Below are 48,535 nucleotides of genomic sequence, written 5' to 3'. Positions count from 1 at the left end.
GTGAGGATCAGGGAATCGCCGTCGAGGCGAACCTGAATCGGCAGATTGCGGAACTTGGAACCAAGGTCGTCGGCGGTCTTGTAGAGGCCATTGACAGCAACGAGTTCCGCCTCGAATTTGCGGCAGAAGATTCGAGCGGTCGCATTCCCCGTGCAACCGGCGACGGCCCGTCCACGGAGTGAGCCGTAGATATGAATAGAACCTCCCGCCACGATCTCCGCGCCGGAAGCGACCGAGCCTAGAATAGTCACGTCGCCATTGGGGTGCAGGACTGACCGCCCGGAGCGGATGGAATCCTCAATCATCAGCGTCGGGTCTGCCGTCTCGCGGGTCAGCGGCGCCTTATCGAGATCGGCACGGTCGATGCCACTGGAAAGCTCTCCGCCGGTTAGGGCCTGTGGCATGTCCGCATCCATGACCGCGGGCGCTGCGCCTTCCAGACCGGCAATGCGGATGTCTCGCATTCGCATCGCGGCAAGAAGAAACTTGAGCTCCGACTTCGACGGCTTGAGCGTAGACACGTCGAGAACAACAGGCCGGCCGGAGAAGAACCCGGGCGAGTTCTGCGTCAGCGCGTCCAGGTCTTCCAGCCAGTCGCGCATCGGTACGACGGGTGCGAGAACCAGCGCCAAGAACGACTTGCCGCGGAAGCGAAGCGAGGGGCGGGGGTGGACGGCGATGGTCACGGCTGATGAAAATCCTGCAATGCCTCGATCTCGCCGCTTTAGGGTTAACGGCCAGTAAATTTTCACTCTCACGTTAACGATTCCGGCCGCTGTCCGAGCCAGTAGCGCAGGCGCCCGAAAGTCTCAGGCCTCGGCAAAGTCCCTGACAGGAAGCCCCAAACATGGGTTCTGGGCTTCGGGAAGCGAGAGGACGACGTGGCATCGACCCTGGCGACGCGCGGGATGGTTGCGCTTCGGCGTGACCGCACAATCCCACGCTCTTGCCTGGCGTGAGGACCGATCTACCCTGTGCCGGGTTAATGCGTAGGCTCTCTCACAATAGGAAAACCCGACGAGGCCGAACGTGACACAAGGATATCCCGACACACTGGACGTCCGGGTCATGAAGCGCCAAGACCTGGACCTCGCGATCGACTGGGCTGCCGCCGAGGGATGGAATCCGGGTCTCAACGATGCAGATTGCTTTGCAGCCGTTGATCCGAGCGGTTTCCTGATCGGGTGCCTCGGCGAGGAGCCGATCGCCTCCATCTCGGTCGTTCGGTACTCCCGCGCGTTCGGTTTTCTCGGCTTCTACATCGTCCGGCCGGATCAACGCGGACGAGGCTTCGGATATCACCTCTGGCAGGCCGGCATGGACTACCTCGGGGATCGCACGGTGGGTCTGGATGGTGTTGTGGCCCAGCAGGAGAAATATGCGCGATCCGGGTTCGTACTGGCGCACCGCAATGTCCGCTATGGCGGAACCCCTCAGACCGAGCCCCCTCGGGACGACCGTCTGCGGCAAGTGAGTCCGGAGATCATGGACGCCATTCTGGACTATGACCGGCCGTTCTTTGCCGCGCCGCGCGAGGCCTTTCTGCGCTGCTGGCTCAAACCCGATATGCGCAGCGCCATTGCCTTCATCGAAGACGGGACCGTCAAGGGTTATGGCGTCATCCGAGCCTGCCGACACGGCCACAAGATCGGGCCGCTCTTCGCCGACAGCGAACGCGAGGCTGATTTGTTGTTTCAGGCGCTTGCATCGCGGGCAAAAGCAGATTCGGTCTTCCTGGATTTGCCCGAGCCAAACCAAGCTGCCGTTCAGCTCGCCGCGCATTACAGCCTGTCACCGGTGTTTGAGACAGCCCGGATGTACCGCGGTGAGAGACCAGACTTGCCGCTTTCCCGAACGTACGGGATTTCGACCTTCGAGCTGGGGTAATCTCCGCATTTCAGCGTTTGTCATGGCAAGTGAGATCCCGCTGTAGTCTCCGCCAAGTGGAGGTGGCGGTTACCGGTTTTTTTCCGACAACGGAGGCCATCGCCTCTTGCGGCCACCATCGTATCCAGAGAATCAGAGCTGGGCGGGCCATCAGCGTTTACCGCATTCCATCGGCCTGCAGGTCCGGCGCCAATCACGGCTGCACAGCCCAGTCGGAAAGCTGGGCAATCACTTTGCCAATCACGGCCTGGTTCAAAGTGAGTAGCATGTTGCGACCATCACATTGATGAGCGAGGCGGGCGGCAACTGTCGGGCCCGCGCTCCGCTGGCCCCGTTGCCGACCCGCCCCGCTGATGCCGCGAATTATTGCGGGATGCGCTTGTCGTATTCCGCTTTCAGCGCTGCCCAGTTCCGCCAGAAGAACGGCAGCTCCTCGCCGCGTAGGCGTGCCTCGAAGACGTCCATATGGGCGTGCCAGCCGGCGGAGACACCGAGCATCTGGCTGCGGTTCGGCAGCTTGCTGTGAGTGATCGTGAGCAGGATCTCACTGCCCTTGGGCTCGAGTTCGAAGGTTACCTCGCTGCCGCCGTCCCAGCCGAAAGCGAGCAGGCGGGGCGGATCGAGCCGGGTGATCAGGCTCTCCTGCCGGTGCTCCTCGCTAAACCCGGGCGGACGCTCCTCGCGGTGATCTGTCAGGTCGTCGTTGCGCCAGACGAGGTCGACCTTGCCGCCGACCCGCAGATCCATGTGGCCGGTCGCCAGCCATTTTCCGCGAAGCTCGCTCTCGGTGATGTAAGACCAGACCTTTTCGATGGGGCCGGGTAGCAGGCGTTGCAGTCGCACTGTCGCGGGCTCCGTCACGACGCCATAGGCGCTGGGGGTCATAGTGTCAGTCATTGTCGTCTCCTTGGTCGTTTCCTTGGGGGGCAGGGGTTTCGTCCCGGCGCAGCAGGCCCTCGAGAATGTCGAGGCGGCCGGTCCAGAAGCGTTCGTAGAAGCCAATCCACTCGTGCGCGTCCTCAAGCGGGCGCGGCTCCAGCCGGCAGAAGTGGGTCCGGCCCTTCACCGTCCGGCTGACAAGGCCGGCACGCTCCAGCGCCTTGATGTGCTTGGAGGCGGCGGCCAGCGAGATGTCGAAGGGGGCGGCGAGTTCCCCGACCGTCCGCTGCCCATTAGAAAGGTCGCGCAACATCCGGCGGCGCGTGGCATCGCCGAGGGCGTGAAACACGGCGTCGAGCCGGGATGTCTGTAATTCAACCATGTGGTTGAGAATGAGGCCGGGCCGAGGGATTGTCAACTCATTGGTTGAATGTTTTTGCCGGCGGCCGGACACCAGGTTCGCCCGCTCCTGATTTTCCCGCTTGTAACCGCCACCAAGGTAATTTAGTTGCATCGTCTTCTCGAAATCTTCTCCCAGGTTGCATCTCATGTTTGCGCGCGCCGCCGCCGTCGTTCTGCTGGCTTTCGCCTTGTCCGGCTGCATTACTGCGGCCAACACCCTGTCGCCCGACCAGATCTCGTCCTTGCGGCTTCAGTCGGTCGAGGTGAAGATCGCGCCGAACGCCCGCATTTCATGGGGCGACGGCGAAATCGCCTATGCCAAGACCAAGGGGGCGGCCGCCCAGAGCGCCGAATTCTCTGCCGATACGGATGAAGGCCGGGCATTCGTGCGGAACGTGATCTCCGATCGGCTGCGCAGCGCCATGCTGGCGGCGATTGGCCCGGAACTGGCCGGCGCTCGGCCGGTGAAACTTGCGGTGCGGGTTCACGAGGTCAGGATATCGTCCGCGATCCAACGGGTGATTCTGGGCGGCGACCACACGATTCAGGCCGATGTCGAACTCCTTGACGCCAAGACCGCCACGCCGCTTCTCTCGCTTCCTTCCCACCACGTGCTGGTCAAGGGCGGGGGAGGGCCGCTTGGCGTCGTGCTCGACAATCTCGTCCGGGACGAGCCGATCGACCTCGTGACCAAGGACTATGCGCGGCAATATCGAAATTGGCTCTTGCGGAAATAGTCCAATCGCAATATCGGACGCCACAGCTTTCATCACATCCCAGCTCGGTAAGGTACAGAACGATGGGCAAGGAAAAGTTTCAGCGGAACAAGCCGCACTGCAATATCGGGACGATTGGCCACGTTGACCATGGCAAGACGTCTTTGACGGCAGCGATCACGAAGGTTCTGGCGGAGTCGGGCGGGGCGACGTTTACGGCGTACGACCAGATCGACAAGGCGCCGGAAGAGAAGGCACGCGGGATCACGATCTCGACGGCGCACGTGGAATACGAGACGGCGAACCGTCACTATGCGCACGTGGATTGCCCTGGCCACGCCGACTACGTGAAGAACATGATCACGGGTGCAGCGCAGATGGACGGCGCGATCCTGGTGGTGTCGTCGGCTGACGGCCCGATGCCGCAGACGCGCGAGCACATCCTTCTGGCGCGCCAGGTCGGCGTTCCGGCTCTGGTGGTGTTCATGAACAAGGTCGACATGGTCGACGACGCGGAGCTTCTGGAGCTGGTCGAGCTCGAGGTGCGCGAGCTGTTGTCGAAATACGATTTCCCCGGCGACGACATCCCGATCGTCAAGGGTTCGGCGTTGTGCGCGCTGGAAGACCGGTCGCCGGAGATCGGCCGCGAGGCGGTGTTGAAGCTGATGGAAGCGGTCGATGCCTATATCCCGCAGCCGGAGCGTCCGATCGACCTGCCGTTCCTGATGCCGATCGAGGACGTGTTCTCGATCTCGGGCCGCGGCACGGTGGTGACGGGTCGCGTCGAGCGCGGCATCGTCAAGGTCGGCGAGGAAGTCGAGATCGTCGGCCTGAAGGACACGGTCAAGACGACGGTGACGGGCGTCGAGATGTTCCGCAAGCTGCTCGATCAGGGCCAGGCCGGCGACAACGTGGGCGTTCTGCTGCGCGGCACCAAGCGCGAGGACGTGGAGCGCGGTCAGGTTCTGTGCAAGCCCGGTTCGATCAAGCCGCACACCAAGTTCAAGGCCGAGGCCTACATCCTGACCAAGGAGGAGGGTGGCCGTCATACGCCGTTCTTCACCAACTATCGTCCGCAATTCTACTTCCGGACGACGGACGTGACGGGTGTGGTGACGCTGCCTGAAGGCACCGAGATGGTGATGCCGGGCGACAACATCTCGATGGACGTTCAGCTGATCGTCCCGATCGCCATGGAAGAGAAGCTGCGCTTCGCCATCCGCGAAGGCGGCCGCACCGTCGGTGCCGGCGTCGTCGCGCAGGTCATGGACTAATTCAGAGGATCAAAGAAGGTGACCGGCGAACGGTCGGTCTCCTTCTTTTGGAACAGGTCAAGCCATGAACCAGAATATTCGCATTCGCCTTAAGGCGTTCGACCACCGGATCCTCGACGCATCGACACGCGAAATCGTGTCGACTGCGAAGCGGACCGGCGCCCAGGTACGCGGGCCCATCCCGCTGCCGACGCGCATCGAGCGCTTTACGGTTCTTCGCTCGCCTCACATCGACAAGAAGTCGCGTGAGCAATTCGAGATGCGCACTCACAAGCGTGTTCTCGATATCGTGGACCCCACACCCCAGACGGTGGACGCGCTGATGAAGCTCGACCTCGCCGCGGGCGTGGACGTGGAGATCAAGCTCTAAGCCTTTGGCTTGGAGCTTTCGGTAGGACACGCCGAGAGGATACGCACATGCGCTCAGGCGTCATTGCACAGAAGTTGGGGATGACACGCATCTTTACGGATGCGGGTGAACACGTCCCGGTAACAGTCTTGAAGGTCGATCACTGTCAGGTGGTTGCCCATCGGACGATGGACAAGAATGGCTATACGGCGCTGCAGGTCGGCGTCGGCACGGCCAAGGTCAAGAACGTTTCGAAGGCCGAGCGTGGACGGTTCGCCGTCGCCAACGTCGAGCCGAAGCGCAAGATCGCGGAATTCCGCGTCTCCGAGGATGCAGTCATCCCCGTCGGCGCCGAAATCACCGCCGATCACTTCATCGCGGGGCAGTTCGTGGACGTCACGGGCACCACGATGGGTAAGGGCTTCGCCGGCGGTATGAAGCGCTGGAACTTCGGCGGTCTGCGCGCCACTCACGGTGTTTCCGTGTCGCACCGCTCGATCGGTTCGACCGGTGGCCGTCAGGACCCGGGCAAGACCTTCAAGAACAAGAAGATGCCCGGTCACCTCGGCGCCGAGCGCGTCACGACGCAGAATCTGCGCGTGGTGTCGACCGATGTCGAGCGCGGTCTGATCCTGGTCGAGGGTGCCGTTCCCGGCGTCGCCGGCGGATGGATCTACATCCGTGACGCGGTGAAGCGGAAGCTGCCGACCGACGTGCCGATGCCCGGCAAGTTCCGGACTGGCGCGAACGGTTCTGCGGCCGTCGAGACGGCTCCGCAGGCTCAAGAGGAGAACGCGTGATGAAGCTTGATATCACCACGCTCGAAGGCAAGAGCGCCGGTTCGGTGGATCTGAACGAGACGATTTTCGGTCTCGATCCCCGCGCCGACCTGCTTGCCCGTTGCGTCCGCTGGCAGCTCGCAAAGCGCCAGGCCGGCACGCACGCCACGAAGGGCCGTTCGGACATCAACCGCACGACCAAGAAGCTGTACAAGCAAAAGGGCACCGGTAACGCCCGCCACGGCGCCGCAAGCGCTCCCCAGTTCCGGGGTGGTGGTCGTGCCTTCGGTCCGGTCGTTCGCTCTCATGCGCATGACCTGCCGAAGAAGGTCCGCGCGCTTGCTCTGCGGCACGCTTTGTCGTCGAAGGTCAAGGATGCGTCGCTCATCATCATCGATGACGTGAAGCTCTCGGATCCGAAGACGAAGGGTCTCATCGAACGCTTCGGCAAGATGGGCCTTGGCAGCGCATTGATCATCGGCGGTGTCGAGATCGAGGCGAACTTCCAGCGGGCTGCTCGCAACATCCCGAACATCGACGTCCTGCCGGTGCAGGGCATCAACGTCTATGACATCCTTCGCCGCGAGAAGCTCGTTCTCACGAAGGCGGCTGTCGATGCGCTGGAGGCGCGCTTCAAATGAGCCTGGACCCGCGCCACTACGATGTGATCGTGAGCCCGGTCATCACCGAGAAGGCCACGACCCTGTCCGATCAGAACAAGGTCGTCTTCAAGGTGAGCCCGACGGCCACGAAGCCGCAGATCAAAGAAGCGGTCGAGAAGTTGTTCGACGTCAAGGTGAAGAGCGTGAACACGCTCGTCACCAAAGGCAAAGTGAAGATTTTCCGCGGTATGCGCGGTCAGCGGTCGGATGTGAAGAAGGCGGTTGTGACCCTCGAAGAGGGCCAAACCATCGACGTCACGACGGGCCTCTGAGCGGTTGAGGAAGTGATCTCATGGCTTTGAAGACTTTCAAACCAATCACCCCCGGCCTGCGGCAGTTGGTGATCGTCGACCGCAGCGAGCTCTACAAGGGCAAGCCGGTCAAGTCGCTGACGGAGGGCAAGAGCTCCTCCGGCGGCCGTAACAATATGGGTCGTGTCACCGTCCGCTTTCGCGGCGGCGGTCACAAGCGGACCCTGCGCAATGTCGACTTCAAGCGTCGTGGACGCATGGGCGATGTGGCTGTCGTGGACCGGATCGAGTATGATCCGAACCGCACCGCCTTCATCGCGCTGATCCGCTACGCCGATGGCGAGCTGTCCTACATCCTGGCCCCGCAGCGTCTTGCTGTCGGCGATCCGGTGTCGGCTGGCGAGCAGGTCGACATCAAGCCGGGCAACGCGATGCCGATCGGCAACATGCCGGTGGGAACGATCATCCACAACGTCGAGCTGAAGATCGGCCGTGGCGGCGCTATCGCCCGCTCTGCCGGCACCTACGCTCAGATCGTTGGTCGTGACCAGGGCTACGTCACGGTTCGCCTGAATTCCGGCGAGCAGCGTCTGGTCCATGGCAATTGCTTCGCCACCGTCGGCGCCGTGTCCAACCCCGACCACATGAATACGTCGTTGGGCAAGGCAGGTCGCACGCGCTGGCTCGGCAGGCGTCCGCATAACCGCGGCGTGACCATGAACCCGATCGATCACCCGCACGGTGGTGGTGAGGGTCGCACCTCGGGCGGTCGCCATCCGGTGACGCCGTGGGGCATTCCGACCAAGGGCAAGAAAACCCGTTCGAACAAGCGGACCGACAAGTTCATCGTGTCGAGCCGCCACGCGCGGAAGAAATAAGGACAGAGGCACGTCATGGCACGTTCGCTTTGGAAGGGCCCGTTTGTTGACGGCTACCTCCTCAAGAAGGCCGAGGCTGCCCGTGGTGCGGGCCGCAGCGAGGTCATCAAGATCTGGAGCCGTCGCTCCACGATCCTGCCGCAGTTCGTCGGCCTCACTTTCGGGGTCTACAACGGTCAGAAGCATATTCCCGTCTACGTGAGCGAGGAAATGGTCGGTCACAAGTTCGGCGAGTTCTCGCCGACCCGGACCTTCCACGGTCACGCAGCGGACAAGAAGGCGAGGAGGAAGTAATGGGTAAGACCGCTACTCCCCGCGCGCTCAGCGACTCGGAGGCGAAAGCCGTCGCTCGCATGCTGCGCGTCAGCCCGCAGAAGCTCAACCTTGTTGCCCAGCTCATTCGCGGCAAGAAGGTCGGCACCGCTCTCGCGGATCTCGAGTTCTCGCGCAAGCGGATCGCTCGTGACGTGAAGAAGTGCCTCGAGAGCGCCATCGCCAATGCCGAGAACAACCACAACCTCGATGTGGACGATCTCGTCGTCAGCCAGGCCTTCGTCGGCAAGGCGCTCGTGATGAAGCGCTTCCATGCCCGCGCTCGCGGCCGGGGCGCTCGTATCTTGAAGCCCTTCTCGAACCTGACGATCGTGGTTCGTGAAGTCGCCGAACAACAGCAGGCTTAAGGAGCACCAGATGGGTCAGAAAGTTAACCCGATCGGTCTTCGGCTCGGCATCAACCGGACCTGGGACAGCCGCTGGTTCGCCGGCAAGGGCGAATACGCCAAGCTGATGCACGAGGATATGGCGATCCGCGAAGCGCTCATGAAGCAGCTCAAGCAGGCCGCCGTTTCGAAGATCGTGATCGAGCGTCCGCACCGGAAGTGCCGGGTCACCATTCACTCGGGTCGTCCGGGCGTGGTCATCGGCAAGAAGGGCGCGGATATCGAGAAGCTGCGCAAGCTCGTCAACAAGATGACGAATGCCGATGTGGCCATCAACATCGTCGAAGTCCGCAAGCCGGAAGTCGACGCGACGCTGGTGGCGGATTCGATCGCTCAGCAGCTCGAGCGCCGCGTTGCTTTCCGCCGCGCCATGAAGCGCGCCGTTCAGTCGGCGATGCGTCTTGGAGCAGAGGGCATCCGGATCAACTGCGCGGGTCGTCTCGGTGGTGCCGAGATCGCCCGTCAGGAATGGTATCGCGAAGGCCGCGTTCCGCTGCACACGCTGCGGGCGGATGTCGATTACGGCACGGCAACGGCTTTCACGACCTATGGCACCTGCGGCATCAAGGTCTGGATCTTCAAGGGCGAAATCCTTGAGCACGACCCGATGGCGCAGGACAAGCGGATGAACGAAGAGGGAGGCCGCTCGGGTGGCCGCCGCGAGCACGCGGCGTAAGCCCTTAGAGGGGTCAGGAGAGGTTTGCCATGCTGCAACCGAAGAAAACCAAATTCCGTAAGCAGTTCAAGGGCCGGATTTCCGGTACCGCGAAAGGTGGTACGGACCTCAATTTCGGCCAGTTCGGGCTGAAGGCGATGGAACCCGAGCGTGTCAACGCTCGTCAGATCGAAGCGGCTCGCCGTGCGATCACGCGCGCCATGAAGCGTGCGGGTCGTGTGTGGATCCGTATTTTCCCGGACGTGCCGGTTTCGTCGAAGCCGACGGAAGTCCGCATGGGTAAAGGCAAGGGCGCTCCCGAATTCTGGGCCGCCCGCGTCAAGCCGGGTCGCATCATGTTCGAGATCGACGGCGTGTCGGAGGATGTCGCCCGCGAGGCACTTCGTCTCGGTGCCGCCAAGCTCCCGATCAAGGTGCGTTTCATCCAACGTATCGCCGAGTAAGGAGGGCATCATGAAGTCGAAACAGAGATCCTCCGACATCAAGGCGATGTCGACGGACCAATTGTCGGATGAATTGCTGAACCTGAAGAAGGAGCAGTTCAACCTCCGCTTCCAGCGCGCCACCGGCCAGCTCGAAAACACAGGACGCGTCACCGAGGTCCGCAGGGACATCGCACGCGTCAAGACGCAGCAGCGCCAAAAAACCGCTGCGGCGAAGGCTTAAAGGGGAACAAGATGCCGAAGCGCGTTTTGCAGGGCGTCGTTGTCAGCGACAAGCAGGACAAGACGGTCGTCGTGAAGGTGGAACGTCGTTTCACGCACCCGGTCATGAAGAAGACCGTGCGTCGGACGAAGAACTACCACGCTCACGACGAGAACAACGTTGCGAAGGTGGGCGACCAGGTTTCCATCGAGGAATCGAAGCCGCTCTCCAAGCTCAAGACCTGGGTGCTCTTGGACCAGACGAAGGCGTAAAGCTTTTCGGTCCGGAAGCGGAATGCTTTCGGCTGGGACTTGTCTAACGGGGGCGGCTCGTGTATACGGCCGCCTTTCTCGACATGAAGGGCAGGGGACTGCAGATCCCCATCAGGCGTAGTCCGGGAAGGCAATCGTGCCTTTGGCCCGGAAACCTGTCTGAAACAAAGGAAAGGATCAAAGCCATGATCCAGATGCAGACGAATCTGGACGTCGCCGACAATTCCGGCGCGCGTCGCGTGATGTGCATCAAGGTTCTCGGCGGTTCGAAGCGTAAATACGCTTCCGTCGGCGATATTATCGTCGTCTCCGTTAAAGAAGCCATCCCGCGCGGTCGCGTGAAGAAGGGCGACGTCATGAAGGCGGTCGTCGTTCGCACCGCCAAGGACATCCGTCGCGCCGACGGTTCGGTGATCCGGTTCGACCGGAATGCCGCCGTTCTGATCAACAATCAGAAAGAGCCGGTCGGTACGCGTATCTTCGGCCCCGTTCCTCGTGAACTGCGCGCCAAGAATCACATGAAAATCATCTCGCTTGCGCCGGAGGTGCTCTAATGGCCGCGAAGATCAAGAAGGGCGATAAGGTCGTCATTCTGGCCGGTCGCGACAAGGGCAAGACCGGCGAAGTCGTGCAGGTGATGCCGAAGGAGGAGCGTGCGCTCGTCCGTGGCGTCAACCTGGTCAAGCGCCACCAGCGCCAGACGGGAGCCCAAGAGGCCGGCATCATCTCGAAAGAGGCGCCGCTTCACCTGTCGAACCTGGCCTATGCGGACCCGAAGGACGGCAAGCCGACCCGGGTTGGTTTTAAAACTCTGGACGACGGCCGCAAGGTCCGGTTCGCCAAGCGTTCGGGAGACCTGATCGATGGCTAAGGCCCAGGTGGACGGCTACACTCCGCGCATGAAGCAGCACTACGAAGACGTAGTGCGCCCGGCGCTGATCGAAGAATTCGGCTACAAGAACCCCATGGAAGTGCCGACGATCACCAAGATCGTCCTCAACATGGGCGTTGGCGAGTCGACGGCGGATTCGAAGAAGGCCACCGTGGCCGCTGCGGATCTGGCGCTCATCGCCGGTCAGAAGCCGGTCATCACGAAGGCCCGCAAGGCGATCTCGCAGTTCAAGGTCCGCGAGAACATGCCGATCGGCGCCAAGGTGACGCTCCGCAAGACTCGCATGTTCGAGTTCATGGATCGTCTCGTGACGATCGCTCTGCCTCGCGTTCGCGACTTCCGGGGCCTCAACCCCAAGTCGTTCGACGGCCGCGGCAACTACGCGCTCGGCATCAAGGAGCACCTTGTGTTCCCTGAGATCAACTACGACAAGGTCGAGCAAGTCTGGGGCATGGACGTGGTCATCGCAACTTCCGCGAAGACCGACGACGAGGCCCGCGCACTCCTGCGCCACTTCAACTTCCCGTTCCGGCAGTGAGAACATCCGTTCTCAGACGCGGACACTGGAGAAATATCAATGGCTAAAAAAAGCGCTATCGAGAAGAACAAGCACCGTCGCGAACTGGTGAAGAAATTCGCCGGCCGCCGCGAGCGCCTCCTGGCGGTCGCGAACGACGAGTCGAAATCCATGGAGGAGCGCTTCGACGCGCGCCTCAAGCTGGCTGAGCTGCCGCGCAATTCCAGCGCGACGCGCATCCGCAACCGCTGCGAAGTGACCGGCCGTCCGCGGGCTTATTACCGCAAGCTCGGCATGTCCCGCATCGCTCTGCGCGAGCTGGGTTCACAAGGCCTGATTCCAGGTCTCGTGAAGTCGAGCTGGTAAGGGAGAGCATCCATGATCAATGATCCATTGGGCGATATGCTCACCCGTATCCGCAACGCGCAGATGCGTCGTCGCGGGACCGTGTCCACCCCTGGCTCGAAGCTTCGCGCTCGTGTCCTCGAGGTCCTCAAGACCGAGGGATACATCCGCGACTACTCGCAGACCGAGTTCGGCAATGGCCGGACGGAGTTCTCGATCGAGCTCAAGTACTACGACGGCCAGCCGGTGATCCGCTCGATCCAGCGTGTCTCCAAGCCCGGTCGGCGCGTGTACGCCTCCGTCGACGCCATGCCCCGCGTGGCCGACGGCTTGGGCATCACCATTCTGTCGACGCCTCAGGGCGTGATGGCCGATCATGAGGCTCGCGAGAAGAACGTGGGCGGCGAAGTGCTCTGCCAGGTCTTCTAAGGCATCGCGTCCTGGAAGATTGAAGCATCAGCACAGAACCACGGAGATTCGAAAATGTCTCGAGTAGGCAAAAAGCCCGTCCCGGTTCCGTCAGGTGTGACGGCGACCGTCGAGGGTCAGAACGTTAAGATGAAGGGTGCGAAGGGCGAGCTTTCGTTTGTCGTGCCTGATGAAGTCACAGTCGCGCTTGAGAATGGTGCGGTCGCGGTGAACCCGCGCGACGATTCCAAGAGCGCCCGTGCGAAATGGGGCATGTCCCGTTCTCAGCTGGCAAACCTGGCGGAGGGCGTCTCCAAGGGCTTCGAGAAGCGCCTGGAGATCAACGGCGTCGGCTACAAGGCCGCCGTTGCCGGCAAGATCCTCAAGCTTTCGCTCGGCTACAGCCACGACATCGACTACGAGATCCCGGCCGGCGTGACCATCGTCACTCCCAAGCCGACCGAAGTGGTCGTGACGGGCACCGACAAGCAGAAAGTTGGTCAGGCGGCTGCTGAAATCCGCGATTACCGCGGCCCCGAGCCCTACAAGGGCAAGGGCGTCAAGTACGCTGGCGAATTCATCTTCCGCAAGGAAGGCAAGAAGAAGTAAGGACGACGCATCATGGCTGAGAAACAAGGCGCTGAAGATCGCCGCAAGGCTCGTGTGCGCCGTGCGATCAAGAAAGCTGCTAACGGTCGCCCGCGCCTGTCGGTCTTCCGTTCTTCCAAGCAGATCTATGCCCAGATCATCGACGACGTCCGCGGCGTGACCGTTGCGGCCGCATCGACGATCGAGAAGGACGTCAAGGGCAAGCTGAAGACCGGCGCCACCGTCGAGGCGGCGAAGGAAGTCGGCAAGCTCGTGGCCGAGCGCGCGACGAAGGCCGGCGTCAAGCAGGTCATCTTCGACCGCTCGGGCTACCTGTTCCACGGACGTGTGAAGGCTCTGGCCGACGCCGCCCGCGAAGGTGGTCTCGACTTCTAAGGCATAGCCTGACACGCAGATCCTGCTTTCGAAGCGCGGTTCTGCGACGGGTATCGAGGTTCCGCACCTTTCGGATCGATTGTGATTCGGCCAGGTGCGATACGGCGGACAACGTTTTTTATTCACCCTTAGCGAGCAGGCCCGCCGCCTGCGCAAGTGAGAGGTCTTATGGCAAGAGAACCCAGAGAACGCGATCGCGATGACCGCGACAGCGAATTCGTCGATCGGTTGGTTCACATCAACCGCGTCGCCAAAGTCGTGAAGGGCGGCCGTCGTTTCGGCTTCGCCGCACTCGTCGTCGTTGGCGACCAGAAGGGCCGCGTCGGCTTCGGCCACGGCAAGGCTCGCGAAGTTCCGGAAGCGATCCGCAAGGCAACGGAAGCCGCCAAGCGCGGCCTGATCCGCGTGGCGCTCCGCGAAGGCCGCACCCTGCATCATGACGTGAACGGCCGCCACGGCGCCGGCAAGGTCATCTTGCGGTCGGCTCCCCAGGGTACCGGCATCATCGCCGGCGGACCGATGCGCGCCGTCTTCGAGACGCTCGGCATGCAGGACGTCGTCGCCAAGTCGCTTGGCTCGTCGAACCCCTACAACCTCGTTCGCGCAACTTTCGACGCGCTCAAGAACGAGGATAGCCCGCGCTCGGTTGCCGCGCGCCGTGGCTTGAAGGTTTCGACGCTCCAGGGCCGCCGCCGCGACGCATCCGACGCCGACGTCGTCGGCTCAGAAGCGTAAGGGAGGCTCATCATGGCAAAGAAGCCTGCCGCAGCAGCAACAACACTCACCGTTGAGCAGACCGGTTCTCCGATCCGCCGCGATGGCAGCCAGCGCGCGACGCTGGTCGGCCTGAAGCTCAACAAGCTCCACCGGACCTCGACTCTTTCCGACACCCCTTCGGTGCGCGGCATGATCGCAAAGGTCAAGCACCTCGTTCGTGTCGTCTCCGACGACAAGAACGCCGGGCAGTGAGGAGAGCGTCATGAAACTCAATGAAATTCGTGACAACGAAGGCGCGACCAAGAACCGGATGCGTGTCGGCCGTGGTATCGGTTCCGGCAAGGGCAAGACCGGCGGTCGTGGCGTGAAGGGCCAGACGTCCCGTTCGGGCGTCGCCATCAAGGGCTTCGAAGGCGGCCAGATGCCGCTGCATCGTCGCCTGCCCAAGCGCGGCTTCAACAACATTAACGCCCGTGACCTCAACGAGGTCAATGTCGGCCGCATCCAGCAGGCGATCGAGGCCGGCAAGCTCGACAAGAGCGCGCCGATCACGGTCGAGTCGCTGGTCGCAGCCGGCGTGGTCTCGAAGGCCCGCGATGGTGTGAAGATCCTCGGCGTGGGTGAACTCAAGACCAAGCTTTCCTTCCAGGTCATCGGCGCGTCGAAATCGGCCGTCGAAGCGATCGAGAAGGCGGGCGGCTCGGTTTCCCTTCTGGGCGCCGTTGCAGAGGCGTGAGCCTCATCCCACATTGATCGAGATCCAAGCGGCGGCCCGCGTCTGATCGTGCGGCCGCCGTTTTCGTGATGACCACCCGGTATTTTTAGTCCGCACGTATCCAGTATTTCGGGGACGACACCATGGCTTCAGCAGCCGAACAACTTGCCGCAAACATCAACTTCGGCTCGATCGCCAAAGCGGAAGAGTTGAAGAAGCGCATTTGGTTCACCCTCGGTGCGCTGATCATCTATCGCCTCGGCACCTACATTCCGCTGCCGGGCATCGACCCGGAGGCGCTGCGCCAGAGCTTCCAGGGCGCGAGCGGCGGTGTTCTCGGCCTCTTCAACATGTTCTCCGGCGGCGCCGTCGAGCGCATGGCGATCTTTGCCCTGAACATCATGCCGTACATTTCGGCCTCGATCATCGTTCAGCTTCTGACCTCGGTGCTGCCGACGCTCGAAGCCCTCAAGAAAGAGGGTGAATCGGGCCGCAAGATTCTCAACCAATACACGCGCTATCTAACCGTCCTGTTGGCCGTGTTCCAGTCCTGGGGCATCGCGGTCGGGTTGCAGAGCTCCGGCACGATCGTCCTCTCGCCCGGTCCGTTCTTCCTCATCTCGTCGGTTATTACGCTGACCGGCGGCACGCTGTTCCTGATGTGGCTCGGCGAGCAGATCACGTCGCGCGGCATCGGCAACGGGACCTCGCTCATCATCTTCGCGGGCATCGTCGCGAACCTGCCGAGCGCGATCGCCGGCACCCTCGAGCTCGGCCGTCAGGGCGCGATCTCCACCGGCCTGATCATCGGCGTGATCGTGATGGTCTGCGCCATCATCTACTTCGTGGTGTTCATGGAGCGCGCCCAGCGCCGCTTGCTCATCAATTATCCAAAGCGCCAGGTCGGCAACAAGCTCTATGAGGGCCAGACCTCGTTCCTGCCGCTCAAGCTCAACACCTCCGGCGTGATCCCGCCGATCTTCGCCTCGTCGCTGTTGCTGCTTCCCGCGACCATCGCCAGCTTCCAGGCGACCTCCGACGGCACCGGCTGGATCTCGCTGCTGACGACCTATCTGGGCCACGGTCGGCCGGCCTACATGTTCCTGTATGCGGCGCTGATCGTGTTCTTCGCTTTCTTCTACACCGCCATCGTGTTCAACCCGACGGAGACGGCGGACAACCTGAAGAAGCAGGGCGGTTTCATTCCCGGCATTCGTCCCGGCGAGCGCACGGCCGACTTTATCGATCAGGTGTTGACACGCATCACCGTTATCGGTGCAGCATATCTGGTCATCATCTGCCTGATTCCAGAGATTCTGGTTTCGTACGCGGCGCTGCCGTTCTATTTCGGCGGCACCTCGCTCCTGATCGTCGTGTCCGTGACGATGGACACGGTCGCGCAGGTCCACGGCCACCTCATGGCCCACCAATATGAGGGGCTCGTGAAGAAGGCCAAGCTCAAGGGCAGCCGGCGGCGTTAAGAAATCGGCTCCTGCCGTCAGGCGGGAGATTCGGCGAAGGCAGGGGGACGTCGATGAGAATTATTCTGCTCGGGCCGCCAGGGGCCGGTAAAGGCACCCAGGCCGTACGTCTGGTCGAGCGGTTGGGCATTCCCCAATTGTCGACCGGCGACATGCTCCGCGCAGCGGTTGCAGCCGGAACCCCGATCGGCGTCAAGGCCAAGGCGATCATGGATCGCGGCGACCTGGTTTCCGACGATGTGGTGATCGGCATCATCGCCGACCGGATCGAGGAGCAGGACGCGCGCCAGGGCTTCATTCTCGACGGCTTTCCCCGCACGGTCGCGCAGGCCGAGGCGTTTGATCGGACGCTCGCCGAGAAGGGTCTCAAACTCGACGCGGTGATTGAGTTCAAGGTCAACGAGAAGGAACTCGTGGACCGCATCGTCCGCCGCGCCGCCGAAACCGAAGCCCGGGGCGAGCCGGTCCGCAAGGACGACAACCCCGACGTCTTCAAGACCCGCCTGGAAGCCTTCCGCACCCAAACCGCGCCGCTCTCCGCCTATTATGCCGGGAAGGGTTCGCTCAAGACTGTCGACGGCATGCGGCCGATCGACGAGGTCACCGACGCGATCAAGGGGATTCTCGGGCGGTAAGGCGGTGCCTGCGTTCCGCGAAAGCGACCCGTCATGGCCATATCGGTTAAGCTCAGGGTTCTGGAAGGGGTTTACGGGATCGCTCGGCTCGGTCCGACGGAACCTTTCCCCGCTTGGGCGGACGGCGAAGGATTTGTCAGCATCAGCCGCTCGCCGGACGAACTCTCCATCGTATGCCTGGAGAATCGCATCGTGGCCGGCGTGCAGAAGGACGGTGGCTGGACCGGATTTCAGCTCGTGGGTCCGTTCGCTTTCGGCGAGACCGGGATCATTCTGTCGGTGATCCGCCCCCTCTCGGAGGAGGGGATTGGCGTTTTCGTCGTCTCGACCTTCGACGGCGATCACCTCCTGGTGAAGCAGGAGGATGCCAGCCGGGTGATGCGGCTTCTATCGGAGGCAGGGCACGTGATCGGTACGATTGGTTAGCTTGGAATCGCCGGCGGAATCGACTTCGTGCAGCGACCGGGAGCCTCGACACTTCAGCTTTCAGCCCCGCTTGAATGAGAAGCTCCCGAACGCCGATGACACCGGCCTCATCAGCTCCACATGGCCTCGTAGTGGCTCTGGATCTGCCCGGGCGTCAGCTCGTAATCGTAGATCGCCATCTTTCCCACCGCTCCCTGGAAGAACGACCGGAAGTCACGCGTTCCGATGCGCAGCGGGGAATCCCCGTCGCCGGGCGAGATCAGATGCGGGGTGGTCGGATCGGGCCAGTATTCCAGCAGCGAATCCATGTCGTCCCAGGGAGTGGATGAAACCGTCGGCGCATTGCTGCCGTCGCGGTAAATCCGGGTGTATCCGGGATCCTGCGCATCGTCGGGTGTCGTGTTGATCACCAGCACATAATGGATCCAGTCGCCCGCCGCGAGGTCATCCTGGAAATAGGAGCCGATTCCGCGCCCGCCTTCCAGATTGAAAGCATAGCCGGAGATCCGGTTCTCGCGCCACGGAATGTCGGTGTTGGTGGCCCCGTACATGCGCGCCGCCCATTCCATTTGAGCGGAATGCGTGCCGTCGCCGAGCTCGCCCTTGCCGAGCCAATGCACGTAGCCGCTTCCTTCTTGCTTCGGAAAGATCAGGGTATCGGGACGAAGCCAGGCCTCCACCGTCAGCACACCCGTTTTCGCGACTGACAGGTCTGGCGAATCGGCGAACTCGAAATAGCTGCCTTGACCGTCAAAGACGGCGGCGCGGTCACCATTCGGCATCAATGTGGCCGTCACGTCGTGATAGGTGCCCGCTCTCGTGGGGTTGGCAGAATCGCTTTCCGAGTTCGCCAGGCCCGCCCGGGACAAGGGAACGAAGAGGGTAGGGCGGTCGAGAAGAACGGCGCGGTCATAGGCGCTGGTGAACGGTCCCGGAACGGGCGGTGGAAGTGGTGCGACTTTGCCGTCCGGGGCCCAGGGCAGGATATCGCGCCCGAGCACTAGGCCGACAGGCCTGTTCGCCAGCACGATCTCGAACTCGGCCTCCGGATCCGCGTCGGTATTTCCCGAGAGAAGACCGGTTGCGTCGTCATAGCGGAGTTGCCCGGGGGCGTTGAAGGGGACGCCATCCGTCAACAGCACCGTGAAGGCGTTGATCCCCGCCTTCGAGAGATCGGCATCGACGGCCGAGAGATCGATCTTGTCCCCTCCAGCCGTGAAGTCGGTGATGGTGTCGCGGGCGCTGCCGGTCGTATCGGCGGGGGAGGCGAACACGAAGGTATCGTGACCCGCGCCGCCCGTCATTCGGTCGGCTCCACCGCCGCCAATGAGCCGGTCGTTGCCGGGGCCGCCATCGAGCACGTCCCGGCCAAAGCCGCCGCCGAGCGTGTCGTGATGGCTGCCGCCAATGAGCCTGTCGTCGCCGCGGCCACCATCGAGGGCATCTCGCCCGGTGCCGCCGCTGAGCCTGTCGTTATGGGTGCCGCCGCTGAGCTTGTCGTTGCCCGAGCCGCCACTGAGCACGTCCCGCCCGGCGCCTCCGATGAGCCTGTCGTTCTGCGCCCCGCCGCTCAACCGGTCATGGCCGCGGCCGCCGTCGAGCCGGTCCCGGGCAGCGCCGCCGATCAAGACATCGTTGCCGCTGCTTCCTCTCATCACGCTCTCCTGCTTTCCGTTGCTCGGCCCGGAGGTGCCGCAATGTCCACTAGGCCGCGACGACCACGGCGCCAGTATCCGTCAGTGTTCAGCCCCGCAGGTTCGACGTTTCAAAATGTTCTATGAGGGCCTGCAAATTCCCGGAATCGATACATTGTTTCAGCAAGCAACCTAGACTGAGGGACTCGGGTGATCAACTTGATCGAGAGCTTCCTGTGACCGGGATGTGACCTCCGTCACTGCGGGTGATATTCGGCACCGCGCGTGTTACTTGGCACCGGCCGGTCCTTGGCATCGGATGCTCGCGTGGTCGGGTGAGGCCTGACAAAGCGCCGACGCCGGGGCGATGCTGGATCATGAGCCTTGACGCGGCGGCATTGCTGCTCTAAGGAACCCGCTCTCGTAAAGAAATACGCGACCCGGAGTGCCTTGTGAGAGGCCGCTCCGGATTGTTGTGTTCGATAAGCCCGCGCAGGGGCCGGCCTCCACCGGACGCGCGATAAACATCCTCAGAAGCCTCAGGGCTTCACCCCGAAACCTCAGGTTTCGGCTACATGGAGACAACGATGGCCCGTATTGCAGGCGTCAATATTCCGACCAACAAGCGCGTAGTGATCGCGCTTCAGTACATTCACGGCATCGGCGCCAAGAAGGCCGAGGAGATCGTGACGAAGGTCAACATTCCGGCCGAACGCCGCGTGAACCAGTTGACCGACGCCGAGGTGCTTGCGATCCGCGAGACCATCGACCGCGATTACATGGTGGAAGGCGACCTTCGCCGTGACGTCTCCATGAACATCAAGCGTCTCATGGATCTCGGCGCGTATCGCGGCCTGCGTCACCGCCGCAGCCTGCCGGTTCGCGGCCAGCGCACGCACACCAATGCGCGCACCCGCAAGGGCAAGTCCAAGCCGATCGCCGGCAAGAAGAAGTAATCGGAGGGCGGATTACCGCCAGACGGTCCGCGCCGGGCTCAATCCGGCGCGCCCGGAACGACGCGAAGGCGCTTCGTCCCGGCAACAATTCTCGGGTTTTGCGCCAAGGCGCGTTTCCCGAGCCGACAACGAAATTGCAATCCCGAGCGCCTGGCATGACGGGCGCGCTTGAAGGACGGATAGAATGGCTAAAGAAGCTACCCGCGTTCGCCGCCGCGAACGCAAGAACATCGTGTCGGGCGTCGCTCACGTGAACGCCTCGTTCAACAACACGATGATCACGATCACCGACGCGCAGGGCAACACGATCTCATGGTCGTCCGCCGGCGCCATGGGCTTCAAGGGTTCGCGCAAGTCGACCCCCTACGCGGCCCAGGTTGCTGCCGAAGATGCTGCCCGCAAGGCGTCGGAGCACGGCATGCGCACCCTCGAAGTCGAGGTGTCGGGTCCGGGTTCGGGTCGTGAATCTGCGCTTCGTGCGCTTCAGTCGGCCGGTTTCACCGTCACGTCGATCCGTGATGTGACGCCGATCCCGCACAATGGCTGCCGCCCGCGCAAGCGTCGCCGCGTCTAAGATCATCCGGCGCGTGGGATTGCCCGCGCGCTTTCCGGTTTAACGGGCGGCCCGATGGTCGCCCTGCAAGCCGTACCTTGAAGAGGTGTGGTTGTGATCCAGAAGAACTGGCAAGAGCTTATTAAACCGAACAAACTCGAAGTCGCTCCCGGCGACGATCCGAAGCGTGTCGCGACGGTCGTCGCCGAGCCGCTCGAGCGCGGCTTCGGTACGACCCTCGGAAACTCCCTGCGTCGCGTGCTGCTGTCGTCCCTCCAGGGCGCCGCGGTCACGTCGATCCATATCGACGGCGTGCTGCACGAGTTCTCGTCGATCCCCGGCGTCCGCGAGGACGTGACGGATATCGTCCTGAACGTGAAGAATGTGGCGATCCGCATGCAGGGCGAAGGCGCGAAGCGCATGACGCTCCGCAAGACCGGACCCGGCCTCGTGACCGCCGGCGACATCAACACCGTCGGCGACGTCCAGATCCTGAACCCGGAACTCGTGCTCTGCACCCTCGACGAGGGCGCTGAAATCCGCATGGAGTTCACGGTCGATATGGGCAAGGGCTACGTGCCCGCGGAGCGCAATCGCGCCGAGGATGCGCCGATCGGCCTGATCCCGGTCGATTCGCTCTACAGCCCGGTCAAGAAGGTTTCGTACCGGATCGAAAACACCCGCGAGGGCCAGATTCTCGATTACGACAAGCTCATCATGACGGTTGAGACCAACGGCTCGATCACGCCGGAAGACGCAGTCGCTTACGCTGCCCGCATCCTCCAGGATCAGCTTCAGGTCTTCGTCAACTTCGAAGAGCCCCGCAAGGAAGAGGCCGCGACCACTGCGCCGCAGCTGCCGTTCAACCCTGCGCTGCTCAAGAAGGTCGACGAGCTCGAGCTGTCGGTCCGTTCGGCGAATTGCCTGAAGAACGACAACATCGTGTATATCGGCGACCTGATCCAGAAGTCGGAAGCCGAGATGCTGCGGACGCCGAATTTCGGCCGCAAGTCGCTCAACGAGATCAAGGAAGTTCTCGCCTCCATGGGTCTCCACCTCGGCATGGACGTGCCGGGCTGGCCGCCCGAGAACATCGAAGATCTCGCGAAGCGTTTCGAAGAGCATTACTAAGAGGCGAGTGGCGAATGGTGAGTGGCGAATGGGTTATTTCTCCCGCCACTCTTCCATTCGCCATTCGCTATTCGCCACTCGCAAGTAACAGACGATCGTACCTTGGCCCGGCGATCGTAAAATCAGGAGATAGCCATGCGTCACGGATTTCGTGGTCGGCGGTTGAACCGCACGACCGAGCACCGCAAAGCAATGTTCGCCAACATGGCGGCTGCGTTGATCAAGCACGAGCAGATCGTCACGACCCTGCCGAAGGCAAAGGACTTGCGCCCGATCGTCGAGAAGATCATCACGCTCGGCAAGCGCGGCGACCTGCATGCCCGCCGCCAGGCGATGTCGCAGCTTCGCGACGAGGACATGGTGAAGAAGCTCTTCGCGGTCCTCGGTCCGCGCTACCAGGACCGTCAGGGCGGCTATTGCCGGATCATGAAGGCCGGCTTCCGCTACGGCGACAACGCCCCGATGGCTGTGATCGAGTTCGTCGACCGCGACGTGTCGGCGCGCGGCAAGGATTCGGGTCCGAGCCAGAACGAAGAGATCATCGACACTGCCGCATAATTGCAGGCGGTTCGAACGAACAGAGGCGGCCTTCGGGCCGCCTTTTTTCGTTTGAGCGCGTCGCTCCGCAGCAACAGAAGTAACGCTCCCGTCATTCCGGGACGCAGAGGCGACCCCGGTGAACCCCTCGTGAAACAAGCCCTCTCAGGCTGACGGGAAACCCGCTCGCCGGGCTCCGATGACGGCCGCCGAATGACTGGAAACGACGGGTGGACGGAGCGTCCTGATCGGCGCTAAGAAGCGGCGTGGGAGGGGCTCGATCTTCTCCCGACTCTCGGGGCTCGAGAGAGGTCAAGCGGGGCAGGATTCTCATGCGTAAAGATGTGGTTGTGTTGGGCGCCGGTATCGTCGGCGTGTCGGTTGCTGTGCATTTGCAGCAGCGCGGGCGGTCGGTGCTCCTGGTCGATCGTCGCGGGCCGGGCGAGGAAACCTCCTACGGCAACGCGGGCCTGATCCAGCGCGAAGGCGTCTATCCTTATGGTTTCCCGCACGATTTCGGCGCGCTCCTACGTTACGCGACGAACAAGACCATCGACGCCCATTACCACATGGCGGCCCTGCCGAAGCTTGCGCCGTTCCTATTCCGGTACTGGATGCATTCGCGGCCGGAAGAACATCGGGCCATCGCGCGGCTCTATGCACCGCTGATCGAACACAGCGTCGTCGAGCATGCAGCCCTCGCGCAGGCCGCCGGCGTGACTGACCTGATTCGTCCGACGGGCTGGATGAAGGTGTTCCGCAGCCAGAAGGCGATGGATGCCCAGCTTCGGGACGCAGAGGCGACACGGCGCGATTTCGGCGTCAATTTCGAAGCCTTCGGTGCTCCCGGCCTGGCCGAGCGGGAGCCGCATGTGAGGGGAGATTTCACAGGCGGCATCCATTGGACTGATCCCGGTGCGATCTATGATCCCTATGCGCTGACGATGGCTTATGTCCGCCTTTTCGAATCGCTCGGCGGCGCGTTGGCCGAGGGTGATGCGCGCTCCCTTGAAGAGACCGCCGATGGCTGGCGCGTGAGGACGAAAGACGGTGTGGTCGAGGCGCGCGCGGTCGTGGTGGCGCTGGGCCCCTGGGCCGATCTTGTCACCCGACGCCTCGGCTATCGCCTGCCGCTTGCGGTCAAGCGCGGCTATCACATGCACTACAAGGCGCAAGGCAACGCGGTGCTGAACCGCCCGACGCTCGATTTCGAGCGCGGCTATTTCCTCGCGCCGATGGCAAAGGGCGTGCGCCTGACCACGGGCGCGGAATTCGCGGATCGCGATGCGCCCAAAACGCCGGTTCAGCTCCAGCGCGCGGAGCCGATCGCCAAGACATTCTTCCCGCTCGGCGAACGGGTGGACGCGGAACCCTGGATGGGGATGCGCCCCTGCACGCCCGACATGATGCCGATCATCGGCAAGGCGCACCGGCACAAGAACCTCTGGTTCAGCTTCGGCCACGCCCATCACGGCATGACGCTGGGCCCAATTACCGGACGCCTCGTGGCCGAGATGATGACCGGCGAAAAGCCGGTGATCGATCCGAGGCCGTATGGACCGGAGAGGTTTTGAGGGGCGAATGGTGAGTGGTGAGGAGTGACGGCAGTTTCAATTCGCCACTCGCTATTCGCCATTCGCCCACTACTCACCCTTCCCAAACCGATCGCGCCACGCCGGTTGCGCGCCCGCAAAGGGCAGGGCGGTCGCCTCGTAAACGCCGCGGGCGATGGCGCGGGCAAGGCAATCGGCGGCAAGCGCCGTGATCTGCGTGAAATCCTGGACGTCGTCCTCGAGCGGCCGGCGGCCCGTCGAGGCGGCGAAAACCGTGTCGCCGTCATAGAGGCCGTGGCTGAACCGCAAGCTTCGGGCGATGCCGGCGTGAGACGAGATCGCCAGACGCTTGGCTTGCGCCTTGGTCAATGTGGCGTCGGTTGCGACCAGCGCGATCGTGGTCGAAGGTTGCCGGCGTCCCTTCCAGGAATGTGCGCGCATCTCCGGGCTGATCCGAGCCGGATGCCCCAATCCGCCGAACTCTTCGGCTTCTTCGTGCGCTCCGGCCCAGAAATGCGGGCCATCGCCCATGACCGCCGACGAGATGCTGTTCACGATGGCGATGGCGCCGATCGTGTGACCCGACGAGGTCATGACGCTGGCTGACCCCAGACCGCCCTTGAGGTTGACCGTGGTGGCGCCGAATCCACCGCCTGCGGTGCCGAGAGCAAATGACGGGGCGGCCGTGCGTGCCGCCTCATAGCCGAGCTCGCGATAGGGCGGATACACACCCCAATCCTTGTTTCCGCCGTTGAGAAGATCGAACACCACCGCCTGCGATACCAGCGGCACGATCGCCGCTCCCACGGCAAACCCGATGCCCTGCTGGCGCAGATAGGCCTGCACGCCGCTGGCCGCATCGAGGCCGAAGGCCGAGCCGCCGGACAGGACGATGCCGTGGATGCCCGGAACCATCTTGTCCGGTTCCAGGATATCGGTCTCGCGGGTGCCCGGCGCGCCCCCCAGCACCGCGCAGGAGGCGACGGCCGGCTCATCGAAGAGCGCTACGGTCACCCCTGAGGCAAGCGCGGGGTCGTGAGCGTTGCCGATGCGCAGGCCGGCGACGTCGGTGATGAGATTCTGGTGCTTGCCCATCCAGGAAGGGAACCGGAAAACGCCGCCGTTCACAAGCTGGCGAGAGTGCCTCCGGGCGACTTTCTTGTCGGGCGGGGACCGGATAGAAGGCCTGATGCTTACCGTTTCGCTTCCCGCCGCAGCCGTTGGCGGATTGATCAGCTTCCTGAGCCCCTGCGTGCTGCCGCTGGTGCCGCCCTATCTGTCATATCTCGCGGGCACGACCTTCGACCAGCTCAATGGGGGCGAGGCCGCGGTTCGGCGTCGGGCGATCCTCGCGGCCCTGCTCTTCGTCGCGGGCTTCTCCACTGTCTTCGTTCTCCTCGGCGCCACCGCCTCGGCGCTCGGGCAGGTGGTACGGCAATATCTCGATGTGCTGAGCACCATCGCGGGCATCGCCATCATCGTGATGGGACTGCATTTCCTCGGGCTGTTCCGGATCGGCCTCCTCTATCGGGAAGCGCGACTGAATGTCGACCGGCCGATGGGCCTGTGGGGCGCCTATGTGATGGGGCTCGCCTTCGCGTTCGGCTGGACCCCCTGTATCGGGCCGGTGCTGGCGGCAATCCTCGCGGTTGCGGGCTCCGAAGCCAGCGTCTCGCGCGGGGCGCTGCTGCTGGCGGCCTATTCGGTGGGCCTCGGCATCCCGTTCCTGCTCGCGGCTTTCGCCATGCGCCCCTTCATCGCGCTGATGAAACGCATGCGCTCCCATTTCGGCGCCATCGAGAAAACCATGGGGGCGCTTCTGGTCCTGACCGGCATCGCGTTCCTGACCGGCTGGATCACCACTGCGTCGTTCTGGCTGCTGGAGACGTTTCCGGCTTTGGGGCGGCTGGGGTAACATTCACCCGCGCGGTGGACAGTGTTGCACAAGGTCGTTGGCGTGCTATATTCGAAACAAGGGGGTGATACCGCTTCTCCCTTCCGGTGAGGGACCGGGCTTTCGCCCGACCCCTCGTGGCGTTACCTGAAGATCAAAATCAGCTCCCTGCCAAGGAACCTGATCACCAGGGTTAGCTTCGGAAGTTTCATACGGTATCACCTCCTTTCAATTGTCCGGCCTTAGCCGGACGATCCGGCATAGCACGGTTTTCCGAATATTATTGCATTTCGTCCTGCGTCCCGGTGGCCGCGAGGATTCGGCTGCGCTTTGGGGAGCGAGCAGGGTTCACGAAGGTGACTGACTGCGAGCTTGACCCAACCCAGACCCAACGAGGTCGGTCCAAATCCATTCCCAACAAAAAACCCGCCCTGTTGCCAGGGCGGGTTCGCAACCGTCAGCGGTTAAGCCGATCGATTACATGCCGAGCTCGTTGCCCGAATAGTCGATCTTGCCGTCGGCGCCCTTCTTCCAGACATACATGATGTAGTCGGGACGGGTGATATCGCCCTTCTTGTCATAGGTGATATCGCCGATGACGGTCTTGAAGGGCTTGCCGGCCGTCATGATCGCAGCCATTTTCTTGCCGTCGGGGCCGCCAGCCTGCTTTGCAGCATCGGCCAGGATCTGGGCGGCCGCGTAGCTGTAGAGGGTGTAGGCTTCAGGATCGTAGTTCTTGGCCTTGAACTTGGCGACCGCGTCCTTGGCGTTCGGGTTCTTGCGCGGATCCGGCGAGAAGGTCATGAGCGTGCCGTCGGCACCGGGGCCGGCGATCGAGACGAACTCGGCCGACACAATGCCGTCACCCGACATCATCGGGGCGTTGAGGCCCTGATCGCGCATCTGGCGGATGATAAGGCCGGCTTCCGTATGGAGGCCGCCGAAATACACGACATCGACGCCGGCCTGTTTCAGCTTCGAGACGAGAGCCGAGTAGTCCTTCTCACCCGGGTTGACGCCTTCATAGACGACTTCCTTGAGGCCCTTGGCCGTCATCGCCTTGAGGGTCTCGTCGGCGAGGCCCTTGCCGTACGGGGTCTTGTCGTGGATGACCGCAACCTTCTTGCCCTTGAACTTGTCGGCCAGATAGTTGCCGGCAACAAGGCCCTGCTGATCGTCGCGGCCGCAGGTGCGGAACGTGTTCCACATCTTGCGCTCGGTGAATTGCGGGTTCGTGGAGGCCGGGGTGACCTGAACGATTCCGGCTTCTTCATAGACCTGCGACGCCGGGATCGAGACGCCGGAGTTGAAATGGCCAACGACCATCTTCACGCCTTCTGCCGCGAATTTGTTCGCCACCGACACACCCTGCTTCGGGTCCGATACGTCGTCGCCGACGACCACGACAAGCTTCTGGCCATTGATGCCGCCGGCGGCATTGATGTCCTCCACTGCCTGCTCGACGCCGTTCTTCAGCTGCGCGCCGAAAGCGGCGTTGGGTCCCGTGATGGGGCCAGCGACACCGATCTTGATCTGCGCGTTGGCCGCGCCCGAAAAGGCAAGACCAAGACCGAGCGCAACGCCGGTCAACAGCATTTTCTTCATAAGGAACTCCTCTGGATGTTCTTTTAGCCCCCTCCAGGGGGAAAGGTTCAGCGGACCCTTCGAGCCCGCCGGCCGGGTGACATCATGACTCTTTTTAGGCGGAAGTCACGCCGGAATTTCGAGGTGCCAGGACCGCCCGCCGAAACTCGGGCAGCAGCTCAAAGATGGGCCGCAAGTCGTTGAAAAGACTGAGCGTTGAATCGGAGAATCGTGCACTCTCCGGACCTAACGGAAGCACCTTAGCCGTTCGTATGAGAGGCCTTCTCGCGCCAGCCAAACGGGCCGGTGCGCTCATAGAGCCAGCGATACTGCGTGGTCATGAGGCGGGCACGATAGTACCGATAGCCCAGACTGCCGATGATCAGCAGCACGATAGCGTCGATCGCATAGAACTGGACCGAGATCAGCGTTCCGCGGAAGAGCGCGAAGTGGATGAAACGCACGAACCCTGCCAGGATCAGCAGATACAGGATCAGGTTCCAGTACCGCCGCCACGTGACGGCGATGGCACGGCCAGTCATCCACGCAGCCCAGCCGCCCATGATCACGGTGACGAGGAGAAACAGCCAGATCGACGGTTCTTCATAAAGGATGCCTTGCATCAGTGATGCCCTCCTTCGAGATAGGCGGCGCGGACCTGCGGGTTTTCCAGCAATTCCTTGCCGCTGCCGCTCATGGTGATGTTGCCGGTCACCATGACGTATCCGCGATGGGCGAGGCGCAACGCGTGGTAGGCGTTCTGCTCGACAAGAAACACCGTCATGCCGTCCTTCTCGTTGAGTTCCTTGATGATCGTGAAAATCTGCTTGACGATGAGCGGCGCGAGGCCGAGCGACGGCTCGTCGAGCAGCAGGAGTTTCGGGCGGCTCATGAGCGCGCGGGCAATGGCGAGCATCTGCTGCTCGCCGCCGGACAGTGTCCCGCCGCGTTGCTGCAGACGCTCCTTCAGCCGCGGGAAGAGGGTGCAGACGCGCTCCAGATCCTCGTTGAAATGCGCCATCTTGTTGATGGACGCTCCCATCTGAAGGTTCTCGAACACGCTCATGCGCCCGAAGATCCGGCGCCCTTCCGGCGATTGCGCGATCGAGAGCTGCGCGATCTGGTGCGTCGGCATCCGGGTGATGTCCCGGCCTGCAAACGTGATCGTGCCTTCGCGTGCGCGGGGATCGCCGAAGATGGTCATCATCAGCGTCGATTTTCCGGCGCCGTTGGCGCCGATCAGCGTGACGATCTCACCCTCGTGCACATCGAGGTCGACACCCTTGAGCGCGATGATGTTGCCGTAAAAGGTCTTGACCCCCCGGACGCTGAGGAGCGGCTTTCGGGCCGGTCCCGGTTGCACGCCGGCGTCGACGGACAGTGGAATTCCTGCGGTGCTCATGCGCCGATCTCCGATGCGACTTGTTCGACCTCCTCGTCGGCGACGCCCAGATAGGCGGCGATGACGCGCGGATCGCTTCTGATCTCCGACGGCGAGCCGTCCGAGATCTTGGTGCCGTAATCAAGCACCACCACATGATCGGAGATTTCCATCACCACCGACATGTCATGCTCGATGAGCAGGATCGATGTGGCGTGATCCTTGCGGATCGACAGCAAGAGCGCGTTCAACTCATGCGACTCACGCGGGTTGAGGCCGGCTGCCGGCTCGTCGAGACAGAGCAGCAGCGGGTCCGTGCACATGGCGCGCGCGATCTCGAGACGGCGCTGCGCGCCGTAGGGAAGATCGCCCGCCGGATCGTCGGCGCGGTCGGTGAGGCGGATCTTGTCGAGCCAGTACTTGGCCCGCTCGATCGCGTCGCTTTCCGCCTTGCGGTAACCGCCGATGCCGAGAACGCCGAGGAACGTGAAGCCCGAGGCGATCATCAGGGAATTGTGCTGCGCCACGAGGAGGTTTTCGAGCACCGTCATCCCGGAGAACAGGCGGATGTTCTGGAACGTACGCGCGACCTTGGCTTTCCAGTTGATGCTGAAGCCCGGCAGCCGCTCCAGAAGCATGTGCGAGCCGTCGGGCTTGCGCAGGGCGATCATGCCCTCGGTCGGCTTGTAGAAGCCGGTGATGCAGTTGAAGACGGTCGTCTTGCCGGCGCCGTTCGGGCCGATGAGCGCGGTGATGTCGCCGCGCCCGGCCTGGAAGCTGAGATCGTTGATCGCAACCAGCCCACCGAAACGCATGGTCAGGTGCTGAACGTCGAGAATGGGATCCTGAAGCCAGCGCATTAGCCGTGACCTTCTTTGACGTGGGCGCTCGAAATCGCTTTTCGCTCTTTCAGGAACACGGAGGGTTGTCGCTCGGAGATCAGGCCGCGGGGACGCCACACCATCATGGCGACCATGCCTGCGCCGAACAGCAGGAGGCGATACTCGTTGGGATCGAACCCTGCGCCGAAGATCGCCGTCAGGAAGCCGAGGTTGCGGAGGACTTCAGGGCCGCCGACCAGCACCACCGCGCCGATGGCGACACCGATCTGGGAGCCCATGCCGCCCAGCACGACGATCGCCAGGATGATCGCGGATTCGAGAAAGTTGAAGCTTTCGGGCGACACGAAGCCCTGGCGGACCGCAAAGAACGAGCCGGCAAAACCGCCGAACATGGCGCCGATGGCGAAGGCCGTGAGCTTCGTGTTGGTGGTGTTGATGCCAAGCGACCGACAAGCGATCTCGTCCTCGCGAAGCGCCTCCCAGGCGCGACCGACCGGCAGCTTGCGCAGCCGCATGGTAACAAAGTTGGTGAGCAGGGCCAGCGCGAGGATGAGGTAGTAGAGGAAGATCATCCTCTGCATGCCGTGATACTCGATCCCGAAGAAATCCGCGAAGCCGCCTTCGCCGGCCGTGAAGGGCAGGCCGAAGAAGGTCGCGCGGGGGATCGACGAGATGCCGGCGCCGCCATTGGTCAGGTCGACCCAGTTGATCAGGACGAGCCGGACGATCTCACCGAAGGCGAGCGTCACGATGGCAAGATAATCGCCGCGCAGGCGCAGGACCGGGAAGCCGAGGATGATGCCCCAGAAAGCCGCCAGGATGCCGGCGACCGGCAGGCAGATCCAGAACGACAGGCCGAAAGTGGTGGACAGGAGCGCATACGAATAGGCGCCCACGGCATAGAACGCGACATAACCGAGATCGAGCAGGCCGGCGAGACCGACCACGATGTTGAGGCCCCAGCCCAGCATCACATAGGTGAGGATCAGGATGCCGAGATCGACCCAGTAGCGCGATTCATTCATCCCGCCCTGGATCAGGTAGATCAGGAACGGGAAGCCGATCGCGATGCCGAGGAAAAAAGGGATTCCGAAACGGGACACTTTCTGGAACGCGTTCGGTTCCGCATGGACGGCCTCGGTTGCCTGGTGCGGGTCCGGGGTCGCGAGCCGATAGGCCTTGGTGGCCATGAAGGCGTGCTGGAGGAGCCGGACGCCGAAGATGATGGAGACGAAAATGGCGACCAGACCCCAGCGCGGGGTCAGGAAGATGTCGCCGCCGCTCTGGTCGGTCTTGAAGGCCAGGATGGGAATCGACAGGCCAAAGGCGATCGCGGCGGATTTCAGCGAATCCTTGAGCGCCGCCGCGAAATCGAACCGCACCGGTACGACCGTGTCGGCCGATGTGGTCGCTGGGGCTGTTGTCGTCGTCGTCGAAGGAGCTGTCATGGCGTTGCCCCTTAAACTTTCTCAACTTCAGGCCGCCCGAGAATACCGGAAGGCATGAAGATCAGCACGATGGCGAGGATCGAGAAGGCCGCCACATCCTTGTACTCGATGGAGAAATAGGCCGACCAGAAGGTCTCGATCAGACCGATGATCAGCCCGCCGAGAACGGCGCCCGGGAGCGATCCGATGCCGCCGAGAACCGCGGCCGTGAAGGCCTTCACGCCCGGCACGAAGCCGTCGTTGAAACTGACCACGCCATAATAGAGCAGATACATAGTGCCGGCGACCGCCGCCAAGGCCGCGCCGATCACGAAGGTGAGCGAGATCGTGCGGTCCACGTCGATGCCGAGCAGGGCCGCCATCTTGCGGTCCTGTTCGCAGGCACGCTGGGCCCGTCCGAGCGAGGTCTTCTGGACCAGATACCAGAAAATCGCCAGAAGCACGGCGGTCGAGGCCATGATGACGATCTGCTTGTAGGACAGGGCGACATTGTAGCCGCTCTCGCCCTGGAACAGCACGATCACCTCCCGCATCATCGGCGGGGTGGGCTTGTTGCGTGCGCCCTGCGCCACCTGGACGAAGTTCGACAGGAAGATCGAGACGCCGATGGCGGAAATCAGCGGGGCGAGGCGGAAGGACCCGCGCAAGGGGCGATACGCGATTCTCTCGATGGCCCAGCCCCACAGCGAGGTCAGCACCATGGCGATCACCAGCACGATCAGAAGCGCCAGCACGATCGATGTCATGCCGAGCCATGTGGTGAGGATCAAAAAGAAGATGAGCGCGATGAAGGCGGAGAGCATGAACACGTCGCCATGGGCGAAGTTCACCATGCCGATGATGCCGAACACCATCGTGTACCCGATCGCGATGAGGCCGTAGATCGACCCCAGTGTCAGCCCGTTGATGAGCTGCTGGACGAAAATTTCCATATCCTACCCTTGCCCCTCTGGATGGGGTCATTATTGGGAAACGCCATAGCAAAGCACGATGCCTGTGCGAGGCCAAGCCGGACGTAAGGTGGGGGTGTCTAGCAGCCCCGGTTTCATTCGACAACGTTCTGTTAAGAATCCTATCAGTTGCCCTTATGGGAGCCGTTTCGCACCGAGGTGATGAAAAGGTGAGCTTCGATAAGGCTTACGTATCGTTCGATTGCCTATATGAAGAGGTGCACTACTGCCGGCAGGAGAGCAGACGCGTATGCTGACGACGAAATCCGGACCCGAATCGGTTCTTGCCGCGGCCGACCCGCTGCTCTTTCGCGAAGGCATGAGCCGCGTCGCCGGGGCCGTTCACGTGGTCGCGACCGACGGTCCTTCGGGCAAGGGAGGCTTCACCGCCACGGCCGTCACCCCGGTCACCGACGCGCCGCCATCGCTTCTGGTCTGCGTCAACACGGCCAGCCGCTCGGTGAGGACGCTGCTCGATAACGGCCTCTTTTCCGTCAATACCCTTGCGCATGACGACGTTCTGGTGGCCGACACCTTCTCGGGACGCAACGGCATCTACGGGATCGAGCGCTTCGCCGTCGGCCAATGGGCGCGGGGCGCCCTCGGCCTGCCCCTTCTCCTCTCGAGCCTCGTCTCCTTTGAATGCCGGCTGAGCGATGCCCGCATCGTGGCAACCCATCATGTCCTCATCGGCGAAATCACCGACATCCGCCTCGGGCAGGAGCGGCCGGCGCTGGTCTACCGGGGGCGCGGGTACCGCTCGCTCTAAACCGTTGACTGATGCCCTTGCGCTCGGGTCGAAGGCGAGATAAAACGTTGTTACATAACGTAATCATCAATCGCTGTGAGACGCCATGTCCATTTCTCTGTGGGGAACGGAATTCTTCGTCAATTCGACCTGGGAGGGGGACCAGACCTTCCCGGCCGTGCAGGCCTTCGCCAGTGGCGGCTTCGTTTCCGTATGGGAAGATCGCGGAGGAGCGACCACCGAGCTTCGCGGACAATTATTCTATGCGGACGGCAACAAGCATGGCGTTGAATTCGTCATCAACAGCACCAGCGCCAACACGCAGGCGGAGCCGACGATCGCCGTGCTAAGCGACGGCCGTTTCGTTGTGGCCTGGGCGGATGACAGCGGCGCCGACGGGGAACCCGGCTGGGGCATCCGCGCCCGCGTCTTCAATCCCGACGGGTCCGCGGTGGGGCCGGATTTCCGGGTCAATACGACTGGTGCCGAGCACCAGGTCGAAGTGTCGATCGACGCCCTCGCCAATGGCGGATTTGTCGTTACCTATTCGGACTTTGGCGCCGTGAATCCGACCACGGATTACAGCCACGTCCGCGCGCGCGTCTATGGTGCCGATTTGCAGCCCGTCGCGGTTGCCGATTCCACGGTGGCCATCGATGCCGCAAAGCTTCAGGCTCTACCTGAGGTCGTCGGTCTCGAACACGGCTACGCAGTCGTGTTTGTGGAATGGGATGACGCCACCTCGAATTCCGTTCTTCGCGGCCGAGTTTTCGGCGATGACGGTGTTGGTTCGACAGAATTTGCGATCTCCGATTTCCCAGGCGGAGACGTGCGCGGTCCGGCCGCGACCCGCCTCGCCGATGGCCGATTGGTCGCGGTGTGGACCGAAGAAGCGGCGGACGGCGCAAAGGCCATCAAGGCGCGTCTGTTCGAACCAGACGGCACTGCTTCGGGCACGGCCTTCACCGTCAACGGAATCGCCCTGGCGACAGCTCCCGATATGAACGACAAGATCGGCGTCACGGCGCTGCCGGAGGGCGGCTTCGCCGTCACCTACACCAATCCCGCATCGGCGCTGCGTTGGGGTATCCGAGCGGCGATGTTCGACGGCACCGGTCAGCGGATCGGCGCCGATACCCTCATCAGCCCGGTGGATGTGGAGGGATCGAAAGGCGTCTCATCCGTCACGACCCTCGCCGACGGCCGGCTGATGACTGCGTGGCTGGATAACAGCGGGAGAATTTTCGACCCGGTCGGCATCAGCGGGCAGATCCTCGAAATCCGCACCAAGGCCGTGTCGCTTTCAGGGACGGATGCCGACGACGATTACATCGGCACGACCTTTCACGATGTGCTGAGGGGCGGCAACGGCAAGGACTGGCTCAACGGCGCGGACGGCAACGACGTCCTGGAGGGTGGTGCCGGGGCCGATACGTTGTATGGGGGAACCGGCGATGACACTCTGGATGGCGGCGACGGCCTTGACGAACTGACCGGGGGCGCCGGCGACGACACTTACATCCTTCGGAATCTTTCGGATGTGGCTTTCGAGGAAGTTGGCGAGGGATTTGATACGGCGGTGGTGTTCGAGGACGTGTTTCTCGAGGCCGTATCGACCATCGAGGCGCTGACGGCCGCGAGCGGAGCCCGTGTCGCCTTCCTGACCGGGAATGCCGACAACAATCGACTCACCGGCAATGAGGGCGCCAACACGATCGACGGGCGATCCGGCGACGACACGCTCATCGGCGGCGGCGGTGATGACGTGTTCATCATCGATAGCCAGGGTGATCGCGTATCCGATGCCAGCGGCTACGACAAGGTTGTCGCAAGCGCGAGCTTCGCGCTGCAGGAAGGCTCCGGCATCGAATTGCTGGAAGCGGATGCGTCCAGCTTCTGGGACACGCTCAGCCTTACGGGCGATTCCGCCGCAAACATCATCCGCGGCAATTCCGGCTGGTCGAGCCTGCGCGGCATGGGCGGCGACGATGTGCTGTATGGCAAGAACGGGAAGGATGCCTTAAGCGGCGGCACCGGTCGCGACACTTTCGTGTTCGACACCAAGCCGAACAAGATCTTCAACCGCGACAAGATCACCGATTTCAAACCGGTCGACGACACGATCTACCTGGATAATTCCGTGTTCAAGAAACTCGGCAAGGGCTCGTTCACCAAACCCGGCAAGTTGAACAAGGCGTTCTTCAAGATCAGTGACAAGGCGCGCGACAAGAACGACTACGTCGTCTACGACAAGAAGAAAGGCGTGCTCTGGTACGATGCCGATGGCTCGGGCCAGGGCGCTGCCGTCGAGATCTCCACCCTGTCGAAGAAGCTCAAGATGTCGGCGCTGGATTTCTTCGTGATCTGACGCCGCGGGCGGTGGAGCGATTCAAGTCCCGCGCTGATCGTTTAACCCGTCTCTTCGCCGGCGCATGACTTTTCTCGACCGGCGCTCGCATTGCCGGTCGGCGATCAGCGCACGGGCGGCCGGCCGGCGCCGGGCGGATAGGCGCTCCAGCCGGTCACCTGCACGAAGCCGTCGCGGGCCGCGACGATGAGGTGGCGGCGGTGTTTGTGGACGAGGGTGCCGGGTTTCTCGGCATGCGCCTGCCGCCAGCCGGATGCCTCCCACACGTGCAGGAGCTGCGAGCCGATGCGCGCGAAGGATTCGATGGAGCCGAAGGCGCGGATCGTGCGCAGCACGTCGTCGACATTTCCCGACCAATCGACGGTGCGTTGCGCCGGTGTCGTGCGCGGCCAGTAGCTGCCGGCGCCTTGCGGCTTCGCCTCGCGCCAGAGGCCCGGCAGATCGTCGGCGAGCGAACCGGCGATCTCCCTCGCGGCGATCTGGCATTTGGCGAGCAGGAGATCGTGGGTCTCGTCGTGGGCAAGCGGAAAACGCCGCTGCGCGATGACGGCGCCAGTATCGAAGGTCGAGTCGATGATATGCGCCGACATTCCCCATTCGGGCGCCGCATCGAGGATCGCCCGGAAGAGCGGATAGGGGCCGCGGCCCTCGGGCAAAGGCGAGGGATGAAAATTGACGGCGTAGGGCAGATGCGCCTGCCACCCATGGATGAGCCAGGGATAACCGGCCACGATCAGCGCGTCGCAACGGAGCGCGCTCAGGCCCGCGAGATCCGCCGGCTGCATGCGCGACATTTGCACCGGGATATGGAGCGCCTGCGCGCGCGTCACCGTCACGTCGTTGAAGTCGTAGACGCGGTCGCAGGGCCGGCTGAAGAGTTTGACCGGCTGCCAGCCCTTGGCGATCAGCGTGTCGAACACGTCTCCCAGAAAGTCGATTCCCGCGAAGGCAAAGCGCATCTCAAGTCGACGCCTTCAATCGAATGATCGAGCAAGCGACGCCGACAGGTCCCGGCGTGCGGCCTTGCCGATGAAGTTGCGGAACGTGGTGTTGTTGCGCAAGGCGGTTTCGCCGCCGGTGACCAGCACGTCGATGGTGGCCGGATCGAGCTTGAACCGCGTCGGCACCTGATCGAGCAGGGGTTTCAGGTCCGGCCCGGCATCGGCGAAGGTGACGCGGCCGACCGAGAACGTCACGTCGGCGCAGCGCCAACCCTGAAGCGTTCCGCGCAATTTCAACACCTCGCCGCTGGACAGGGAGCAGCGCCAGCGGCGCAAATCCGCCTGCCAGTCCTTCATGATCGCCGTGAAGTAGTCGTAGCCTTTATACACGCCGGAATCGATGGCGACGTCGGTGACGATGCTGGCAATCTCCACGCCTCCGGGAGAATCGATGCTGCGCTGCCAATCGCCCGCCGGCCCGCGCCCCGCATCGACCACCATGTAGAGGAAGCGATTGACGCGCACCGCCTGCTCGGCGGTCATCGGCATATAGGGACGATCGCGCTCGGAGCGCGCGATGGCGAGCGAGTGGATGCCGAAATTGTCCGTCAGGCCGCCATCGAGGAGCTTCACGTAACGGTAGCGGTCGGGATCGCCGCGATAGCGCATGAGAGCCGCGCCGCTGGCCTGCAGGGTGGCGGGTGACGTATCGGAAACTGCGCCGCGCTGCATGAATTGCGGGACCTTGCCGCCGCACCCGGCGCCGAAATTCTCCACGTTCATGGGAATGAACACGCCGGGCACCGCGGCCGACGCCGCCACCGCCTCCGACAGCTTCACCTTGCTCAGATCGCTGCACAGGACGTTGAAGGTGATCGGCTCGAACACGAAGGGGACGCGCGAATAGATGTCCGAGGCGGCGATCCAGACCAGCGGCCGCTTGCGGGCGAAGAGGCTCGCATAAGTGGCGCCGTCGAAAACGTTCTCGTCGAGCCAGCGCGGAAATTTCGACCGGTCATTGGCGCCGCCATCCTGGAGGATGCGCGCGATGCTCGTCAGGTTGATGTCGGTGTCGAAGCCCTGCTCGGCGTCACGATCGAGAAAGCGCGTCCGGAACGCCGGCAGACCCTCGCGGCCCTTCAGACCGAAATAGGCGGCGGTGACCGAGCCGCCCGACACGCCGGAGATGAGATCGACCATCTCGGTCATCCGGCGTGGGCCGCGATCGGTCTGGATTTCGTAGCGATCGAGTTCGCTCAGGACGCCGTACGAGAATGCCGAGGCGCGCATGCCGCCACCCGAAAACGCGACGCCCACGACGGTCGAGCCGAACTGATCAGGCCCGAGCGGCCATCCGCCCTGGTCGGCGACGCTGGCAATGGGCTCATTGATCGGATCGTTGAAGACGGCGCCGGCGCAGGCGGTCAGCGCCGTGGTCGCGACGGCCAACAGCGCACCGGTCCACCGGCTCCGAAAAGCGACCATCGTTTTCCCCCCAATCCCATTGCGATCATGGAATACGATGGTGTTTACGAAGTCTCAATAGGGCAGGCGCGACACTCGATGCCGAAGCTTCCTCCGGTGACCGCCGACAGGGAACCGGGGCCCGGCGCTTCGGTTTGACCTTAAGTATTGGCGACGGAAATTCCGGCGCCGCCCAAGGAGGTCCCATGGTTTCCCGCGACTTCATTCGACAACTCGAAGGCTACGGGCTGACAACGGCAAACATCCTTTATCGCCTGCCGGATCACCCGAAGATCTTGCAGACCTACATCTGGCAGGAATACGACGTCGCGCCGCGGTTTCCGGTATTGCTGGAATTTCTGGAGTTCTGGAATCGCGAGCTGGCGGGGCCGTTGCACTCGGTGAGGGTGTGTCATTCCCATCTGATCCGGCCGGCGGAAATCCGCCGCGTCGACGGCGAGATCACGCTGCACTGACCGAAAGCCGCGCTTGCCGTCGCCTGGCCGGCCGCGGAATTGCCGCGCGGCGCTGGCCGCACTTGGCCCGCCGCAGCAACTCGGGTAGAGAAGCCTCTCCCTTGAGCGTCCTCGAACTTGCCGGGCCTCCTTGTTATCTGCAGCACGCACTTCTCAAATCCTGGCGGCTCTCGCTTCGCAGCCGGGGGAGCGCCTCACCGTCCGTGACATCATGGCGGTTCTGCAGGACCGTGCCTTCGCGGTTCTCATCGTGCTGCTGGGGCTTCCCAACTGCCTGCCGATGCCGCCGCCGATCCCGTTGATCTGTGGCCTGTTGCTGGCGCTCGTGGCGGTCCAGATCATCGTCGGACGCCCCACGCCGTGGCTGCCCGATGTGCTGTTGCGGCGCTCTATCGCCAGCGTCGATGTGGACCGGGCGGTTGCCCGGGCGATGCCGGCTTTCCGCCGGCTGGAACGCTTCTCGCGGCCGCGCATGACCTTTCTCGACAATCCCGTCGCCATGCGGCTCATGGGCGTAGTTATCCTGATCCTGGCGCTGGGATTACTGTTCGCACCGCCCTTCGTCGGCCAGATTCCGCTGGGGATCGCCGTCTGCCTCGTAGGTCTCGGCCTCGTGGAGCGGGATGGGCTCGTGGTAGTCGGCGGCCTGATCATCGGCTCGGTCGGCCTGACCCTGAGCCTCGGCTTCGTCTACGCGATTTTCTCCGGGATCGGGAGCTTCTTCTGAGGCGACCTAACTGTCATTCCGGGGCGCGCGGAGCGCGAACCCGGAACCCATAAACGCTGACGGCAGCGGAAAATGCTTGGTTGGGATTATTCGGAGGCGACACGGCGTCTGGGTTCCGGGCTCGGCTTCGCCGCCCCGGAATGACGGGAGGGCGCGCGAAATTAACGGAGACCTAGTCTAAATCAGCTTGAGCCCCTTCAGGCTCGCGTGCCCCTCGCGCCCGACGATGATGTGGTCGTGCACGGCAATGCCCAAGGGGCCGGCGATTTCGATGATGTCGCGGGTGATCTTGACGTCCGCCGAGGACGGTGTCGGATCGCCGCTCGGGTGGTTGTGGACCAAAATCAGCGCCGATGCCGACAGTTCCAGCGCCCGCTTGACGACCTCGCGCGGATAGACCGGCGTGTGATCCACCGTGCCGGATTGCTGCACCTCGTCGGCGATGAGCGCATTGCGCTTGTCGAGGAAGAGCAGGCGGAACTGCTCCTTGTCCATGAACGCCATGGCAGTGCGGCAATATTCGAGGACAGAGCTCCAGGAGGACAGAACCGGCCGCTTGGCGACCGCCCCCTTGGCAAGGCGACGGGCGGAGGCCTCGATGATCTTCAAATCGACGATGATGCTGTCACCGAGCCCCTCGATCTCCATCAGCCGGGCGGGGGAGGCGGCGAGAACTTCCGCGAAGGAGCCGAAGCGGCGCACCAGCTCCTTGGCAAGCGGCTTGACGTCCCGGCGCGGAATGGAGCGGAAGAGGACGAGTTCGAGCAATTCGTAATCCGGCATCGCATCGCCGCCGACCTCGGTGAATCGGGTGCGCAGCCGGTCACGGTGGCCGTGGTAATGCGGCGTGTCCTCGGGGCCGCTCATGAGGCGGGGGCGTAGGGCTGGTCCAATCCCTTGGGCGAGAGCGTGAAGATCTCGCAGCCGGTCTCGGTGACGCCGATCGTGTGCTCGAATTGCGCCGACAGCGACCGGTCGCGGGTCACGGCGGTCCAGCCATCGGACAGAACCTTTACCTGCGGGCGACCGAGATTGATCATCGGTTCCACGGTAAACAGCATCCCGGCCTTCATCTCCACGTTGTAGGACGGCTCCACATAATGAAGGATCGTCGGGGAATCGTGGAAGACCTGACCCAGGCCGTGGCCGCAGAAATCGCGCACGACCGAGCACCGCTCCGACTCGGCATAGGTCTGGATGGCGGCGCCGATATCGTTGGTCCACGCACCCGACTTGATCGCCGCAAGCCCGCGCATGAGGCATTCATAGGTGATCTCGCAGAGCCGCTGCGCCCGGCGCGGCACCTCGCCGACATAGTACATCCGGCTCGAATCGCCATGCCAGCCATCGAGGATCAGCGTGACGTCGATATTGATGATGTCGCCCTCGCGCAGGGGCTTGTCGTTGGGGATGCCGTGGCAGACCACGTGGTTGATCGAGATGCAGGTGGATTTGGTGTAGCCGCGATAATGCAAGGTTGCCGGATAGGCCCCATGATCGCGCGCGAAATCGAAGACGAGGCGGTCGAGATGATCCGTGGTCACGCCGGGCGCGACCTCGGCCGCCAGCATGTCGAGCGCCTCGGCGGTCAGCCGCCCGGCCCGCCGCATGGCGGCAAACGCCTCCGGGCCATGCAGGGGTATCTGCGAGCTGCGCTTGCGCTCGATTATCTCGGTCTCAGTCATCAGACGTCCTTGGAGTTATCCCGAATGTAGGGATTGGCGCGCGCCGCGCAAGCGCCCAGAGGGGGAGCGGCCGCGACCGGCCCGAACTTGCGGATGCGACGCCGGAGTGTCATGACACCCCGAATTTTTTGAGCCAACCGGCTTCCAGGTCATTGATGATGAACGATCCTCGTCCCTTCGGGGCCTATGCGCCCTCCGGATTTGCCAAATGGGCGCTTGAGCGGACCAGGGCCTTCTCCAACCGCTGGGCGCCCCGGCGCATGGCCTTTATGCTGCGCCGGCTGGCGGTGCAATCCCTGAAAGGGCAGCCGCTGGACGTAGAGACCCTCGGCGCCCGGATGCGGCTCTATCCCTACAACAATGTCTGTGAAAAACGCATTCTCTTTACCCCCCAGTTCTTCGATCCGCAGGAGCTCGCCCTTCTCGAATCGCGGATCGCGCCGGGGTTCACCTTTGTGGACGTAGGCGCCAATGTGGGTGGCTACGCCCTGTTCGTGGCGGCGCGGGCGGGTCCGTCCGGACGCATCCTGGCGCTCGAGCCCCAGCCCGAGATCTTCGACCGGCTGACCTATAATATCCGGCAGAACCCGTTCGGCACGGTCAAGGCCATCGCCTGTGCGGTCGCGGACAAGACCGGGGAACTGACGCTGTTTCTCGACCCCCGCAACAAGGGCGAATCGAGCGTGAAGATCGTCGGTCCGAACGAGGCCGATGCCATCCGTGTGCCCGCCATCACCCTGCTGGACCTCCTCAACCGCGAGAATTTCACCCGGATCGATGCGATCAAGCTCGATGTGGAAGGCGCCGAGGACCTCATCCTCGACCCATTCTTCCGCGACGCCCCGGAATCGCTTTACCCCAAGCTCTTCGTCATCGAGGACGGCCGTGACCAATGGCAGATCGACCTGCCGGAGCTCCTGGAGAGCAAGGGCTACCGGCTGATCCTGCACACCCGGCTGAACGTGGTGTATGAGCGCGGGTGAGGGTACCGCGACAGGGGAAGCGATGTCGTTGAAGATCGCGCTGATGCGCAGCATCGTGATCAACGGCCAGCGGGTGAAGATGGCCGATGCACGCGCCCTGGCCGAACAGGTCGGCGGCACGGACGTGCAATCCATCATCGCCACAGGCAACCTGGTGTTCCGGTCCAGCAAGGCGCCTCGCACGCTGGAGCGCGAGCTCGAAGCGGCCTGCGAAGCGTTCTATGGCCGGGCGACCGAGATCGTCGTCAAGACGGACGCGCAATGGCGCTCGCTGCTTGCCGCCAATCCCTTTGGCACGGAGGCCGTGCAGGCGCCGGCGCGGCTGCTGGTCTGGGCCATGCGGACACCGCTCCCCGACGCCGGCCTCGAACAACTGAAACGGCGCTCGATCGGCGAAGAGTTGATCGAGCGAACGGTCGACGGGGATTTCTACATCTGGTTCGGCCGAGGCAATATTTCAGCCTCGAAGATCCCGGCCGGCTTCGGCCTCAAGGCTCTCGGCGCGGTCGGGACCAATCGCAACTGGAACACCGCCCTGAAGATCGCGCGGGCTCTCGATGAAATGGCGGGCTGGTGCTGAAGACAGCGTGGCGGTCTGCCGAGAAGACCATCAACTGTTTTCAGCGACCTTCTTGCGCAATCGGCGACCCGGATCAGGCCGCCGACCGGCCGTCATAGGCCCGCTGCAGCCCCGCAACGTCGAGCTTCACCATCTGCAGCATCGCCTGCATGACGCGCTGCGCTTTCGCCGGATCGGGGTCACCCAGCAATTTGTGCAGCGCCTTCGGCACGATTTGCCACGACACGCCGTAGCGGTCCTTCAGCCAGCCGCATTGCTCGATCGCCCCGCCATCGGAGAGAGCGTTCCACAACCGGTCGACCTCGGCCTGGTCCTCGCAATCCATCGCGAACGAAATGGCGTGCGTGAACTCGAACCGCGTGCCGCCGTTCAGCGCCAGATAGCGCTGGCCGGCGAGCGTGAACGCAACGACCAGCACACTGCCGACTTTTCCCGACGGACTGTCCACCACGTTCCTCTGCACGTGGTCGATCCGCGAGTCGGGAAGCAGCGAGACGTAGAAATTCGCCGCCTCTTCGGCCTCGCCGTCGAACCACAGGCAGGGTGCAATTTTGGACATTCTCTCTCTCCTTTGGGATCGGTTCGGCGGGATTACGCGCGGGGTGCGGTCATTCGCTATCGAGCAGGATCTCGAACCCGCCATAGATGAGGCGCTTGCCGTCAAACGGCATGTCGTCTTCCATCTTCAGGCGCGGGTCCTCCATGACCTTCTTGTTGCCCTCGTCGCGTACGGCCTTCGACGGCCAGACGATCCACGAGAAGACGACGTTCTCGCCTGCCTCGGCTTTCACCGCGCCCTTGAAGTCGGTGACCTTCCCATCAGGAATGTCGTCGCCCCAGCATTCGACGATGCGGGTCGCGCCGAATTCCTTGAAGATCGGCGCCGCCTTCGCGGCCATCGCGCGATAGGCCTCCTTTTTGCCAGCCGGCACGGGAATAACGAATCCATCGACGTAGCTCATGATATTTCTCCTTGTCGGTCGGTGGCTCAAGCCCCGACCTGCTCGGGTGAGGACGACATCGCTTCCTGCGCTGCCGCCATATCCATCCACATCACTTCCCAGATATGGCCGTCAGGATCCTCGAAGCTGCGGCCATACATGAAGCCGTAATCCTGCTTCGGACCGGGATCGATGGTGCCTCCGGCAGCTTTGGCCTTGCCGACAATGTCATCGACGTCGTCGCGGCTATCGGCGGACAGGCAGATCAGCACCTCGCTGGTTTCCTTCGCGTTGGCGATCGCCTTCGGCGTAAATTGGCGGAACTTGTCGTGGGTCAACAGCATCGCGTGAATTGTCTCGGAAAACACCATGCAGGACGCCGTGCCATCGCTGAATTGCGGGTTCTTCTCTGCACCCACCGCCTCATAGAATGCGGTCGCACGGGCAAGGTCGGTGACGGGCAGGTTGACGAAAATCATCTTGGCCATGGGGGTTCCTCTTGGTTGGCGTTTGACGATGATGTCGCGGTGAGTTATAAAAAGCAACCATGAAGTTAAAAAAAATAACTGAACCTCATCCGCGCCGCCGATATGACGATGCCTGCGGGGCCGCGCACGGGCTTGATCTGGTGGGGGAACGCTGGGCGCTTCTCGTCATGCGCGAATTGATGATGGGGCCGAAAAGGTTCAGCGACCTGCGTGCCGGCCTGCCCGGAATCAGCGCGAACGTGTTGACCCAGCGCCTCGAAGGCCTCGAGGCGGCCGGCATCGTGGCGCGCCGCAAGCTGCCCCCGCCATCCGCAGCCCAAGTCTACGAATTGACCGCGTGGGGCTACGAGAGTGAGCCGATCTTCCAGACCTTGGGCCGCTGGGCGGCGCGCTCGCCGACGCATGATCCGACCCTGCCGCTGAGCACGACCTCGTTGCTGTTGTCCCTGCGCACCATGCTCGATCCGGCGCGCGCGCAGGGAATCGATGCACGGATCGGCTTTCGCCTCGGCGCTGAGACCTATCTCGCCCACCTCGCCAACGGCGAGATCGCCATCGCGCGGGGCGGGCTCGACGATGCCGATCTGGTCTTCACGGGCGCCGCGCCGATCCTCGCCGCTGCGATCTACGGCGGCCAGCCACTGGAGGCGCTGGAGGCGGCGGGCGCATTGCGGATCGAGGGAGATCGCGCGCTCGCCGCGCGGTTCGTGACCCTGTTTCCGCTTCCGCCGAAGGCGGGCGTCTCGCCCTCGCGATAGCGTCTGCCCGATGTTCGATGATTATCTCACATGTTGGAACCTGACAGGGCCGTTCCATCACGAATGCGGCGTCACGATTTCCACCGCCCGCTCGATCTCCACGCCTTCCGCGTTCACCCGACACATATAGGCGTACGATTCCACGCCCGCCGCCAATGCGTGGCGAAACGCCCGGTCGTAGACCGGGTCGATATCGCGGGCGACGTCGAAGCGCTCGGCCTCCATCTGGATCACATAGACGAGAGCCGCTCTCGCGCCTCCTTCCACCATGTCGACGAGTTCATAAAGGTGCTTGGCGCTGCGGGCCGCGATGCAATCGGGGAATTCGGCGAAGCCCGGCTGGCGCATGAGATGGCAGTTCTTGACCTCGAGATAGCAGGGCGGGGCGCCGTCCTTCTCGAGCAGGAAATCGATCCGGCTGTTGCGGCCGTATTTCACCTCCGGACGAACGCGGTCATAGCCGACGAAAGGCGCGAGTCGGTTGCCGCGCAGGGCCTCCGCCACGAGGGCGTTGGGCCGGGAGGTGTTGATGCCGACAAGCTGGTTCGGCCCGCCGCCGGCGGCGACCTCCACCAATTCCCAGTTATAGGCGAGCTTGCGCTTGGGATTGCCGGCGCGCGACAGCAGCACCCGACTGCCCGGCTCCTTCAGGCCGAGCATAGCGCCCGGATTGGCGCAATGGGCCGTCACCACGGAGCCATCGGCAAGAAGAATATCGGCGAGGAACCGCTTGTAGCGCTCGATCAGGCGGCCTTCGAGCAGGGGTTCGGAGAAGAGCATGAGCCATCCGGGAAAGAAAAAAGCACATCCCGCCATTCGGGGGCCACAGAGCGGAGCCTGGACCTATACCCGGAGGGGCTGCCGGATAAAACTCCACCCCAAATGACGGGGTGGGGAATGCCAACCGCGACGCTGGAATTTGGCGATTCGCGCCCCACGTCTTATGCCAACCTTGTGACCTCCCGATTGGATTCGCCTCTGATGCTCCTTGCCCTTCGTCGTCTTAGTGTCGCCGCCGCCTGTGTGCTCGCCGTCGGTCTCCCGGCCGCCGAAGCGCAGGAAACCGCCCGCGTCGTTCCTGAGAGCAAGGCTCAGGTCCAGCTTTCGTTCGCGCCCATCGTGCGCCAGTCGAGCGGGGCCGTCGTCAACGTCTATGCGACCCGCTCCGAGCGGCGTCAGAATGCGGGCATGGAGGAATTTTTCCGCCGCTTTTTCGGCGAAGGCGGACCCAGCGTGCCTCCCGGCCGCTCCCAGAGTTCGCTCGGCTCCGGCATCATCGTGGACGCCTCCGGCCTGGTCATCACCAATAACCACGTCATCGAGAACATGAACGAGGTGAAGGTGGCGCTCGCCGACCGGCGCGAATTCGAGGCCGAGATCGTGCTGCGCGACCCGCGCACCGATCTGGCGGTGCTGAAGCTGAAGAACGCCACGGACCTGCAGGTGCTGGAACTGGGCGACTCGGAAGCGCTGCAGGTGGGCGATCTGGTGCTCGCCGTCGGCAACCCGTTCGGCGTCGGGCAGACGGTGACCCAGGGCATCGTCTCGGCGCTGGCGCGCACGCAAGTGGGCGTGTCCGACTATCAATTCTTCATCCAGACGGATGCGGCCATCAACCCGGGCAATTCCGGCGGCGGCCTCATCGACATGAGCGGGCGCCTCATCGGGATCAACACGGCCATTTTCTCAAAATCGGGTGGCAATGTGGGCATCGGCTTCGCCATCCCCTCCAGCATGGCGCGCGTGGTGCTCAACTCGGCCAAGGGCGGCTCGAGCAAAGTGGTGCGGCCGTGGCTCGGCGCACGGCTGCAATCGGTGGATGGCGAGATTGCCACGAGCCTCGGCCTTGCCCGCCCGACCGGCGTGCTGGTGACGTCCATCTACGACAAGGGCCCGGCTGCCGAGGCGGGGCTGAAGCGCGGCGACGCGATTCTCGCGGTCGATGGCCAGTCGATCGATAATCCGGACGCGTTCGGCTACCGTTTCACCCTGAAAGGGACGCAAGGCCAGACGCCGTTGACCGTTCTTCGAGATGGCAAGCGGACAGAGCTGAGGGTCGCTCTGCTCCCGCCGCCCGAAAGGCCGGCGCGGGACCCGGTGCGGGTCCGTTCGCGCTCGCCGCTTGCCGGCGCGACCCTGGTGAACATGTCGCCGGCGGTGGCTGAAGAATTCCAGGTCGACATTTCCGACGACGGCGTGGTGGTGGCGGAGCTGGATGAGCAGGGCGTAGCCGCGAGCGTCGGTTTCCAGAAGGGCGACCAGATCGTCGCCCTCAACGGCGAGCGCATTGCCTCCACGAAGGACATCGAGCGCCTGACGCAACGCACCGGCGGCTATTGGGAGATCACCGTCAGTCGTGGCGGTCGCGTGTTCACGACCGTGTTCGGCCGATGAGCAACCAGCGCGAGCGCTCGCGGGCCGAGGCCTCATGAGCGATCTTTTTGCCTCCGCAGGCATGGATAAGGACGCGCCGCGGCCACTTGCGGACAGGATGCGGCCGACCAGATTGTCCGAGGTCGTCGGGCAGGATCATCTGGTCGGGCCCGACGGCATCCTGACACGGCTGATCGGGTCGAGGTCGCTCGGCTCGCTGATTTTCTGGGGCCCTCCCGGCACCGGCAAGACGACGGTCGCGCGCCTCATGGCGCATGAAACCGATCTGCACTTCGTCCAGATCTCGGCGATCTTTTCCGGGGTCGCCGACCTGAAGAAGGTGTTCGAGGCGGCGCGCGCCTTGCGCTCCACCGGCAAGGGCACGCTGCTCTTCGTCGACGAGATCCACCGCTTCAACCGCGCCCAGCTCGATGCCTTCCTGCCCGTCATGGAAGACGGCACCATCACCCTCGTCGGCGCCACCACCGAGAATCCGAGTTTCGAGCTGAACGCTGCGCTGTTGTCGCGCGCGCGGGTGCTGGTGTTCCGGTCGCTCGATGAGACGGCGATTCAGGATATCCTGCTAAGGGCCGAAGACATCACCGGAAAATCGCTTCCGCTTGATGACGCGGCCCGCGCCTCCCTGGTGCGGATGGCGGATGGGGACGGGCGCGCGGTCCTCACCCTTGCGGAAGAGGTGTGGCGCTCGGCGAAGCCCGACGAAATCTTCGATGCCGAGCAATTGCAGGAGATCATCCAGCGGCGCGCACCGATCTACGACAAGGGGCAGGAGGGGCATTACAACCTCATCTCGGCCCTGCACAAGACGATCCGCGGCTCGGACCCGGATGCGGCGCTCTATTACCTCGCGCGGATGCTCGATGCGGGCGAGGACCGCCTGTTCATCGCCCGCCGGCTGGTGCGCATGGCGGTCGAGGACATCGGGCTCGCCGACCCGCAGGCTCTGGTGATCGCCAACGCCGCCAAGGACGCCTTCGATTTTCTCGGGTCGCCCGAGGGAGAATTGGCGCTGGCGCAGGTGGCGGTCTATCTCGCGACGGCGCCGAAATCGAATGCGGTCTATAACGCCTTCAAGGCGGCGACCCGGGTGGCGAAGGAGCACGGCTCCTTGATGCCGCCGAAAACGATCCTCAACGCCCCGACCAAGCTGATGAAGCAGATCGGTTACGGCGACAGCTACCGCTACGACCATGACGAGCCCGACGCCTTCTCGGGTCAGGATTATTGGCCCGAGAAACTGGGCCGGCAATCCTTCTACGACCCCGTCGATCGCGGCTTCGAGCGCGATCTCAGGAAGCGGTTGGATTGGTGGGAGAAGCTGCGGCGGGAACGCAGGAGTCGGGGCGATTAGTGGATATCTCCTCGTCTTTGTCGGCGCCGGACTCGGCGGCTGCCTGCGGTATGCGGTCAATCTCGGGACCGCGCGCTATTGGGGGCTGGCATTCCCGTGGGGGACGCTTTGCGTCAACGTCGTCGGATCGTTTCTGATGGGCACGGTCGCGGCGTGGCTGGCATTTCGCTCCGGCCATACCTTGAGCCATCATGCGCGCCTGTTCGTCGCCACCGGAATTCTCGGTGGCTTCACGACCTTCTCGGCCTTCTCCCTCGACACCATCGCCTTGTGGGAGCGCGGCGATGCGGGCCTTGCGCTTGCCTATGTGGCGGGGTCGATCGTGATGTCCATCGCCGGGCTGGTGGCGGGACTGGCACTGGTTCGCGCGCTGGCCTGATGCGCGGCCCGAATTCGCGTCCAGCCGGCGCAAGCTTGATTGCCGCTCGCGCGGCGCTCTGTTACCGAAGTCCCATGACACAGAGCGGTTCAGGAAAAAGCGGCGCCCGGGGTGGCAAAGGACGATCGGGCACACGGCAGGGCTTTCGCTCTCGTGAGGACAAGCCCGTGCGTCCGGTCAACCCGCAGAAGCGCGCCTCGAAGGCAGCGACGAAAACGGCGAGCAAGCCCCGGCCGGTGAGGGCGGCGGCTGCGAGCATCGCGGCGAAGCCCGCTCCGCG

63 protein-coding genes are annotated in these 48,535 nt (G+C 63.3%); 43 read left to right on the top strand and 20 right to left on the bottom strand.

What is annotated here, in order from left to right; translation table 11 throughout:
* A partial coding sequence (minC, locus tag FEZ63_RS21400; RefSeq protein ID WP_201274242.1) for a septum site-determining protein MinC occupies positions 1–686 on the bottom strand: 686 nt, incomplete at its 3' end.
* 343 nt (positions 687–1,029) lie between these two features.
* On the opposite strand from minC, the gene FEZ63_RS21395 reads away from it, so the two are divergent.
* The gene (locus FEZ63_RS21395; RefSeq protein ID WP_420846318.1) at positions 1,030–1,887 is read left to right on the top strand and encodes a GNAT family N-acetyltransferase; all 858 of its coding nucleotides are present in this window, start codon (positions 1,030–1,032) and stop codon (positions 1,885–1,887) included.
* Positions 1,888–2,250: 363 nt separating this feature from the next.
* Here FEZ63_RS21395 and FEZ63_RS21390 read toward each other — a convergent pair whose 3' ends face one another.
* Entirely contained in the window at positions 2,251–2,784 is a 534-nt protein-coding gene (locus FEZ63_RS21390) for an SRPBCC family protein (RefSeq protein ID WP_150948401.1), read from the bottom strand.
* A complete protein-coding gene (locus FEZ63_RS21385; RefSeq protein WP_150948420.1) occupies positions 2,777–3,148 on the bottom strand; it encodes an ArsR/SmtB family transcription factor in 372 nt (123 codons plus the stop codon). The genes FEZ63_RS21390 and FEZ63_RS21385 overlap by 8 nt, the downstream gene beginning before the upstream one ends.
* 166 nt (positions 3,149–3,314) lie before the next feature.
* Between FEZ63_RS21385 and FEZ63_RS21380 the strand changes: the two genes are divergently transcribed.
* The 26 genes from FEZ63_RS21380 (at position 3,315) to FEZ63_RS21255 (ending at position 17,509) form a co-directional block, all read left to right on the top strand.
* A complete protein-coding gene (locus FEZ63_RS21380; RefSeq protein ID WP_150948398.1) occupies positions 3,315–3,905 on the top strand; it encodes a hypothetical protein in 591 nt (196 codons plus the stop codon).
* Positions 3,906–3,967: 62 nt separating this feature from the next.
* Positions 3,968–5,158 carry an elongation factor Tu gene (gene tuf, locus FEZ63_RS21375; RefSeq protein WP_150948395.1) on the top strand — a complete coding sequence of 397 codons (1,191 nt, stop codon included), beginning with the start codon at positions 3,968–3,970 and terminating at the stop codon, positions 5,156–5,158.
* A gap of 64 nt (positions 5,159–5,222) precedes the next feature.
* Positions 5,223–5,528 (top strand): 30S ribosomal protein S10, encoded by a 306-nt coding sequence (rpsJ, locus tag FEZ63_RS21370; RefSeq protein ID WP_150948393.1) that lies wholly within the window; start codon positions 5,223–5,225, stop codon positions 5,526–5,528.
* 47 nt (positions 5,529–5,575) lie between these two features.
* The gene (gene rplC / locus FEZ63_RS21365; RefSeq protein WP_150948390.1) at positions 5,576–6,307 is read left to right on the top strand and encodes a 50S ribosomal protein L3; all 732 of its coding nucleotides are present in this window, start codon (positions 5,576–5,578) and stop codon (positions 6,305–6,307) included.
* Positions 6,307–6,927: a 50S ribosomal protein L4 gene (rplD, locus tag FEZ63_RS21360; RefSeq protein ID WP_150948386.1), complete on the top strand. Its 621-nt coding sequence runs from the start codon at positions 6,307–6,309 to the stop codon at positions 6,925–6,927. Before rplC ends, rplD begins: the two co-directional genes overlap by 1 nt.
* Positions 6,924–7,220 carry a 50S ribosomal protein L23 gene (locus FEZ63_RS21355; protein ID WP_150948383.1) on the top strand — a complete coding sequence of 99 codons (297 nt, stop codon included), beginning with the start codon at positions 6,924–6,926 and terminating at the stop codon, positions 7,218–7,220. The genes rplD and FEZ63_RS21355 overlap by 4 nt, the downstream gene beginning before the upstream one ends.
* Before the next feature lie 20 nt (positions 7,221–7,240).
* On the top strand, positions 7,241–8,077 hold the full coding sequence (gene rplB, locus FEZ63_RS21350) for a 50S ribosomal protein L2 (protein ID WP_150948380.1): 837 nt from the start codon (positions 7,241–7,243) through the stop codon (positions 8,075–8,077).
* A gap of 15 nt (positions 8,078–8,092) precedes the next feature.
* Positions 8,093–8,371: a 30S ribosomal protein S19 gene (gene rpsS / locus FEZ63_RS21345; protein WP_150948377.1), complete on the top strand. Its 279-nt coding sequence runs from the start codon at positions 8,093–8,095 to the stop codon at positions 8,369–8,371.
* Complete coding sequence (gene rplV / locus FEZ63_RS21340) at positions 8,371–8,757, top strand: 50S ribosomal protein L22 (protein ID WP_150948374.1); 387 nt, start codon at positions 8,371–8,373, stop codon at positions 8,755–8,757. The genes rpsS and rplV overlap by 1 nt, the downstream gene beginning before the upstream one ends.
* Before the next feature lie 10 nt (positions 8,758–8,767).
* Positions 8,768–9,472: a 30S ribosomal protein S3 gene (gene rpsC / locus FEZ63_RS21335; protein ID WP_150948371.1), complete on the top strand. Its 705-nt coding sequence runs from the start codon at positions 8,768–8,770 to the stop codon at positions 9,470–9,472.
* A 29-nt stretch (positions 9,473–9,501) separates the two neighbouring features.
* Positions 9,502–9,915 carry a 50S ribosomal protein L16 gene (gene rplP, locus FEZ63_RS21330; RefSeq protein ID WP_150948368.1) on the top strand — a complete coding sequence of 138 codons (414 nt, stop codon included), beginning with the start codon at positions 9,502–9,504 and terminating at the stop codon, positions 9,913–9,915.
* 10 nt (positions 9,916–9,925) lie between these two features.
* Positions 9,926–10,138 carry a 50S ribosomal protein L29 gene (rpmC, locus tag FEZ63_RS21325; RefSeq protein ID WP_150948364.1) on the top strand — a complete coding sequence of 71 codons (213 nt, stop codon included), beginning with the start codon at positions 9,926–9,928 and terminating at the stop codon, positions 10,136–10,138.
* 11 nt (positions 10,139–10,149) lie between these two features.
* Positions 10,150–10,389 (top strand): 30S ribosomal protein S17, encoded by a 240-nt coding sequence (gene rpsQ, locus FEZ63_RS21320; RefSeq protein ID WP_150948362.1) that lies wholly within the window; start codon positions 10,150–10,152, stop codon positions 10,387–10,389.
* A 185-nt stretch (positions 10,390–10,574) separates the two neighbouring features.
* A complete protein-coding gene (gene rplN / locus FEZ63_RS21315; RefSeq protein ID WP_009764309.1) occupies positions 10,575–10,943 on the top strand; it encodes a 50S ribosomal protein L14 in 369 nt (122 codons plus the stop codon).
* Positions 10,943–11,260: a 50S ribosomal protein L24 gene (gene rplX, locus FEZ63_RS21310; protein ID WP_150948358.1), complete on the top strand. Its 318-nt coding sequence runs from the start codon at positions 10,943–10,945 to the stop codon at positions 11,258–11,260. Before rplN ends, rplX begins: the two co-directional genes overlap by 1 nt.
* The gene (rplE, locus tag FEZ63_RS21305) at positions 11,253–11,819 is read left to right on the top strand and encodes a 50S ribosomal protein L5 (RefSeq protein WP_150948353.1); all 567 of its coding nucleotides are present in this window, start codon (positions 11,253–11,255) and stop codon (positions 11,817–11,819) included. Before rplX ends, rplE begins: the two co-directional genes overlap by 8 nt.
* A 39-nt stretch (positions 11,820–11,858) precedes the next feature.
* Positions 11,859–12,164, top strand: coding sequence for a 30S ribosomal protein S14 (gene rpsN / locus FEZ63_RS21300; RefSeq protein WP_150948348.1), 306 nt, complete (start codon positions 11,859–11,861; stop codon positions 12,162–12,164).
* Between the two features lie 12 nt (positions 12,165–12,176).
* A complete protein-coding gene (rpsH, locus tag FEZ63_RS21295) occupies positions 12,177–12,572 on the top strand; it encodes a 30S ribosomal protein S8 (RefSeq protein WP_150948344.1) in 396 nt (131 codons plus the stop codon).
* Positions 12,573–12,626: 54 nt separating this feature from the next.
* Positions 12,627–13,160 (top strand): 50S ribosomal protein L6, encoded by a 534-nt coding sequence (gene rplF, locus FEZ63_RS21290; protein WP_150948339.1) that lies wholly within the window; start codon positions 12,627–12,629, stop codon positions 13,158–13,160.
* A gap of 12 nt (positions 13,161–13,172) precedes the next feature.
* The gene (rplR, locus tag FEZ63_RS21285) at positions 13,173–13,535 is read left to right on the top strand and encodes a 50S ribosomal protein L18 (RefSeq protein WP_150948336.1); all 363 of its coding nucleotides are present in this window, start codon (positions 13,173–13,175) and stop codon (positions 13,533–13,535) included.
* 168 nt (positions 13,536–13,703) lie between these two features.
* The gene (gene rpsE, locus FEZ63_RS21280) at positions 13,704–14,270 is read left to right on the top strand and encodes a 30S ribosomal protein S5 (RefSeq protein WP_150948333.1); all 567 of its coding nucleotides are present in this window, start codon (positions 13,704–13,706) and stop codon (positions 14,268–14,270) included.
* Between the two features lie 12 nt (positions 14,271–14,282).
* Positions 14,283–14,504 (top strand): 50S ribosomal protein L30, encoded by a 222-nt coding sequence (gene rpmD, locus FEZ63_RS21275; protein WP_150948329.1) that lies wholly within the window; start codon positions 14,283–14,285, stop codon positions 14,502–14,504.
* Between the two features lie 10 nt (positions 14,505–14,514).
* Positions 14,515–14,988 carry a 50S ribosomal protein L15 gene (gene rplO, locus FEZ63_RS21270; RefSeq protein WP_150948326.1) on the top strand — a complete coding sequence of 158 codons (474 nt, stop codon included), beginning with the start codon at positions 14,515–14,517 and terminating at the stop codon, positions 14,986–14,988.
* 122 nt (positions 14,989–15,110) lie between these two features.
* Positions 15,111–16,448 (top strand): preprotein translocase subunit SecY, encoded by a 1,338-nt coding sequence (gene secY, locus FEZ63_RS21265; protein ID WP_150948323.1) that lies wholly within the window; start codon positions 15,111–15,113, stop codon positions 16,446–16,448.
* Positions 16,449–16,501: 53 nt separating this feature from the next.
* Positions 16,502–17,083 carry an adenylate kinase gene (locus FEZ63_RS21260; RefSeq protein ID WP_150948319.1) on the top strand — a complete coding sequence of 194 codons (582 nt, stop codon included), beginning with the start codon at positions 16,502–16,504 and terminating at the stop codon, positions 17,081–17,083.
* Positions 17,084–17,116: 33 nt separating this feature from the next.
* Entirely contained in the window at positions 17,117–17,509 is a 393-nt protein-coding gene (locus tag FEZ63_RS21255; protein ID WP_150948315.1) for an ACT domain-containing protein, read from the top strand.
* Positions 17,510–17,619: 110 nt separating this feature from the next.
* Here the strand turns inward: FEZ63_RS21255 and FEZ63_RS25265 are convergent, their stop codons facing one another.
* A complete protein-coding gene (locus FEZ63_RS25265; RefSeq protein WP_201274241.1) occupies positions 17,620–19,164 on the bottom strand; it encodes a M10 family metallopeptidase C-terminal domain-containing protein in 1,545 nt (514 codons plus the stop codon).
* Between the two features lie 566 nt (positions 19,165–19,730).
* Here FEZ63_RS25265 and rpsM point away from each other — a divergent pair.
* The 5 genes from rpsM (at position 19,731) to FEZ63_RS21220 (ending at position 23,894) form a co-directional block, all read left to right on the top strand.
* Positions 19,731–20,099, top strand: a complete 369-nt coding sequence (gene rpsM / locus FEZ63_RS21240) for a 30S ribosomal protein S13 (protein WP_150948311.1) — start codon at positions 19,731–19,733, stop codon at positions 20,097–20,099.
* A 184-nt stretch (positions 20,100–20,283) separates the two neighbouring features.
* Positions 20,284–20,673 (top strand): 30S ribosomal protein S11, encoded by a 390-nt coding sequence (gene rpsK, locus FEZ63_RS21235; protein ID WP_047186967.1) that lies wholly within the window; start codon positions 20,284–20,286, stop codon positions 20,671–20,673.
* Between the two features lie 87 nt (positions 20,674–20,760).
* Complete coding sequence (locus FEZ63_RS21230) at positions 20,761–21,783, top strand: DNA-directed RNA polymerase subunit alpha (protein ID WP_201274240.1); 1,023 nt, start codon at positions 20,761–20,763, stop codon at positions 21,781–21,783.
* Positions 21,784–21,918: 135 nt separating this feature from the next.
* Complete coding sequence (gene rplQ / locus FEZ63_RS21225) at positions 21,919–22,341, top strand: 50S ribosomal protein L17 (protein ID WP_150948304.1); 423 nt, start codon at positions 21,919–21,921, stop codon at positions 22,339–22,341.
* A 311-nt stretch (positions 22,342–22,652) separates the two neighbouring features.
* Positions 22,653–23,894, top strand: coding sequence for an NAD(P)/FAD-dependent oxidoreductase (locus FEZ63_RS21220; protein WP_150948301.1), 1,242 nt, complete (start codon positions 22,653–22,655; stop codon positions 23,892–23,894).
* A gap of 69 nt (positions 23,895–23,963) precedes the next feature.
* Here the strand turns inward: FEZ63_RS21220 and FEZ63_RS21215 are convergent, their stop codons facing one another.
* Positions 23,964–24,968: a P1 family peptidase gene (locus FEZ63_RS21215; protein WP_150948298.1), complete on the bottom strand. Its 1,005-nt coding sequence runs from the start codon at positions 24,966–24,968 to the stop codon at positions 23,964–23,966.
* Positions 24,969–25,062: 94 nt separating this feature from the next.
* On the opposite strand from FEZ63_RS21215, the gene FEZ63_RS21210 reads away from it, so the two are divergent.
* Complete coding sequence (locus tag FEZ63_RS21210) at positions 25,063–25,788, top strand: cytochrome c biogenesis CcdA family protein (protein WP_150948295.1); 726 nt, start codon at positions 25,063–25,065, stop codon at positions 25,786–25,788.
* A 456-nt stretch (positions 25,789–26,244) separates the two neighbouring features.
* Here the strand turns inward: FEZ63_RS21210 and FEZ63_RS21205 are convergent, their stop codons facing one another.
* From FEZ63_RS21205 to FEZ63_RS21180, 6 genes are all read right to left on the bottom strand, one after another.
* Positions 26,245–27,372, bottom strand: a complete 1,128-nt coding sequence (locus tag FEZ63_RS21205; protein ID WP_201274239.1) for a branched-chain amino acid ABC transporter substrate-binding protein — start codon at positions 27,370–27,372, stop codon at positions 26,245–26,247.
* Between the two features lie 239 nt (positions 27,373–27,611).
* Positions 27,612–27,974: a DUF6867 family protein gene (locus tag FEZ63_RS21200; RefSeq protein ID WP_150948292.1), complete on the bottom strand. Its 363-nt coding sequence runs from the start codon at positions 27,972–27,974 to the stop codon at positions 27,612–27,614.
* Entirely contained in the window at positions 27,974–28,753 is a 780-nt protein-coding gene (locus FEZ63_RS21195; RefSeq protein WP_150948287.1) for an ABC transporter ATP-binding protein, read from the bottom strand. The genes FEZ63_RS21200 and FEZ63_RS21195 overlap by 1 nt, the downstream gene beginning before the upstream one ends.
* Complete coding sequence (locus tag FEZ63_RS21190; protein ID WP_150948283.1) at positions 28,750–29,592, bottom strand: ABC transporter ATP-binding protein; 843 nt, start codon at positions 29,590–29,592, stop codon at positions 28,750–28,752. Before FEZ63_RS21190 ends, FEZ63_RS21195 begins: the two co-directional genes overlap by 4 nt.
* Entirely contained in the window at positions 29,592–31,022 is a 1,431-nt protein-coding gene (gene livM, locus FEZ63_RS21185; RefSeq protein WP_150948281.1) for a high-affinity branched-chain amino acid ABC transporter permease LivM, read from the bottom strand. Before livM ends, FEZ63_RS21190 begins: the two co-directional genes overlap by 1 nt.
* Before the next feature lie 11 nt (positions 31,023–31,033).
* Positions 31,034–31,954 (bottom strand): branched-chain amino acid ABC transporter permease, encoded by a 921-nt coding sequence (locus FEZ63_RS21180; RefSeq protein ID WP_150948278.1) that lies wholly within the window; start codon positions 31,952–31,954, stop codon positions 31,034–31,036.
* A 268-nt stretch (positions 31,955–32,222) separates the two neighbouring features.
* On the opposite strand from FEZ63_RS21180, the gene FEZ63_RS21175 reads away from it, so the two are divergent.
* Complete coding sequence (locus tag FEZ63_RS21175) at positions 32,223–32,741, top strand: flavin reductase (RefSeq protein WP_150948276.1); 519 nt, start codon at positions 32,223–32,225, stop codon at positions 32,739–32,741.
* 85 nt (positions 32,742–32,826) lie between these two features.
* On the top strand, positions 32,827–35,088 hold the full coding sequence (locus FEZ63_RS21170; RefSeq protein ID WP_150948275.1) for a calcium-binding protein: 2,262 nt from the start codon (positions 32,827–32,829) through the stop codon (positions 35,086–35,088).
* A gap of 104 nt (positions 35,089–35,192) precedes the next feature.
* Here the strand turns inward: FEZ63_RS21170 and FEZ63_RS21165 are convergent, their stop codons facing one another.
* Positions 35,193–36,047: a methionyl-tRNA formyltransferase gene (locus FEZ63_RS21165; RefSeq protein ID WP_150948271.1), complete on the bottom strand. Its 855-nt coding sequence runs from the start codon at positions 36,045–36,047 to the stop codon at positions 35,193–35,195.
* A gap of 15 nt (positions 36,048–36,062) precedes the next feature.
* Positions 36,063–37,514 (bottom strand): patatin-like phospholipase family protein, encoded by a 1,452-nt coding sequence (locus FEZ63_RS21160; protein ID WP_150948269.1) that lies wholly within the window; start codon positions 37,512–37,514, stop codon positions 36,063–36,065.
* A gap of 185 nt (positions 37,515–37,699) precedes the next feature.
* Between FEZ63_RS21160 and FEZ63_RS21155 the strand changes: the two genes are divergently transcribed.
* Positions 37,700–37,969: an usg protein gene (locus tag FEZ63_RS21155; RefSeq protein WP_150948266.1), complete on the top strand. Its 270-nt coding sequence runs from the start codon at positions 37,700–37,702 to the stop codon at positions 37,967–37,969.
* A gap of 130 nt (positions 37,970–38,099) precedes the next feature.
* Positions 38,100–38,696, top strand: coding sequence for an exopolysaccharide biosynthesis protein (locus FEZ63_RS21150; RefSeq protein ID WP_150948264.1), 597 nt, complete (start codon positions 38,100–38,102; stop codon positions 38,694–38,696).
* A gap of 177 nt (positions 38,697–38,873) precedes the next feature.
* Here the strand turns inward: FEZ63_RS21150 and radC are convergent, their stop codons facing one another.
* Positions 38,874–39,563, bottom strand: a complete 690-nt coding sequence (gene radC, locus FEZ63_RS21145; protein WP_150948261.1) for a RadC family protein — start codon at positions 39,561–39,563, stop codon at positions 38,874–38,876.
* On the bottom strand, positions 39,560–40,381 hold the full coding sequence (gene map, locus FEZ63_RS21140) for a type I methionyl aminopeptidase (RefSeq protein ID WP_150948259.1): 822 nt from the start codon (positions 40,379–40,381) through the stop codon (positions 39,560–39,562). The genes radC and map overlap by 4 nt, the downstream gene beginning before the upstream one ends.
* Positions 40,382–40,539: 158 nt before the next feature.
* On the opposite strand from map, the gene FEZ63_RS21135 reads away from it, so the two are divergent.
* A complete protein-coding gene (locus FEZ63_RS21135) occupies positions 40,540–41,364 on the top strand; it encodes an FkbM family methyltransferase (protein ID WP_150948410.1) in 825 nt (274 codons plus the stop codon).
* Positions 41,365–41,386: 22 nt separating this feature from the next.
* Complete coding sequence (locus FEZ63_RS21130) at positions 41,387–41,944, top strand: DUF1697 domain-containing protein (RefSeq protein WP_162419814.1); 558 nt, start codon at positions 41,387–41,389, stop codon at positions 41,942–41,944.
* 73 nt (positions 41,945–42,017) lie between these two features.
* On the opposite strand, the gene FEZ63_RS21125 is transcribed toward FEZ63_RS21130, so the two are convergent.
* Genes FEZ63_RS21125 through FEZ63_RS21115 form a run of 3 tightly spaced genes read right to left on the bottom strand, consistent with a single transcriptional unit; the run spans position 42,018 to position 43,373 of the window.
* On the bottom strand, positions 42,018–42,503 hold the full coding sequence (locus FEZ63_RS21125) for a VOC family protein (RefSeq protein WP_150948252.1): 486 nt from the start codon (positions 42,501–42,503) through the stop codon (positions 42,018–42,020).
* 49 nt (positions 42,504–42,552) lie between these two features.
* Positions 42,553–42,906, bottom strand: a complete 354-nt coding sequence (locus FEZ63_RS21120; protein WP_150948249.1) for a DUF1428 domain-containing protein — start codon at positions 42,904–42,906, stop codon at positions 42,553–42,555.
* A 26-nt stretch (positions 42,907–42,932) separates the two neighbouring features.
* Complete coding sequence (locus tag FEZ63_RS21115; protein WP_150948246.1) at positions 42,933–43,373, bottom strand: VOC family protein; 441 nt, start codon at positions 43,371–43,373, stop codon at positions 42,933–42,935.
* Between the two features lie 59 nt (positions 43,374–43,432).
* Between FEZ63_RS21115 and FEZ63_RS21110 the strand changes: the two genes are divergently transcribed.
* Complete coding sequence (locus tag FEZ63_RS21110) at positions 43,433–44,131, top strand: winged helix-turn-helix transcriptional regulator (protein ID WP_150948243.1); 699 nt, start codon at positions 43,433–43,435, stop codon at positions 44,129–44,131.
* Between the two features lie 57 nt (positions 44,132–44,188).
* On the opposite strand, the gene sfsA is transcribed toward FEZ63_RS21110, so the two are convergent.
* On the bottom strand, positions 44,189–44,911 hold the full coding sequence (sfsA, locus tag FEZ63_RS21105; RefSeq protein WP_150948240.1) for a DNA/RNA nuclease SfsA: 723 nt from the start codon (positions 44,909–44,911) through the stop codon (positions 44,189–44,191).
* 201 nt (positions 44,912–45,112) lie between these two features.
* Between sfsA and FEZ63_RS21100 the strand changes: the two genes are divergently transcribed.
* The 3 genes from FEZ63_RS21100 to crcB are packed head-to-tail and all read left to right on the top strand — an operon-like array spanning position 45,113 to position 48,255.
* Positions 45,113–46,525: a Do family serine endopeptidase gene (locus FEZ63_RS21100; protein ID WP_150948237.1), complete on the top strand. Its 1,413-nt coding sequence runs from the start codon at positions 45,113–45,115 to the stop codon at positions 46,523–46,525.
* A 34-nt stretch (positions 46,526–46,559) separates the two neighbouring features.
* The gene (locus tag FEZ63_RS21095; RefSeq protein ID WP_150948234.1) at positions 46,560–47,876 is read left to right on the top strand and encodes a replication-associated recombination protein A; all 1,317 of its coding nucleotides are present in this window, start codon (positions 46,560–46,562) and stop codon (positions 47,874–47,876) included.
* On the top strand, positions 47,872–48,255 hold the full coding sequence (gene crcB, locus FEZ63_RS25825) for a fluoride efflux transporter CrcB (protein ID WP_244622923.1): 384 nt from the start codon (positions 47,872–47,874) through the stop codon (positions 48,253–48,255). The genes FEZ63_RS21095 and crcB overlap by 5 nt, the downstream gene beginning before the upstream one ends.
* A 61-nt stretch (positions 48,256–48,316) precedes the next feature.
* Here crcB and FEZ63_RS25375 read toward each other — a convergent pair.
* Positions 48,317–48,535 (bottom strand): hypothetical protein (locus tag FEZ63_RS25375; protein WP_210251580.1); only part of this gene is annotated, 219 nt, incomplete at its 5' end.

Source organism: Microvirga brassicacearum (assembly GCF_008757455.1).
GTDB classification, from domain to species: domain Bacteria; phylum Pseudomonadota; class Alphaproteobacteria; order Rhizobiales; family Beijerinckiaceae; genus Microvirga; species Microvirga brassicacearum.
This window is presented reverse-complemented; position numbering and strand designations above follow the sequence as displayed.

Excerpts from the sequence above, each read along its gene's own strand:
- FEZ63_RS21155 (WP_150948266.1), top strand. The coding sequence starts at position 37,700 with ATGGTTTCCCGCGACTTCATTCGACAACTCGAAGGCTACGGGCTGACA.
- FEZ63_RS21210 (WP_150948295.1), top strand. The coding sequence starts at position 25,063 with ATGCTTACCGTTTCGCTTCCCGCCGCAGCCGTTGGCGGATTGATCAGC.
- rpsC (WP_150948371.1), top strand. The coding sequence starts at position 8,768 with ATGGGTCAGAAAGTTAACCCGATCGGTCTTCGGCTCGGCATCAACCGG.
- rpsQ (WP_150948362.1), top strand. The coding sequence starts at position 10,150 with ATGCCGAAGCGCGTTTTGCAGGGCGTCGTTGTCAGCGACAAGCAGGAC.
- FEZ63_RS21260 (WP_150948319.1), top strand. The coding sequence starts at position 16,502 with ATGAGAATTATTCTGCTCGGGCCGCCAGGGGCCGGTAAAGGCACCCAG.
- FEZ63_RS21355 (WP_150948383.1), top strand. The coding sequence starts at position 6,924 with ATGAGCCTGGACCCGCGCCACTACGATGTGATCGTGAGCCCGGTCATC.
- rpsM (WP_150948311.1), top strand. The coding sequence starts at position 19,731 with ATGGCCCGTATTGCAGGCGTCAATATTCCGACCAACAAGCGCGTAGTG.
- FEZ63_RS21195 (WP_150948287.1), bottom strand. The coding sequence starts at position 28,753 with ATGAGCACCGCAGGAATTCCACTGTCCGTCGACGCCGGCGTGCAACCG.
- FEZ63_RS21385 (WP_150948420.1), bottom strand. The coding sequence starts at position 3,148 with ATGGTTGAATTACAGACATCCCGGCTCGACGCCGTGTTTCACGCCCTC.
- rplO (WP_150948326.1), top strand. The coding sequence starts at position 14,515 with ATGAAACTCAATGAAATTCGTGACAACGAAGGCGCGACCAAGAACCGG.
- rpsN (WP_150948348.1), top strand. The coding sequence starts at position 11,859 with ATGGCTAAAAAAAGCGCTATCGAGAAGAACAAGCACCGTCGCGAACTG.
- FEZ63_RS21165 (WP_150948271.1), bottom strand. The coding sequence starts at position 36,047 with ATGCGCTTTGCCTTCGCGGGAATCGACTTTCTGGGAGACGTGTTCGAC.
- sfsA (WP_150948240.1), bottom strand. The coding sequence starts at position 44,911 with ATGCTCTTCTCCGAACCCCTGCTCGAAGGCCGCCTGATCGAGCGCTAC.
- rplV (WP_150948374.1), top strand. The coding sequence starts at position 8,371 with ATGGGTAAGACCGCTACTCCCCGCGCGCTCAGCGACTCGGAGGCGAAA.
- FEZ63_RS21380 (WP_150948398.1), top strand. The coding sequence starts at position 3,315 with ATGTTTGCGCGCGCCGCCGCCGTCGTTCTGCTGGCTTTCGCCTTGTCC.
- FEZ63_RS21220 (WP_150948301.1), top strand. The coding sequence starts at position 22,653 with ATGCGTAAAGATGTGGTTGTGTTGGGCGCCGGTATCGTCGGCGTGTCG.
- rpsK (WP_047186967.1), top strand. The coding sequence starts at position 20,284 with ATGGCTAAAGAAGCTACCCGCGTTCGCCGCCGCGAACGCAAGAACATC.
- FEZ63_RS21125 (WP_150948252.1), bottom strand. The coding sequence starts at position 42,503 with ATGTCCAAAATTGCACCCTGCCTGTGGTTCGACGGCGAGGCCGAAGAG.
- livM (WP_150948281.1), bottom strand. The coding sequence starts at position 31,022 with ATGACAGCTCCTTCGACGACGACGACAACAGCCCCAGCGACCACATCG.
- FEZ63_RS25265 (WP_201274241.1), bottom strand. The coding sequence starts at position 19,164 with ATGAGAGGAAGCAGCGGCAACGATGTCTTGATCGGCGGCGCTGCCCGG.
- rplX (WP_150948358.1), top strand. The coding sequence starts at position 10,943 with ATGGCCGCGAAGATCAAGAAGGGCGATAAGGTCGTCATTCTGGCCGGT.
- FEZ63_RS21205 (WP_201274239.1), bottom strand. The coding sequence starts at position 27,372 with ATGAAGAAAATGCTGTTGACCGGCGTTGCGCTCGGTCTTGGTCTTGCC.
- FEZ63_RS21200 (WP_150948292.1), bottom strand. The coding sequence starts at position 27,974 with ATGCAAGGCATCCTTTATGAAGAACCGTCGATCTGGCTGTTTCTCCTC.
- FEZ63_RS21190 (WP_150948283.1), bottom strand. The coding sequence starts at position 29,592 with ATGCGCTGGCTTCAGGATCCCATTCTCGACGTTCAGCACCTGACCATG.
- rpmD (WP_150948329.1), top strand. The coding sequence starts at position 14,283 with ATGGCAAAGAAGCCTGCCGCAGCAGCAACAACACTCACCGTTGAGCAG.
- rplC (WP_150948390.1), top strand. The coding sequence starts at position 5,576 with ATGCGCTCAGGCGTCATTGCACAGAAGTTGGGGATGACACGCATCTTT.
- rpsH (WP_150948344.1), top strand. The coding sequence starts at position 12,177 with ATGATCAATGATCCATTGGGCGATATGCTCACCCGTATCCGCAACGCG.
- FEZ63_RS21215 (WP_150948298.1), bottom strand. The coding sequence starts at position 24,968 with ATGGGCAAGCACCAGAATCTCATCACCGACGTCGCCGGCCTGCGCATC.
- FEZ63_RS21115 (WP_150948246.1), bottom strand. The coding sequence starts at position 43,373 with ATGGCCAAGATGATTTTCGTCAACCTGCCCGTCACCGACCTTGCCCGT.
- FEZ63_RS21180 (WP_150948278.1), bottom strand. The coding sequence starts at position 31,954 with ATGGAAATTTTCGTCCAGCAGCTCATCAACGGGCTGACACTGGGGTCG.
- FEZ63_RS21130 (WP_162419814.1), top strand. The coding sequence starts at position 41,387 with ATGTCGTTGAAGATCGCGCTGATGCGCAGCATCGTGATCAACGGCCAG.
- map (WP_150948259.1), bottom strand. The coding sequence starts at position 40,381 with ATGACTGAGACCGAGATAATCGAGCGCAAGCGCAGCTCGCAGATACCC.
- rpsJ (WP_150948393.1), top strand. The coding sequence starts at position 5,223 with ATGAACCAGAATATTCGCATTCGCCTTAAGGCGTTCGACCACCGGATC.
- rpsS (WP_150948377.1), top strand. The coding sequence starts at position 8,093 with ATGGCACGTTCGCTTTGGAAGGGCCCGTTTGTTGACGGCTACCTCCTC.
- rplF (WP_150948339.1), top strand. The coding sequence starts at position 12,627 with ATGTCTCGAGTAGGCAAAAAGCCCGTCCCGGTTCCGTCAGGTGTGACG.
- radC (WP_150948261.1), bottom strand. The coding sequence starts at position 39,563 with ATGAGCGGCCCCGAGGACACGCCGCATTACCACGGCCACCGTGACCGG.
- FEZ63_RS21255 (WP_150948315.1), top strand. The coding sequence starts at position 17,117 with ATGGCCATATCGGTTAAGCTCAGGGTTCTGGAAGGGGTTTACGGGATC.
- FEZ63_RS21100 (WP_150948237.1), top strand. The coding sequence starts at position 45,113 with ATGCTCCTTGCCCTTCGTCGTCTTAGTGTCGCCGCCGCCTGTGTGCTC.
- rpmC (WP_150948364.1), top strand. The coding sequence starts at position 9,926 with ATGAAGTCGAAACAGAGATCCTCCGACATCAAGGCGATGTCGACGGAC.
- FEZ63_RS21175 (WP_150948276.1), top strand. The coding sequence starts at position 32,223 with ATGCTGACGACGAAATCCGGACCCGAATCGGTTCTTGCCGCGGCCGAC.
- rpsE (WP_150948333.1), top strand. The coding sequence starts at position 13,704 with ATGGCAAGAGAACCCAGAGAACGCGATCGCGATGACCGCGACAGCGAA.
- FEZ63_RS21110 (WP_150948243.1), top strand. The coding sequence starts at position 43,433 with ATGAAGTTAAAAAAAATAACTGAACCTCATCCGCGCCGCCGATATGAC.
- FEZ63_RS21135 (WP_150948410.1), top strand. The coding sequence starts at position 40,540 with ATGAACGATCCTCGTCCCTTCGGGGCCTATGCGCCCTCCGGATTTGCC.
- FEZ63_RS21390 (WP_150948401.1), bottom strand. The coding sequence starts at position 2,784 with ATGACTGACACTATGACCCCCAGCGCCTATGGCGTCGTGACGGAGCCC.
- rplQ (WP_150948304.1), top strand. The coding sequence starts at position 21,919 with ATGCGTCACGGATTTCGTGGTCGGCGGTTGAACCGCACGACCGAGCAC.
- rplP (WP_150948368.1), top strand. The coding sequence starts at position 9,502 with ATGCTGCAACCGAAGAAAACCAAATTCCGTAAGCAGTTCAAGGGCCGG.
- FEZ63_RS21120 (WP_150948249.1), bottom strand. The coding sequence starts at position 42,906 with ATGAGCTACGTCGATGGATTCGTTATTCCCGTGCCGGCTGGCAAAAAG.
- tuf (WP_150948395.1), top strand. The coding sequence starts at position 3,968 with ATGGGCAAGGAAAAGTTTCAGCGGAACAAGCCGCACTGCAATATCGGG.
- FEZ63_RS21160 (WP_150948269.1), bottom strand. The coding sequence starts at position 37,514 with ATGGTCGCTTTTCGGAGCCGGTGGACCGGTGCGCTGTTGGCCGTCGCG.
- FEZ63_RS21095 (WP_150948234.1), top strand. The coding sequence starts at position 46,560 with ATGAGCGATCTTTTTGCCTCCGCAGGCATGGATAAGGACGCGCCGCGG.
- rplR (WP_150948336.1), top strand. The coding sequence starts at position 13,173 with ATGGCTGAGAAACAAGGCGCTGAAGATCGCCGCAAGGCTCGTGTGCGC.
- rplD (WP_150948386.1), top strand. The coding sequence starts at position 6,307 with ATGAAGCTTGATATCACCACGCTCGAAGGCAAGAGCGCCGGTTCGGTG.
- rplN (WP_009764309.1), top strand. The coding sequence starts at position 10,575 with ATGATCCAGATGCAGACGAATCTGGACGTCGCCGACAATTCCGGCGCG.
- FEZ63_RS21170 (WP_150948275.1), top strand. The coding sequence starts at position 32,827 with ATGTCCATTTCTCTGTGGGGAACGGAATTCTTCGTCAATTCGACCTGG.
- rplE (WP_150948353.1), top strand. The coding sequence starts at position 11,253 with ATGGCTAAGGCCCAGGTGGACGGCTACACTCCGCGCATGAAGCAGCAC.
- secY (WP_150948323.1), top strand. The coding sequence starts at position 15,111 with ATGGCTTCAGCAGCCGAACAACTTGCCGCAAACATCAACTTCGGCTCG.
- rplB (WP_150948380.1), top strand. The coding sequence starts at position 7,241 with ATGGCTTTGAAGACTTTCAAACCAATCACCCCCGGCCTGCGGCAGTTG.